The organism is Klenkia brasiliensis, assembly GCF_900100695.1.
In the GTDB taxonomy this organism is placed as follows: domain Bacteria; phylum Actinomycetota; class Actinomycetes; order Mycobacteriales; family Geodermatophilaceae; genus Klenkia; species Klenkia brasiliensis.
In genome coordinates this window covers 1-56,532 of the sequence record NZ_FNCF01000005.1, presented here as the reverse complement: position 1 = coordinate 56,532, position 56,532 = coordinate 1, and the positions used below count along the sequence as shown (strand labels likewise).

Below are 56,532 nucleotides of genomic sequence, written 5' to 3'. Positions count from 1 at the left end.
GGGCGCTCCGGCGGCGGCGAGACCGCCGCCTCCTGACCACGGGCGCGTCGGGCACGATGCTCCCGTGACCCGCCTGCCTCCGCCTCGGGTGTGGGTGTGGACGGCGGCCACCCTCGTGGTGGTCGCCGTCGCCGTCCTGGCCTGGCGCGGGTCCGACGCCGCGGCCACCTCCAGCACCACGGCTGCACCCCCCGCCACGCCGGCGGGCACCCCGGCCGCGGCGCTGACCGCCGCCTGGTCGGTCGACACCGGCGGACCGGCCACCGCGTCGGTGGTCGAGTCCGACCGGGTGGTGGTCCCCGCCGCCGACGGCGTGGCGATGGTCGACCCGGCCACCGGCGAGGAGGCCTGGCACTACACCCGGTCCGGTGCCCGGCTGTGCGGCGCGACCGCCGTCGACGGCGTGGTGGTCGTGCTGTTCTCCACCGGCGGCCGCTGCGACGAGCTGACCGCGCTGCGCGCGACCACCGGCGAGCGGGTCTGGTACCGCAGCGTCGGGTTCCGCGCCGACGCCACCCTCACCAGCACCGACCGCATCGTGCTGGCCACCAGCCCGACCGGGCTGGCCACCGTGGACCCGCTGGGCAACAACATCCGCTGGCACCACGCCGCCGACGCCGGCTGCCGGCTGGTCGACGCCACCGCGGGCACGACCGGGGTCGCCCTGCTGCAGCGGTGCGCGGACGGCGGTCTGCAGGCCCAGCTGCTGGACGGGTTCGACGGCACGCTGACCTGGAGCCGCCCGCTCGGGACCGGTACCGGCACCGCGCGGCTGGCCGGCGCCGACGGCGTGGTGGGCGTCGTGGACGGGGACCAGCTCCTGGCGCTCAGGGCCCCCGACGGCGGCACCCTGCAGACCCTCCCCCTGCCGGCCGACGACGGCACCGCACCGCTGCAGACCTCGGCCGGCGGCACCGCGCTGCTCTGGGCGCGGGGCACCCTCACCGCCGTGGACACCACGACGGGTGCGGCTGCGTGGTCGGTGCCCGCCGTCGGCCTGCCCGCGACGCCGGACGGCAAGCAGGCCGGCACCTCCGTCGTCGTGCCCGAGGACGGCGCCTTCGTCACCCGCGACCTGCTCACCGGCACCGAGCTGGGCCGCTCGACCGCCCCCGCCGTCCCCGTCGGCGCCCGCACGGCCGTGGTCGGTCCGGTGGTGGTCGTCGGCACGACCGGCGAGCGGGCCGCCTTCTCCTGAGGGGTGGGGTCGGGAGCGCGAGGCCGCGCACCCGGCGTTCAATGAGGTCATGCTCCCCGGAGGCTCCGAGCTCAGCGCTCCCGACGACCTGCGCCAGCTGACCCCGCACGGGGCGTCGGCGGTGACCCTCGACGGCGCGACCGGCCCGCTGGCCGCCCTGGACACCGGTCCCCGCCCGCGCGGGACCGTGCTGCTGGTGCCCGGCTACACCGGCTCCAAGGAGGACTTCGCCCCGCTGGTCGACCCGGTGACCGACGCGGGGTGGCGGGTGGTCGCGCTGGACCAGCGCGGGCAGTTCGAGTCGCCCGGCCCCGACGACCCGGCCGCCTACACCGTCGACGAGCTCGCCGCCGACCTGCTGCGGGTGGCCGGGCAGCTGACCGGCCCGGTCCACCTGCTCGGGCACAGCTTCGGCGGGCTGGTCGCCCGCGGCGCCGTGCTGGCCGACCCGGCCCGGTTCGCCTCGCTCACCCTGCTCGGCAGCGGCCCGGTCGGCCTGACCGGGCCGCGCACCGAGCTGCTGGCCCACCTGGCCCCGCTGCTGGACGCCGGTGGGGTGCCCCTGGTGCACCGGACCCTGGAGCAGCTGGCCGTAGACGACCCCCGGGCCCAGGCCGTGCCGCCGGCGGTGCGCGACTTCCTGGCCCGCAGGTTCCTGGCCAACACCGCCGCGGGCCTGTCCGGGATGGCCGACGCGATGACCGGCGAGCCCGACCGGGTCGCCGCGCTCGCCGCCACCGGCGTCCCCGTGCTGGTCGCGCACGGCGCCGACGACGACGCCTGGACCCCGGCCGCGCAGGAGGACATGGCCCACCGGCTGGGTGCCCGGCACGAGGTGCTCGCCGGTGCGGTGCACTCCCCCGCCATCGAGCAGCCGGCCGCCACCGTCGCCGTCCTCACGTCGTTCTGGTCCTCGGTCCCCGCGGAGGTGCGCGCGTGACCCCCGAGGAGGACCGGGCGGGCTTCTTCGGGCCGGACTCGGTCACCTGGCGCATCCACGCCGACCCCAGCTTCTCCGTCGGGGGCATCCGGGCGCTGCTGCTGCAGGCGCTGCACCCGGTCGCCATGGCCGGGGTGCACCGGTTCTCCGACGGGTTCCGCGACGAGCCGTGGGCCCGGCTGACGCGCACCGCGGAGTACGTCGCGACGCTGACCTTCGGCACCCGCAAGGAGGCGTTGCGGGCGGTGCGCCGGGTGCGCGGGGCGCACCGCGGGAAGTCCGACACCGAGGAGACCACCGGCCGCGCGTACTCCGTCGACGACCCCGACCTGCTGCTGTGGGTGCACGCGTGCGAGGTCGACTCGCTGCTGTCGGTGGCCCGCCGGGCCGGCGTCCCGCTGACCGACGACGACGCCGACCGCTACGTGCGCGAGCAGGTGGTCGCGGCCGAGCTGGTCGGGTGCACCCCGGGCGAGGTGCCCGCCGACGTCGAGGAGCTCGCCGGCTACTTCCGCCGGGTGCGCCCGCAGCTCGCGCTCACCGACCCGGCGCGGCAGGCGGCCCGGTTCGTCGTCGTGCCGCCGATGCCCGGCTGGGTGCAGCTGCTCACCCCGGCCCGCCCGGCCTGGGCGGGTCTGGCCTCGCTCGGGGTGGCCACGCTGCCGCGGTGGGCCCGGTCGATGTACGGCCTGCCCGGTCTGGCGCTGTCCGAGCCGGCGACCACGGCCGCCGTCCGGGCGTTCCGGGCGACCACGCTGGCCGTGCCCGCCCGCATCCGGGACAACCCGACCCTGCGCGCCGCCCGCGCCCGGGTGGCCTGACCTCACTCCTCGACGGGGAGGAAGCTCCAGGTCTCGCGGGCCGGGGCGGCGGCCTGGCCGGTGGGGCAGGACCGCCGGAAGTCGCACCAGCCGCACTGCTGCCCGGGCACCGGCGGGAACGCCTCGTCGTCGCCGGCCCCGGCCTCGCGGGCGGCGGTCGCGGCGGTGATGTCCTCGGCGACGTCCTCGGCCCGGCGCACGTGGTTGGCCAGCGACCGGTCGGTGTGCTCGAAGGACGCCACGGTGCCCGTGGGCAGGTGGTGCAGCTCGACCCGGGTGCAGGGCCGGCGCAGCGTGCGCCGCACGCCGAGCACGTAGAGCGCCAGCGCCGGTGACCCGCGGGCCTCGTCCTCGGTGCTGGGGCGCCGACCGGTCTTGTAGTCCACGACCACCAGCTCGCCGTCGCGGGCGTCGATGCGGTCGACCCGGCCGCTGACCGCCAGCCGCTCGGTGGTGGCCGCGACCTGGCGCTCGGTGCCGACCGGCTCGTCGGCGGGGTCGAGGGTGGGCACGTACTCGTCCAGCCAGCCCGCCGCGCGCGCCCGCCACGTCGCGGACTGCTCGGCGTCGGCGAACCCGGTGTCGGACCAGTGGCCGTACAGCAGCTGGCGCGCCGCCCGCGGGGTGCGCTGGGGCACCGGCAGCTCCCACCAGGACCGCAGCGCAGCGTGCACCGCCGAGCCGACGGTGTTGTGCGCCCACGGCGGGCCCTTGGGCGGGGTGGGCCGGTCGAGGTAGGCCATCCGGTAGCGGCGGGGGCAGTCGGAGAAGGTGGCCAGCTTGCTGGGGGTGGCCGGGAACAACCGGCGCGGCATCCCCGGCATCTCCAGCTGCCCACCCGCGGTCATGCCCGGCACCGTAGCCGGGGGGTCCGACACGACCTCACCCGGCGGACGGCGCGCTCCCGGTGCCCGCGGCGAGCAGCCGCTCGTACTGCTCGAGGTCGGTGGTGCACGCCGCGATCGGGGTCCGCTTGTTCGTGCCGTGGTAGTCGCTGGACCCGGTGGCCAGCAGGCCCAGGTCGGCGGCCAGCGCCCGCAGGTGGGCGCGGTCGGCGTCGACGTGGTCGGGGTGGTCGACCTCCAGCCCGAGCAGCCCGGCGCCGGCCATGGCGGCCAGCGCGTCGTCGCCCACCACCCGGCCGCGGGAGCGGGCCAGGCCGTGGGCGAACACCGGCACCCCGCCGGCGGCGCGGACCAGCGCGATGCCCTCCAGCACGTCGGTGTCGGCCTTGGCCACGTAGTAGGGGCTGGTGTGGTGCAGCGGGCCGGCGAACGCCTCGTCGACCGAGCCGACCACGCCGGCCTCGACCAGCGCCCGGGCCACGTGCGGGCGCCCGACCACCCCGCCGCCGCTGCGGGCCACCACCTGGTCCCACGAGACCGGGAAGCCGTCCGCGGCCAGCGCGGTCACCATCCGCTCGCCCCGGGTGAGCCGCTCGGCACGCAGCCGGGCCCGCTCGGCGGCCAGCGCCGGGGCGTCGGGGTCGAACAGGTAGGCCAGCAGGTGCACGCTGATCGGGCGGTCGTCGGCGGGGAACCAGCGGCAGGACAGCTCCATCCCGGGCACCAGTGCCAGGCCCGGCGGGCAGGCCGCGCGGGCGGCGGCCCAGCCGTCGGTGGTGTCGTGGTCGGTCAGCGCGACGACGTCGAGCCCGGCCGCGGCCGCCGCGGCGACGAGCTCGGCGGGGGTGTCGGTGCCGTCGGACACCGACGAGTGGGTGTGCAGGTCGATGCGCATCGGGGACAGCCTGCCGTGCCCGCTCAGCGCGTGCGCGGGTAGCGGCTGCGGAACCCCGGGATGGGACCGGTGCTGTGCCGGCCGTCCCCGCCCCGCGGCCGGGGTGCCGGAGCCGGGGCCGGGTCGGGGCTGCCGTCCTCGTCCTCGCCCCCGCGCCGGGCCCCGTCGCTGGGGAACAGCAGGCCGCTGATCCGGTCGTAGATGGTCTTCGCGTCGGGCAGGTAGGTGATCTGGGACAGCGCCTGGTCCTGACCGGCGGACTCGAACCGGAACCCGCCGTAGCCGAGCAGCTGCCCGACGAGGGTCTCCTGGTAGGTCAGGTCGGTGATGCGCCGCAGCGGCATGACGGCGACCTTGCGCACGACCACGCCCGAGGTGAGCAGCACGCGGCGCCGGGTGACCAGGAAGTGCCGGATCCACCACTCGGCGACGGCGAACCCCAGGTAGCCCAGGGCGCCGAGGGCGACCAGCAGCCCGAGCACGGTGCTGAACCGGTTCCCCGGGTCGACCTGCAGCAGCCAGACCCCGACCACCAGCACCGGGACGCCGCGCACGCCGGGCCGGACCAGCACCGCCCAGTGCCGGCGCTGGTTGACCACCGCCTCCTCGTCGGGCAGGAGGTAGCGGCTGGCGTCGCGGCCCAGGGCCGCGGACGCGCCCCGGGGACGGGTCACGACGGCAGGGTCAGAACAGCGAGCCGACGAACGTCGCCAGCGAGGACGCGGCGTCACCCAGGGCGGTGCCGGCGCTCTTGACGATGTCGGCCGAGGACTGCGGCTGGCGGATCACGTAGAAGAGCACGAAGGCGACGACGAGCCAGGTGAGCAGCTTCTTGAGGTTCACGCGGCTCCTCCGTCCGGGGTCGGCGGGCCGGGGCCCGGGGGCACCCGTGCGGCCGGGGAGGACCGCGGTCACATGGGTAACACAGGCCGCACCCGTCACCGGCGCGACACGCCCGTGCCGGCGCGGCTCAGCTGCCCGGGAGCAGGTGCTCCCCCGGCGGGCCCAGCGGGAGGTCGGCCGGCACGCGGTCCCGCAGGTCCAGCAGCACCAGGTCCTCGGCGAGCAGCCAGGCCGCGGTGGCCGGCCACGCGACCAGCCACAGCCAGACGCCGTAGGCCTCGCCGACGAAGGCCCAGCGGTCGTCGGCGGTGGGCACCGACCACAGCGGCGCGCGCTGGCCGGCGGCCTGCACCGCGGCCGCGGACGGGCCGTCGATGAGCTCGCCGGGGTCCAGCCAGGGCAGACCGGCGTACCCGGCGCCCAGGCCCGTGCCCGGCTCCTCGGCGACCAGCACCAGCTCCGCGGACCCGCCCAGCGGCGCCGGCCCGGCGCAGTCGACGACGATCCCGCGCGCCCCGGGCTCCCCGCCCCAGGCGATGCCGGTGACCGACCAGCCCGCCGGCATCGGGTCGGGCACCCACGCCGGCACCCGCGCGTCCAGGCAGACGGCGGAGAGCGTGTCGTGGGACAGCACGACGCTGTGGTGCAGCGGGGTCACCGCGGCGTGCAGGTGGCACCACGCCTCGGCCGACCCGGGGCGCACCACGAGGTCCTCGCCGCACCGGGGGCAGACCGGACCGGTGCTCGTCCCGCTCGTCATCCCGCCCACCGTCGCGGGCCACCCCGTGTCCTGTCAACGCTAGCGTCGCGGGGGTGAGCGGACTGGTGGCCTGCGTGGGCGCGGTGGTGCACGACCCGGCCGGCCGGTTGCTGCTGGTGCAGCGCGCGCACGACCCCGACCGGGGGGCCTGGTCGGTGCCCGGCGGACGGGTCGAGCCCGGGGAGGACGACGCCACCGCGGTGGTCCGGGAGGTGCTGGAGGAGACCGGGCTGCGGGTGCTCCCCGGCGCCGAGGCCGGCCGGGTGCAGGTGCCGGCCGGCGCGCCGGTCTACGAGGTGGTCGACCTGGTCTGCACGCTGCTCGACCCGGGCGCCGTCCCCGTCGCGGGGGACGACGCCGCGGACGTCGCGTTCGTCGACGCGGCCGGGCTGGCCCGGTTGCGCTGCACGCCCGGGCTGGTGGAGACCCTGGGCGGCTGGGGGCTGCTCCCCCGCTGCTGACCTACCGGCGGACCGGCTCGGGCCGGCCGGGCTGCTCGCCGCCGCGGGCCTCGCCGTAGGAGCGCTTGGGCACCATGACCTTGCGCCGGAAGACGCACACCACCGTGCCGTCCTGCTTGTAGCCGATGGTCTCCACGTGCACGACCCCGCGGTCGTCCTTGGACCGGGACTCCGTCTTGTCCAGCACGGTGGTCTCGCCGTAGATCGTGTCCCCGTGGAACGTGGGCGCCACGTGCTTGAGCGACTCGACCTCGAGGTTGGCGATGGCCTTGCCGCTGACGTCGGCGACGCTCATGCCCAGCAGCAGCGAGTAGACGTAGTTGCCGACCACGACGTTCTTGCCGAAGTCGGTGGTCTCCCCGGCGTAGTGGGCGTCCAGGTGCAGCGGGTGGTGGTTCATGGTGATGAGGCAGAACAGGTGGTCGTCGTACTCGGTGACCGTCTTCCCGGGCCAGTGCTTGTAGACCGCCCCGACCTCGAACTCCTCGTAGTACCGACCGAACTGCACGGGTGCGCTCCTGGTGTCGTCGTCGACCTGGGTGCTTGCTGGGTGCTGAACTGGGTGTTCCCCGCCCGGTGACCGGACGCGGGGGCCGGGCGATCCTACGATGGGCCGGTGCCCCTGCAGACCGAGCCCGACGTGCGGGCCGAGCCCGAGGTCGTGGAGCTCGGCCGCGGCGGCCGGGCCGCCCGGCTGGCCGCGACCGCGGTGGTCCTGGTCCTGCTGCTGGCTGGCAGCGTCTGGGGCGACGACTCGGAGTTCCCCTTCGGCCCGTTCCGGATGTACTCCACCCGCGCCGACCCGAACACCCCGGTCGTCTCGACCCGCGTCGTCGGGGTGACCGCGGCGGGCGAGGAGGTGCGCCTGTCCGGTGGCGAGGTGGGCCTGCGCCGCGCGGAGTTCGAGGGCCAGCTGCCGCGCCTGGTCGACGACCCGGCGCTGCTCGGGCTGGTCGCGGAGTCCTACGAGCAGCGCCACCCCTCGGGCCCGGACCTGGTGCGGGTGGAGGTCGTGCAGCGCCGCTTCGAGCTCGTCGACGGCCAGCAGACCGGCGCCTACACCGACGACGTGCTGGTCTCCTACGACCTGGCGGCCGGCTCGTGAGCGCCGCCGCCCCGGTGCGCCCGGAGACCGCGCCCGCGGTGCCGCTGACCCCGCGCTGGTGGTTCCGGCCGGTCCCGCTGGCGCGCATCGCGGTGTTCCGCGCGATCGCCTACCTGTTCATCCCGGTCGACGTCTTCCTCACCACCGCGTGGGTCAAGGCGCACGCCGACGTGCCGACCGAGTTCTACCAACCACTGCTCGTCGGTCGCCTGCTGCACCTGCCCACCCCCACCCACACGGTGGTGCTGGTCGTGCAGTGGGCGCTGGTCGTCGCCGCGGTGGCCGCCGCCACCGGCCGGGCACCCCGGGTGCTGGGCTGGGCCGTCTTCCTCCTGTATGCGGAGTGGATGGTCATCGCGATGAGCTACGGCAAGGTCGACCACGACCGCATCGCCTACCTGGTCGCCCTGGCGGTGCTGCCCACCGTGGGCGTGGCCCGCTGGCGCGACCGGCGCTCCTCCCAGGCCGCCGGCTTCGCCTCGGCGGCCATCCTGGTCACGGTCATGCTGACCTACTTCCTGGCCGCCTGGGCCAAGATGCGCTTCGGCGGCTGGGACTGGGCGACGGGCTCCACCCTGACCCGCGCCGTGGTCCGCCGCGGCACCGACCTGTCGCTGTGGACCCTCGACGTGGCCTGGCTGCTGCCGGCCGCGCAGTGGGTGATGCTGGTCTTCGAGTTCGCCTCGCCGCTGGTGCTGCTGGTGCGCAGCGACCGCGCGCGGATCGGCCTGGTGGTCTTCCTGCTCGGCTTCCACGTCATGGTCTACGCCGGCGTCGGCATCATCTTCCTGCCGCACTGCATCGCGATCCTGTCGATCCTGCCGTGGGAACGGCTGCGGCGGGACCGCGAACGGGCCCCCGGGCCGGCGGTCACCGCCCCGGCCGGGGGCGGCGACCCACCGGGCTGAGCGCCGCGGCCGCTCAGACCATCGCGCCGATGCGCGCGGCCATCTGCGCCTCGTGCTGCTGGTAGGCGTTGCCCACGTCGGTGAGCAGGTCGCCCATGCCCGACAGCGCCACGCTGATGTTCTGGCTGGACAGCCGCCACTGCTCGTACAGGTGGCTGAACTGCACGGCCGCGGCGCTGTCGGTCCAGCCGTCGGTGACGCCGGTGCCGACGGCGGCGGACAGGGTGGCCAGGCGCGCGGACTGCTCGCCGGCCTCCCCGCGGCACTGGGCGGCCATGGCCTGCAGGGTGGCGATGTCGACCTTCACGGTGTCCTCCTCTGGTCCGGGTGGGTCCCGGTCGAGCAGGGACGGTAGGGCCGGACGGCGGCGGCGGGCCCCGGTCGTCCACAGGCGGGACCCCTGTCCACAGATCGGCCGGGGCGGGTACCGCCACCGGCCGGCCCGGGTGACCCTGCGCGCATGCCCACCCACCCAGGCGCCCCCGACCGGTCCACCCGGCGGTGGAGCCTGCACGGCCCCGGGGGCGTCGCCGACGTCGAGGTGCAGGCCACCGACGGCCACGACCTGGCCTCGGTCCGGGCCGGGCTCGCCGCGTGCGGGCTGCCCGTCGGCGGGCTGTGGTGCGGCCCGGACCGTCTCGAGGACGACACCCCGCTGTCGGACCCCCGGGTGCGGCACGGCGCGCGGCTGGGCGCCGACCGGCCCGGTCCGCGCACCACCCCGGTGGGTGGGGCGCTGGAGCTGCAGGTCAGCGGTGGGCCGGGGGCCGGTGCCTGCCACCCGCTCGCGCAGGGCGTGCTCGTCGTCGGCCGCGGCGGCCCGCGCGGGACCGGGTCCGCGCGGGTCCGGCTGCCCGACCCCGACGTCTCCCGGCAGCACCTGGAGGTCACGGTCGCCGGCACCGGGGTGGTCGTCCGCGACCTGGGCTCGGCCAACGGCAGCCGGCTGTCGGTCGGCGCCGGTGCCGGCGGCGGCACCCGGGTGCTGGGCCCCGACCCGGTGCCGTGGCCGCTGGGCGCCGTGGTGCAGGTGGGCGCCAGCGCCCTGCGGTTGACCGCCCCGGCCGGGTCCACGGTCCCCGTCGTACCCGCCCCCGGTGGCCGCTGGCTCGCCGCCGCGGCGCCCCGACCGTCGCCGCCCGCCGTCCCGGTGGTCGCGGTGGCGGTCCCCGGCGCGCCCGAACCACCTCCCCGCCGGGCCCTCGCCTGGATCGCGGTGCTGCTGCCCGCGCTGGCCGGCGGCGCCCTGGCCTGGGCGCTGCACACCCCGACGTTCCTGTTCTTCGCCCTGCTGGGCCCCCTGGTCGCCCTCGGCGGGTGGGTCTCCGACCGCTGGTCCGGACGTCGCGGCCACCGCCGGCGCACCGCCGAGCACGCCGTCGACCTGGCCCGCGCCGACGCCGAGGTCACCGCCGCGGTCGCGGCCGAGGCCGGCCTGCGGGAGGCACTGGCCCCCGACCCGGCGGCCCTGGTCTCGGCCGCCCGGCGGCGCTGCGCCCCGCTCTGGGAACGCCCGGCCACCGACCCCGACCTCCTGGTGGTCCGGCTGGGCACCGGTCCCGGCAGCACCGCGGTCTCCCGGCGCGGCGGCGACGGCACGCAGACGCCGGTCGGGGCCGACCGGCTGCCGGTGCTGCTGGACCTGCGGGAGGGCGGGCTGGAGGTCCGGGGCCCGCGCGCGGCCCTGCTGGGCGCGCTGCGGCAGCTGGTCTGCCAGGTCGCCGTCCTGCACCCGCCCGACGCCGTCTCCCTCACGCTGCTGACCGGGGACGCCGAGGCGGCCGACTGGCGGTGGGCCCGGTGGCTGCCCCACCTGGGCACCGTGCCCGCCCCCGGCGCGGCCCACCTCGTCGTCGTGGACGGCCCGCTCGACGAGGACGGCGCCGAGGTGCTCCGGCGGGCGCGCGAGCGCGGTGCGGTCGCCGTCGGGCGGGTGCCGGCGGGCGGGGCGACCGCGTCGGTGGAGGTGGTCGGCGAGACCGGCGCGGGCGCCCGGCTGCGCCGCAGCGGCCGCCCGGACGTCCACGTCGTCCTCGACCGCCTGGCACTCGACCTGGCCGAGCAGGTGGCCGCGGACCTCGCCCCGCTGACGGTGCCGCAGGGGCCGGGCGGACTGCCCGACGCGGTGCGGTGGCGCGACCTCGTCGGCCCGGTGCCCGCGCCGTGGTCCCGGTCGAGGTCGACGCTGGCGGCCGTCCTCGGTGTCGGCACCTCGGGCCCGGTGACCCTCGACCTGTGCGCGGTCGGCCCGCACGCCCTGGTGGCCGGCACCACGGGGGCCGGGAAGTCCGAGCTGCTGCGCACCCTCGTGCTGGGGCTGGCCGCGGCCCACCCGCCGGACCGGTGCAGCTTCCTGCTGGTCGACTACAAGGGCGGCGCCGCCTTCGGGGAGGCCGCCGACCTGCCGCACACGGTGGGCCTGCTCACCGACCTCGACGGCGCCTCCACCGCCCGCGCGCTGCGCTCGCTGACCGCCGAGCTGACCCGGCGGGAGCGGGTGCTGGCCGGGTGCGGTGCCCGCGACCTGGCCGACCTGCCGGTCGGGGGCGCGGGCGACGGCACGGGCGACGAACAGGGCGAGGTGCTCCTGCCGCGGCTGGTCATCGTCGTGGACGAGTTCGCCACCCTGGGCGAGGAGCTGCCGGGTTTCGTGCCGGGCCTGGTCGCGATCGCGCAGCGCGGCCGGTCCCTGGGTGTGCACCTGGTGCTGGCCACCCAGCGGCCCTCGGGGTCGGTGAGCCCGGAGATCCGCGCGAACTGCACCGTCCGGCTGTGCCTGCGCACCACCGACGAGACCGGCTCACGGGACGTGCTGGGCGTCCCCGACGCCGCCTGGCTCCCGGTCGACCGGCCCGGGCGCGCCCTGCTGCGGGTCGGTGCGGAGGCCCCGCTGCCGCTGCAGGTGGCCCGGGTGGGGGTGCCCGCCGACCGGGACGACGCCGTGCGGGTCCGCCGCTGGCCCCCGGCCCCGCTCCCGGCCGGCGGGCCGGCCGAACCGGGCGGGGTAGCGGGGAGCACCGACCTGGCGGACCAGGTGCGCACGCTGCGGGCCCGGGCCGTGGGTGTTCCGCCGCCGCCCCGGCCCTGGCTGCCGGCCCTGCCCGACCAGGTCCACCCGGCGGCCGGGGCCGAACCGGGCGCCCCGGTGCGGTGGGGCGTGGTCGACCGGCCCGACCAGCAGCGGCAGGAGGACCTGCTGGTCGACCTGGGGGCCGGCGGCGGGTGGCTCGTGGTCGGGGGCCCGCGCAGCGGCCGGACGACGGCGCTGCGCACGCTGCTCGGGGAGGCGGTCGCCGGTCGGGGCCCCGCGGACCTGCACGTGCACGCCGTCGACCACGCCGGCGGCGAGCTCGCCCGGGCGTTGTCCGGGCTGCCGCACACCGGCACCGTGGTCGGCCGCGGCGCGGGGCACCGGCTGGAGCGGCTGGTCACCCGGCTGCAGGAGGAGGTCGACCGCCGCCGGACCGCGCCCGGGCCGCACCCCCGCCTGCTGCTGCTCGTCGACGGCGCCGACACGGCGGGCACCGAGCTGGAGGAGCTCGCACCCGGCACCGGGGGCACCGCGCTGCTGCGGCTGGTGCGCGAGGGCGCGGCCGTGGGGCTGACCGCCGTCCTCACCACCGACCGGGCGCTGCCGGGCAGCCGGCTGGCCGGGGCGGTCGGGCACCGGCTCGTCCTCCCGCTGGCCGACCGGGCCGACTACGCCGTCGCGGGGGTGCCGGCCGCCCGGGTCCCAGCGCACCGGCCGCCCGGGCGGGCGCTGCTGGACGACGAGGCGACCGAGGTGCAGCTGGCCCTCCCCCGCCCGCTGCCGGCACCCGCCGGTGCGTCCGTCCCCGTCCCCGGCCGGGTGGAGGTGGTGGAGCTGCCGGCCGACCCGGCCGCCCCGCCCGTCGCCGGGCTGCCGGCGGGGGTGGCGCTGCTCGGTCCGGGCGGCGACGGCGGGACCCCGGTCACGGTGGACCTGCACCGCACCGGCGGGCTGCTGGTCGCCGGCCCACCGGGGAGCGGCCGGTCCACCACGCTGACCGCCCTGGCGGCCCGGCTGGCCGCCGGCGGTACGCCGGTGCTGCTCGTCGGCGCGCCGCACCGGCGTGCGGGCCCCACCCCCGCCGACCGCGTCGACGAACCCGGCGGTCTGCGGGCCTGGACCGAGCGGCTGGGCGGTGCGGCCGGTGTGGTGCTCGCCGACGACCTCGGCCAGCTGCCCGACGACCTGCTCGACGCGCTGGCCGCGGTCACCGCCCCGGGCGGGCCGGCCGTGCTCGTCGCCGCGGCCGCACCCGCCGACGTCGCGGGGGCCTACCGCGGGCCGGCCCCCACGCTGCGCCGCACCCGCACCGCGCTGCTGCTGCAGCCGGCGCGCGGGGACGGCGAGCTGCTGGGCGCCCGACTGCCCCGCGCCGCCCTCCCGGCCCGGCCGGGCGCGGGGTGGCTGGTCACCGGGGGCACCACCACCCGGGTGCAGGTGGCCCGGCGGTGAGCGGGGTCAGAGCAGGTCGAGCGCGGGGCCGAGCTCCTGCGTGGCGTACCAGGCCAGTTCGTGCCCCTCGGCCTGGTCGACGACGAACTGCGAGTCCTCGCTGCCGAGGTCGGCCTCCAGCACGACGGCCACGGCAGCGGCGACGTCGGGCTCGGCCTCGGCGGTGTCGATGTGCGCGCTGGCCACGTCGGCCAGGGCGAGGTCGGCCGAGGCCCGGGCGGCACCGCGGTCGGTGTCGGGGTCCGACAGCGGGGTGACGGCGTCGTCGGGGAGGTCGGCGGCCAGCACCACCCGGCGGCGGGCGGCGGCGGGGTCGACGTCCAGCAACCGCAGGCTGGCGCGGGCCGCGCCGAGCAGCGCGGCGTACTCCAGCTCCTCCTCGTCGGTGTCGGAGAGCTCGTAGAACCCGCGCAGCTCGGGGGTCACCGCGAACACCGTCAGCGGGCCGGGCACCCGCCCCTCGTCGAGCAGCTGGCGCAGGACGGTCGTGGTGGCCGGTAGGTACACGCGCACCCGGTCAGTCTCCCCCGGCCGCGCCCCTGCGCGGCCGCCGGGTCGGCGCCCGGCGGGTGGGTGGGGGTTGCGGCGCCGGCGGCCCCTCGGCGGTGGTCTCGACCAGGTCGGCGACCTCCTGCTCGATGAGGTCGGCCAGCACGTCGACGTCGGAGACGGAGTCGCGGTCGGCGTTGAGGCCGAAGTACACCGTGCCGTCGTAGCTGGTGAGCCCGATGGCCAGCCCCTGGCCGCGGGCCAGCGGCACCACCGGGAAGACCTCGAGCATCCGGGCACCCGAGGCGTAGAGCGGCTGCTGCGGGCCCGGGACGTTGGTGACCACCAGGTTGAACAGCCGGCGGGACAACCCGCTGGCCGCCCGCGCGCCGAGGGCGTGCAGGGTCGGCGGCGCGAACCCCGAGAGCGCGACCAGGGTGCCGGCCCCCACCGACTGGCCGCCCTGGGCCGCCCCGCGCATCGCGTAGCCGATCCGGGCCACCCGCACCCGGGGGTTGGGCTCGCCGACCGGGAGGTCCAGCAGCAGGGAGGACACCACCCCGCCGGTCGGGTCGTCGGCGTCGACACCGGTGTCGTCCGGCCGCACCGACACGGGCACCAGGGCCCGGATCGACGTCGACCCGACCACCGGCTCGCCGCGGGAGAGCAGCCACTCGCGCAGCGCCCCGGTCACCGTCGCCAGCAGGACGTCGTTGACGGTGCCCCCGAGCACCGCCCGCACCGCCTTGAGCTGCTCGAGGTCCGCGCGCGCGACCGCGACCCGCCGCTGCCGGCCGATGGAGCCGTTGAGCGGGCTGGTCGGGGCCGGGCGCACCGTGGTGCGGGCCAGGGCGCTGAGCACCGACCCGGCGGTGCCCACCAGCCGACCCGCCGTGGCGCGCAGGTCGCCGGTGGCGGTCCGGACGGTGTCCAGCACCGCGGTGGGCCGCTGCACCGCCTCCTCCACCGCCTCCCAGACCAGCGCGACCGGGCCGGGGGGCCGGCGGGGACGCCAGTCGTCGGCCGGCGCGGGCCGGTCGGCGGGCACCGGGGCGTCGTCGAGGATGACCTGGCCGATGTCGATGGCCGTCAGCCCGTCGACCAGCGCCGGGTGGGTCTTGGTGACCACCGCGATCCGGTCGTCGGCCAGGCCCTCGACCAGGTACATCTCCCACAGGGGGCGGTGGTGGTCCAGCGGCCGGGCGGTCAGCCGGGCGACCAGGTCCAGCAGCTGCTCCTCGGTCCCCGGCCGGGGCAGCGCCGAGCGCCGCACGTGGTAGGTGACGTCGAAGTCGGGGTCGTCGACCCACGCGGGGTTGGCCAGGTGGCCGGGCACCTCGACGACCTTCTGCCGGAACCGGGGCACCAGCGGCAGCCGGGAGCGCACGAGGTCGACCAGGTCCTCGTGGTCCAGGCCCCCGCGCGGGGACTCCAGCACCAGGAACCCGGCGACGTGCATCGGGGTGTCGGGCTCCTCGAGGTAGAGGAACGACGCGTCCAGCGAGGTCAGCCGGTCGACCACGGTGCTCCCTCCGTCGGGGGCCCCAACCTAGCCATGCCGGTCAGCGACGGCGACGTGGGCGCCCCGGCGCCGGCACCCCGGTCAGCTCCGCCGCCAGCGACCGCAACCCCAGGCGCAGCGGGGAGCGGTCGGCGACCTCGGCGAGGGTGCGGCCGGCGGCCAGCGCGGCGTCGGTCGCCCGCCGGTCGGCGGGCAGGAACCCGGCCACGCGGGCGCCGGTGAACCGGGCCAGCGCCGTCCCGATCTCCTGCTCGGGGTCCCCCGGCACCGGGCCGCGGCGGACCTGGTTGACCAGCACCCCCGGCTCCACGCCGGGCAGCACGTCGCGCAGCTGCCCGAGCGCGCGGATGGTCCGCTGCAGGGCGACCGGGTCGGCGCCGCTGACGCACAGCACCGTGTCGGCCTGCTCCAGGACGGTCGTGGTGACGCCGTTGCGGCGGGGTGCGGCGGTGTCGAAGGACAGCTCCTCGTCCTCCTCGACGCAGAAGGCGCAGTCGACCACGGTCAGCGCGGTCAGCCGGCGGGCCTGCTCGAGCACCGCGGCGACCGCCCCGGGCCGCAGCTCCGGCCACCGGTCGGCGCGGGCCAGGCCGGTGAGCACCCGCAGCTGCGGCGACACCGCCCAGGCCAGCCGGGCGAGCCGGGCGACGTCCAGGGTGCCGGCCGTGGCCTGGCGGGCGGCCGCGGCGATGCCCGGCGACTCGTCGAGCAGGCCGAGGACCTGCGCCACGACCCCGCCGTACACGTCGGCGTCCAGCAGCAGGGTCGGGACCCCGAGCCGGGCGGCCTCGTCGGCCAGGCCGACGGCCACCGTGGTGCGGCCCGGGGCGCCGGTCGGGCCCCACACCGCCACCACCCGGCCACGGCCGGCGGGCCGGGCGGCCGGGTCGTCGGGCAGCCCCAGGGCCGGCAGGGCCGCCCGCGGGTCGGCGACGTCGCGTCCGCCGGGGGCGGGCGCGGGGCCCGCGACCGCCTCGCGCAGCGCGGCGGCGATGCCGGCAGCATCGGTGTCGGCGGGCAGCACCCGGCCCACGCCCAGCCGGCGCAGCCGTTCGGCGGCCTCGTCGTCCCCGGGCTCGACCAGACCCACCACCGCGACGCCGGCGGCCGTCAGCCGGGCCACGGCGTCCCCGTCGAGCCGGCGCAGCTCGGCCGACAGCAGGACGGCCTGCCCGGTGCCCGTGCCGGCCGCGGCCAGCAGGTCGGCCAGGTCGACGAACCGGCGGACGACGACGACGCCGTGGTCGGCGCGGTCCAGCGCCCCGACGAGCTCGGACTCCCACGCCGCCCCGGTCGTGGCGGTGAAGACCTGCAGCGCCATCAGCCGGTCGGGCCCGCCGTGGTCGGCACCGGGACCGTCGTGGGGACGGTGGCCGGCCCGCCCCCGGCGGCGCCGTCGCGCACCACGACCACCAGCGCCCGGCCGCCGACGGCCGACAGCACGCCGGGGACGTCGTCGGCGTCCAGCCCGACCACGACCTGGATGGTCGTGGTCGCGGCCGACAGCACGCCCTCGCCGCGGCCGGACACCGCCTGCACGGGGGCGCCGGCGAGCACGAGGGACACCTCCCCCGAGGTGTCGGTGGCCCCCGCCGCCGGGTCGGCCACGGCGTAGACGTCGACCCGCTGGCCCCGGGCCAGGCCCGGCGGGGCGTACCCGGCCTGGACCGGGAGGGCGAGCTGGACCTGCTCGGACGCCGGCTCGAGGGCCGCGCGCGGGACCAGCTCGCCGGCCAGCACCGCCCGGCCGAGGACCTGGCCCGCGGGGTCGGTCGAGGCGGCCAGGTAGCCGGCGGCGACGTCGTCGAGCCGCACCTGCACGGCGACCAGGTCGTCGGCGCGCAGCACGCTGCCCGCGGCCAGGTCCGTCGCGGCGGACCACACGGGCACGGTGGCACCGGCCGCCGTCACCACGCGGGCACCGACCAGCACCGAGCCCAGCACCAGCAGCACACCGAGCACCAAGCGCAGGTCCAGCCACCGCGGTGGCCGCACCCGGCGCGGCACGGGCCCGGCCGGCGGCGCACCGGGGGCACCGGGGCCGCCCGCGGTCCTGCCGTCCAGCAGCGCACTGCCCGTCATCTGGTCCCCGTTCTCCGCGGTCGCGGCCGTTCGGGCGCGAACAGGTGCAGATGATGACCGACGGCGCGGTCCACGTGCAGTGCCTGTGGACGGATCGGCCTGTGGACCCACCCCACCGGGGCAGGCCGGAGGTGCCAGACTGGCGGCCACCTCTGGAGGGAGACACACCACCCCGATGGCCACGCCCCGCTTCCTGACCCTCGACGACGTCGCCGAGACGCTCAACGTCTCGTGGTCGCAGGCCTACGCCCTGGTGCGGCGCAAGGAGCTCATCGCCATCCAGATCGGCGGGCGGGGGCAGTGGCGGGTCGAGCGCGACGAGCTCGAGCGCTTCATCCAGCAGAAGTACGCCGAGGCCCGCGGGTCCACCCCGCCGCCCGAGCCCGCCCGACCCGAGGGGCGCACGCAGGACGCCTGACCGGCCTCACCCGGCGCCGGGCGAGGCGAGCAGCGCCACCGCACCCAGCACCACCGCGCGCACGGACGTGACCGCGGTGCGCCGCCGGGGCTGGTCGAGGTGGTGCTCGGCCAGCTCGAGGAAGTCCGCGCCGACCCGGTCCACCGTCCCGGTGAGGACGGTGCCGTCCTGGAGCACGCAGCGCACCGCCGCCCGGTCCCGGGCCAGGCCGCGCACCGCCCGGCGCAGGTCCCAGGACCGGGCCACCACCCCCGGCTCGTCGGCCGGTGCGGTCACCGGCCCCAGGCCGCCGACCGCGCGCAGGCACCCGGTCGCCACCAGCAGCTCCTGACCCCGCTCGGCGGCCAGCAGCACCCAGTCGCTGCCGACGTCGACCAGCCGTCCCGCCACCCGCCCGGCGCCCGCGCAGTCCAGCGCGACGTCGCGCCCGGTGCTGCCGCGCAGCCGGTCGGCCAGCCGGACCGCGCCCACCTCGGCACGCGTGCGCGACGCCAGGTCCTCGGCCGCGGCCTGCTCGGCCGCGAAGGCCGCCTCGAGGTCGGCGAACAGCTGCTCCCAGCGCATGGCCGGACCCTACCCATCCACAGATGCGTGCATTTGCTTGCATTTGATTGCGATGGTCGTGTTCGCTGTCGACAGATCCCGAGGAGGTCCCATGTCCGTGCAGCGCTGGGCCACCACCACGCTCGTGGTGCTGGCCGCCGGGGCGGGTCTGCGTGCCCTCGCCCCCGACCCGGCCGCGTGGGCCGCCGTGCTCGCCGACCCGCAGCGGGTGGTCGACACCGCCGGTCCCGACGCCCTGCTCGTGCCCGTCGTCTGGGCGCTGGCCGCGGCGTGCTGGGCGTGGGGCGTGCTGGGGCTGGTCCTCACCGTCGCCAGCAGCGGTCCCCCGCCCCTCGCCCGGGTCGCGGCACCGCTGCTGCGCCTGCTGCTGCCGGCCACGCTGCGCCGGGCCGCCGCCCTCGCCGTGGGCCTCTCGCTGGCCACCGCCCCGGTCGTCGCCGCCGCCCCCACCGGGCCCGCGCTCGCGGTGACCGCGGCCCAGCAGGTCACCACCGGCACGGCGGACCGGGGCCTGGCCGGTGACCTCGCGCCGGTGCCCGACTGGCCGGCCCCGGCGCCGGCCGGGGCCCACGTCGTGGTGCGCGGCGACTGCCTGTGGGACATCGCCGCCACCTGGCTCGCCGCCCGACCGGGCGCGGCCGGTGCGCCCGGACCAGCGGCCGTCGCCGACGCCGTCGCGGCCTGGTGGCAGGTCAACGCCGCGGTGATCGGCCCGGACCCCGACCTGCTGCTGCCCGGCCAGGTCCTGCGCGCCCCCTGACCCGACCCGCCCACCCGAGGAGACACCCCCCATGAGCACCCCGGCCCCGCTGACCGCACCGTGGCCCGACCCGGGTCCCGACCCGCGGTCCGACCCGTGCCCCGACCCGGCGCACGACCCGTGGCGGCAGGTCCGGCTGCGCCTGGTCGACACCCCCGGCCCGGCCCTGGACCCCGCGCCGGTCACCCGGCTGCTGCGCCCCGGCGTGCCCTCGCCCCGGCCGCACCTGCTGCCGGGCCCGCGACCGGGCGCCCCGCAGGGACCGCCCGCCCGGCGCCGCGGGCTCCCCGACCCGGGACCGGTGGCCCACCGGCTGGTGACCATGACGCTGGAGGCCTTCGGCGGGCGCCGCCCCTTCGCCCAGCTCCGCTCGGCCTACACGCTGCCGGTGTTCACCGCGGTCAGCCAGGGCCGGCGCCCGCACTGGTGCGTGGCCGGCAGCGGGCCCCTGCTGGTGGGCGCGGTCCGGGTGGCCGAGCCGGTGGAGGGGGTCGCCGAGGTGTGCGCGGTGGCCCGCCGCAACGGCCGGGCCCACGCGGTCGCGGCCCGGCTGGAGGTCGTGGAGGGCGGCTGGCGGTGCACCGCCCTGCAGGTCGGCTGACCACCCCGCCGGCTGGGCGGGGCGGTCGGCCGACCCGGGTGCCCGGTCAGGCCCCCGCGGCTCCGTGGCACTGCTTGTACTTCTTGCCCGACCCGCAGGGGCAGGGCGCGTTGCGCGCCGGCGCCTTGGTGCCGGTGACCGTGGCCGTCTTCGCCGCGCCGGCCTTGCCGGTCCGCCCCTCGGCCGCCGAGGAGTCCAGACCGGGGGCGGAGTAGGTCAGCCCGGCGGCCGGCGCCGGCGCCTCCAGACCCTTGACCGCCAGCTCCGGACCGGTGCCGGTGGCGACCGGCTCGGCAGCGGCCTCCGGCGCCGGGGAGCGCCGCGCACTGGCCGTCGGCTGGGGCGCCGGCTCGGCGGGCTTCATCGCCTGCTGCGCACGGGCGGCCGCCTCCCGGGCCAGCACCCGCTCGTTGCCGGCCTGGGCGCGGGCCAGCGCCTCGGCCTCGGCGGCGTCCTGCTTGGCCTTGGCCTCGGCCTCGGTCTGCTCCTTGGTCTTGACCTCGAGGTTGAACAGGAAGCCGACGGACTCCTCCTTGATCCCGTCGAGCATCGCGTTGAACATGTCGTAGCCCTCGCGCTGGTACTCCACGACCGGGTCGCGGTTGGCCATCGCGCGCAGGTGGATGCCGGCCCGCAGGTAGTCCATCTCGTACAGGTGCTCGCGCCACTTGCGGTCCAGCACGCTGAGCAGGACCCGGCGCTCGAGCTCGCGGGTGACCTCGCTGCCGAGGGTCTCCTCGCGGACCTCGTACTGCGCCTGGACGTCGGCCAGCAGCTCGCGCTTGAGCACGTCGGCGGTGAGCGCGGACTGGTCGCCCTCGGCGTGCTCGTCGAGCAGCTCCTCGACGGTGATGCCCACCGGGTAGAGCGCCTTGAGCCCGGTCCACAGCTGCTCGAGGTCCCAGTCCTCGGCGTAGCCGGCCTCGGTGGCGCCGTCGACGTAGGCGGCGACGACGTCGTCGAGCATCGACTCGACCTGCTCGTGCAGGTCCTCGCCGTCGAGCACCTTGCGGCGCTCGTCGTAGATGACGGTGCGCTGCCGGTTGAGCACCTCGTCGTACTTCAGGACGTCCTTGCGGGTCTCGAAGTTCTGCTGCTCGACCTGCGTCTGGGCCGAGCGGATGGCGCGGCTGACCATCTTGGACTCGATCGGCTGGTCCTCGGGGACCCGCAGCGTGGTCATCATCGACTCGAGCATCGGGCCGTTGAACCGCCGCATGAGGTCATCGCCCAGCGAGAGGTAGAACCGGGACTCCCCCGGGTCGCCCTGCCGGCCCGACCGGCCGCGCAGCTGGTTGTCGATCCGGCGGCTCTCGTGCCGCTCGGTGCCCAGCACGTAGAGCCCGCCGGCCTCGACGACCTCCTCGTGCTCCTTGGCCACCTGCGCCTTGGCCTGCGCCAGCGCGTCGTCCCAGGCGGCCTCGTACTCCTCGGGGGTCTCCGTCGGCGACAGGCCGCGGGCGCGCAGCTCGTCGTCGGCGATGACCTCGGGGTTGCCGCCGAGCTGGATGTCGGTGCCGCGGCCGGCCATGTTGGTGGCCACGGTGACCGCCGCCAGCCGGCCGGCCTGGGCCACGATCGCGGCCTCCCGGGCGTGGTTCTTGGCGTTGAGCACCTCGTGCGGGATGCCCCGCTTGAGCAGGTACTTGCTCACCACCTCGGACTTCTCGACCGACGCGGTGCCGACCAGGACCGGCTGCCCGGCCTCGACCCGCTCGGCGATGTCGTCGACGACGGCCTCGAACTTGGCCTTCTCGGTCTTGTAGATGACGTCGGAGCGGTCCTCGCGGACCATCGGCCGGTTCGTCGGGATGGGCACGACGCCGACCTTGTAGGTCTGGTTGAGCTCGGCCGCCTCGGTCTGGGCGGTGCCGGTCATCCCGGAGAGCTTCTCGTAGAGCCGGAAGTAGTTCTGCAGCGTGATGGTGGCGAGGGTCTGGTTCTCGTCCTTGATCGCCACCTTCTCCTTGGCCTCGATGGCCTGGTGCATGCCCTCGTTGTAGCGGCGGCCGGCCAGCACGCGGCCGGTGAACTCGTCGACGATGAGCACCTCGCCGTTGGTGACGATGTACTCCTGGTCGCGGTGGAAGAGCTCCTTGGCCTTCAGCGCGTTGTTCAGGTACCCGATCAGCGGGGTGTTGACCGCCTCGTAGAGGTTGTCGATGCCGAGCTGGTCCTCGACGAACTCGACGCCCTCCTCGGTGATGGCGACGGTGCGCTTGCTCTCCTCGACCTCGTAGTGCCGGTCGCGCTTGAGCAGCGGGGCGATGCGGGCGAACTCGCCGTACCACTTGGCCGACTGCTCGGCCGGGCCGCTGATGATCAGCGGCGTGCGGGCCTCGTCGATGAGGATGGAGTCGACCTCGTCGACGATCGCGAAGTGGTGGCCGCGCTGCACCAGGTCGCCCTTGGTCCAGGCCATGTTGTCGCGCAGGTAGTCGAAGCCGAACTCGTTGTTCGTGCCGTGCGTGATGTCGCACAGGTACTGCTCGCGGCGCTGGGCGGGCTTCTCCCCGGACAGGATGGTGCCCACCGACAGGCCCAGGAAGCGGTGCACCCGGCCCATCCACTCGGCGTCGCGCTTGGCCAGGTAGTCGTTGGTGGTGACCACGTGCACGCCGTCGCCGGTGAGCGCGTTGAGGTAGGCCGGCAGGACGCCGGTCAGCGTCTTGCCCTCACCGGTGCGCATCTCGGCGATGTTGCCCAGGTGCAGCGCCGCGCCACCCATGAGCTGCACGCGGTAGTGCCGCTGGCCCAGCGTGCGCCCGGCGCCCTCGCGGACCACGGCGAACGCCTCGGGGAGCATCGAGTCCAGCGACTCGCCGTCGGCGTAGCGCTCCTTGAACTCGTCGGTCTTCGCGCGCAGCTCGGCGTCGGTCAGGTCGACGACGTCGGCCTCGAGGGACTCGACCGCGTCCGCGATCTTGGACAGCCGCCGGACGATCTTGCCCTCACCGGCGCGCAGGATCTTGGAGAACACCACGCGACCAATGTAGTGCCGTCCCGCCACCACCCCGGCTCAGCGCAGGACGAGTTCCCCGGCCCGCGGGTCGAGTGCGACCTCCTTGGCGCCCTGCCGCATGCCGTCCAGGACGGCGTCGACCACGGCCCGGGCGGGGAAGCCCTCCGGCAGCCGGGGCGGCGCGCCGGCCAGCGCACGGTCGACCAGGCCGGTGTCCACGTGCGGGGGCTTGACGTCGAGGACGGCGACCCGGCGCGACCGCAGCTCCCGGCGCAGCACCGAGGCCCACGCCGACAGCGCGGCCTTGGACGCGGAGTACTCGGCCATCTGCAGCGTCGGCGCGTCGGCCACGATCGCCGACAGCAGCACCACCGCCCCGCCGTCGGTCAACCGCGGCAGGACGGCGCGCACCAGGCTCATCGGGCCCAGGGTGTTCACCGCGAACAGCTCCTCGACCACGGCGTCGTCGGCCTCGGCCGCCGGGCCGAACGCGACCACGCCGGTGGCCACCACGACGGCGTCCAGCCCGCCCAGGGCCTCGGCGGCCGCCTGCGCCGCCGCCCGGCCGGACTCCACGTCGACGGCGTCGAGCACCTGGGTGGGCACCCCGCCCAGCTCCTGCGCCAGCGCCGCGGTGCGCCCGGCGTCCCGCCCGGCCAGCGCCACCTGCGCGCCCGCGGCGGCCAGCCCGCGGGCCAGCGCACCCCCGAGCACCCCGCTCGCCCCGACCACCCACACCCGCGACCCCTGCAGCTCCACGGCGGGGATCCTGCCCCGCCAGCGGCGCTTGCGCAGGTCGGACCGGTGGGTCCGGGCAGGCCCTAGGCTGCGCCGGTGGCCCGCCCCGAGTTCTCCGACGACCTGCGCACCTTCTTCACCGAGCGGCACCTGGCGACGCTGACCACGCTGCGCGCCGACGGCAGCCCGCACGTGGTCCCGGTCGGGGTCACCCTGGACCCCGCCACCGCGACGGCCCGGGTGATCACCTCGGGGACGTCGGTCAAGGCCCGGCACGTGCGCGCCGCGGGCGGCACCGCGCGGGTGGCGGTCTGCTCGGTCGACGGCCGGCGCTGGGTGACCCTGGAGGGCACCGCGACCGTGCGGGAGGACCCGGCGTCGGTGGCCGACGCGGTGGCCCGCTACGCCGCCCGGTACCGCCAGCCGCGGGAGAACCCGGCGCGCGTGGTGCTGGAGATCGCCGTCGACCGGGTGCTCGGGACCCTCTGACCCGACGGTGGCCCGCCCTGCCGAGCAGGACGGGCCACCGGGGGGTGCCGACTACACGCGCGCGGGCTCCTTCGCCGCAGCCGCAGCCGGGGCCGCGGCCGGGGTGGCCACCGGTGCGCCCGACAGCCGGATCAGGCCGTAGTCGTAGGCGTGCCGGCGGTAGACCACGGTGGGCTGACCGGTCTCGGCGCAGGCGAACAGGAAGAAGTCGTGGCCGACGAGCTCCATCTCGAGCAGCGCCTGGTCGACGGTCATCGGGGTGGCCGGGTGCTGCTTCTCGCGCACGACGCGGCCGGGGAGGTTCTCCTCCGGCTCGGCCGGGGCGTCGGCGTCGGCCAGCCGCTGGTCCAGCTCCCCGAGGGCCGCCGCGGCGGCCGACCCGTCCAGGCGGAGGCTGGCCGGGGTGCGCCGGCCGTGGTGCACGCGACGGCGGTCGGCGGCCCGCCGCAGCCGGTTCTCCAGCTTGCCGACGGCGGCGTCCAGGGCGGACAGGAAGTCCGCCGCGCAGGCCTCGGCGCGGGCCACCGGGCCCTTGCCGCGCAGGGTGATCTCCACGCGCTGGCAGTTCGCCGACTGGCGCGGGTTCTTCTCGTGGAGCAGCTCCACGTCGAGGCGCTCGATCTTGCCGTCGAAGCGCTCCAGCTGGCCGACCTTGTCCTCGACGGTCTGCCGGAAGTGCTCGGGCACCTCGACGTTGCGACCTCGGACGACGATCTCCATGTGACCTCCCGAACTCGGGTGTGATCGCCCCGACGCTAGCCGCGCCGGGCCCGATGCGACAGTGCAGGAGGTCCACCCACGGGGTCCTCAGGGGCTGCGCACGGTGAACACCCCAGGTCCGGGCGCCGCCACGCCCGGGGTCACGCCACGCGGGGTCGCCGCCACCACTGCGGCGAGGACCGGCAGGCCGGGCCGGGCCAGCGCCGCGGCGGCCTCGGTGAGCGTCGCCCCGGTGGTGACCACGTCGTCGACCAGCACCACCAGCCCGTGCGGCCGGGCCGGCGGGCTCGCGGTGAAGGTGCCCGCCAGGTTGGCCCGGCGGCCGCCGACGTCCAGGCCGGTGGAGTCGCGCACCCGGCCCCGGCGCCCCAGCCAGTCGCCGACCCCCGCCGGCACCCCGGCCCGGCGCAGCTCGCGGACCGCCGCACGGGCCAGCTCGCCGACGTGGTCGCGCCCCCGTTCCCGCAGCGCCGCGCGGCTGCTGGGCAGCGGCACGAGGACGACGGGCGCGCCCGGGTCGGTGGCCGACCGGAGGGCCGCCACGGCCAGGGCCAGCGCTGCGCCGAGCGGGCCGGCCAGCTCGGCGCGGCCCCGCTCCTTGAACGCGACGACGGCCGGCCGCACCGGCCCGGCGTAGGCCCCGGCCGCGACCGTCGGCGGGAACCCGTCGGGGTGCCGGCGGGGCGCGGCCAGCCGCGGCCGGGCCAGCAGCTGCGCGCACCGCGGGCACAGCACGTGGCCGGGGCGGCCGCACCCCGCGCACACCCGGGGCAGCACGAGGTCCACCGTCGAGCCCACCAGGGAGGCCACCAGCGCACGCAGCACGGTGCCGATCGTGCCCGGTGCCGGCCCGGCGCGGCCGGGCCTGTGGACAGCGCTCAGAGCGGGTAGAACGGGCTCCCGCCGGCGACCGGGCCCTGGCCGCGGACCAGGGTGGACCAGGTGCCCGCGGCCAGCTGCCACAGCGTGCCGCCGGCCACGACGAGCACCGGGCGGGACGGCGCCGCGGCCACCGCGGTGGGCTGGGCCGGCAACCCGGCGCTGCTCAGCGCGTCCAGGCCCCACCCGTCGACGCCGACGGTGTAGGGGCCGGTGCCGTCCTCGTCGCGGGCCCCGGCCAGCACCACCAGCGACGAGGCGGTGCGCCAGGCGACGTCGACGACCTGCGACAGGTCCGGCGCCACCGCGCGCAGGTCGCGCACCGCCACCTGGTCGTCGTCCCGCACGACCGTGCCCACCAGCAGCTGGCCGCCGTCGGGCCCGTCCACCACGACCGCGGCCCGCACCCCGTCGGGCGAGAGCCGGAACACCCGGGCCGGGCCGAGGCCGGGCAGGGTGGTGGCGCTGACCGTCTGCGGCGAACCGGTGGCCGGGACCCGGATGACCTCCGTGCCGTCGCGGACCGTCCAGACCTCCTCGCGGGTGGCCGAGACCGTCGGCACCGTGAAGCTCCCCGCGGTGAGCACCGCGGTCAGGTCGCCGCCGTAGGGCCCGGCCAGCAGCGTCGTGCTCCCGCCCACGACCGCGACCGCGACCGTGGTGCCCAGCTCGTTGGTGCGCGCGTCGGCGGTGACCGCGGCCGACACCAGCCCCAGCTGGCCGGTGCCCGCCGCGCCGGGGACGACCTCGCCGGCGGTCACCGTGCGCAGCGCGCCGTCGGCCACGTAGTGCCCGACGGAGGCGGCGGGCACCGCGTCGGGGTCGAAGGAGGCCCAGTCGTCGACGGTCTGCACGTCGGGGACGCCGGGCAGGTCGACCGGTTCGCCGTCCACGGTCACCCGCACGGCCCGGACGTCGTCCAGCTGGTCCAGCGACCACACCAGCTGCGCGCAGAGCACGTTGAGCGCGTCGGCGCCCCCGGTCGGCAGGCCGGTCAGGTCCACCGTCGCCACCTGCTGGTCGACGGCCACGTTGCTGCGCAGCTCCACCCCGGCGGCGGGGTTGACGACCCCCGCGGCCACCGCGGTCGAGGGGCCGACGAGCAGCCGGTCCACCAGCGCCGTGGGCTGGGACTCCCCCGACACCAGGAACCGGGGGTCGGGGACCACCCGGGTGCCGGTGGGGTCGAGGAAGAACGCGTTGACCTGGTCGTAGGTGCGGGCGAAGTCCGGCTCGAGCTGCACGAGGCCGTCGGTGGGGTTGGCGATCCGCCACTCCCCGTCCTCCTCGGTCAGGGCGAAGGTGAACGCGAAGGCCTGGCCGGCGCCCACGGTGAACGAGCCCTGCGTGTCCACCTTGCCGACCAGGCCCGCGGTGAGCGTGACGCTCCCGTCGGCCGACGCCACCGGGGCGTAGTCGGCGCTGATGACCGTGACGCCGTCGGTGTCGTCCCACTCCCCCGCCGCCTCGCGGGTCAGGTACTGCCGGGCCACGGGGTGGTTGCGGGTGGTGCTGGCCATCGCGTCGACGAAGCCGCGCACCACCTCCTCCGGGCTCGCCCCGGCCACCGGCGGCAGCGCCTCGATGCCGATGTCGCCGGGCGGCTCGGCGACCTGGGTGATCTGCACCGGCGCCGAGCTGTCGGGGACGGTGCCGCACCCGGCCAGCACGCCCAGCGCGAGCAGGGCCGCGGCGGCACGGGCCCTCACCGCGGGCTCCGGACCCGGCGGACGACGACCGGGCGCAGCGGCAGCGGCGACCCGGTCAGCTCGGCGCCCTCGGTCAGCGGCAGGGTGAGCCGGAACTGCGCGCCCTGCCCGGGCTGGCCCCACACCTGCAGCCACCCGCCGTGCAGCCGGGCGTCCTCCAGGCTGATGGACAGCCCCAGGCCCGACCCTCCGACGGTGCGCACCCGGGCCGGGTCGGCCCGCCAGAACCGGTCGAACACGTGCTGGGCCTCCTCGGAGTCCAACCCGATGCCGTGGTCGCGCACGGTGACCGCCGCCGCCGTCCGGTTGGCGGCGAGGGTGAGCTCGACCGGGTGGCCGGCACCGTGCTCGATGGCGTTGCCGACGAGGTTGCGCAGCACCCGCTGCACCCGGCGCGCGTCGACGTCGGCGATCACCGGCCGGTCGGGGGTGCGCACCTGCAGCTCGCAGCCGTGCCGGTCGGCCAGGCTCGCCAGGTCGCCCGCGACCCGCCGCAGCAGCGGCCCCAGGTCGGTCGGCTCGGCCTCCAGCTGCGCCGCCCCCGCGTCGTACCGGCTGATCTCCAGCAGGTCCGACAGCAGCGCCTCGAACCGGTTGACCTCGGCGTAGAGCAGCTCGGCGGACCGGGCCAGCGCCGGGTCGAAGTCCCCGCGCGACTCGTGCAGCACCTCCGCGGCCATCTGCACCGTGGTCAGCGGGGTGCGCAGCTCGTGGGAGACGTCGGAGGTGAACCGCTGCTGCAGCTGCGACAGCGCCTCCAGCTGGGTGATCTGCTTCTGCAGGCTGTCGGCCATCGCGTTGAAGCTGCTGGCCAGCCGGGCCAGGTCGTCGCTGCCGCTGACCGCCAGGCGCTCCTCCAGCCGGCCCTCGGCCAGCCGCTGCGCGCCCTGCGCGGCCTGCCGCACGGGGCCGACGACCAGCCGGGTGACCAGCACGCCGATGCCGACCACGAACAGGGTCAGCGCGATGCCGCTGATGGCCACCGTGCTGCGCACCAGCGACAGCGTCTGCTGCTCCTGGTCCAACGGGAAGGCGTAGTACAGGTCGACCTGCTCCCCGCCCTGCCCGTCGATGGGCACCGGCGCCCCGACGAGCAGGGTCGGCACGTCGCGGGAGCCGCCCTCGGGCACGGTGGCGTACTGCCACACCTGGGTGCCGGAGTCGACGGCGGCCACCAGCTCCGGCGGCAGGTTGGGGTAGAGCTGCTGGCGGCTGGCGGCCGGGCGGGCGACGTCCCCGGTGCGGTAGACCAGCACGGTGTCGAAGTTGCCGGCCTCGCCGTTGCGGCTCTGCAGCTCGCGGACGGTGCGGGCCAGGGTGGTGCGCACGCTGGCCGCGTCGCCGGTGACGATGCCCGAGACCTGCGACTGGGCGTAGGCGACCCCGGACTGCGCCTGGTCGATCGCGGCCTCGCGCTTGACGTCGAGCAGCTGGCTCTTGATCTGGTTGAACAGCACGACGCTGACCACGACCACCACGACACCGGCCACCAGCATGGTGATCGCGCCGATGCGCAGCTGCAGCGAGGAGCGCCAGGCCCGCCAGCCCGACGCCGAGGCACGGCGCAGCGCCGCGGCGACCGCCGCGCGGCGGTTCACCGCCGGGTCATGCCGGGCCGGCCTTGTAGCCCACCCCGCGCACGGTCAGCACGACCTCGGGGCGCTCGGGGTCGCGCTCGACCTTCGAGCGCAGCCGCTGCACGTGCACGTTCACCAGGCGGGTGTCGGCGGCGTGCCGGTAGCCCCACACCTGCTCGAGCAGCAGCTCGCGGGTGAACACCTGGCGCGGCTTGCGGGCCAGCGCGACCAGCAGGTCGAACTCCAGCGGGGTCAGCGCGATGGACTCCCCGCCGCGGCTGACCTGGTGGGCGGGCACGTCGATGGTCAGGTCGCCGATGCTCAGCGTCTCGGCCTGACCGGTCTCCCCGCGGCGCAGCTGCGAGCGCACCCGCGCGACCAGCTCGACGGGCTTGAAGGGCTTGGTGACGTAGTCGTCGGCGCCGGCCTCCAGGCCCTGCACCACGTCGATGGTGTCGCCCTTGGCCGTCAGCATGATGATCGGCACGCCGGACTGGGCGCGGATGTCCCCGCAGATCTGCAGGCCGTTGCGGCCGGGCAGCATGAGGTCCAGCAGCACCAGGTCGGGGCGGACCTGCGCGAAGGTGGCCAGCGCGCGGGCGCCGTCGGCGACGAAGGCCGGCTCGTACCCCTCGCGGCGCAGCACGATGCCGAGCATCTCGGCGAGCGCGGCGTCGTCGTCGACGACCAGCACGCGTCCGCGGGCGGAACCGGGCACGGCGGAGGAGGGCACGGGCCCATTGTGCGCGTGGGGGCCGGGCGGGTACCGCACCCGCCCGGGTCGGCTGACCCGGGCGGGTGCGGTGGGGTGCGTCAGTACCGGTAGTGGTCGCTCTTGTACGGACCCTCGACCGGCACGCCGAGGTAGTCGGCCTGCACCTTGGTCAGCTCGGTCAGCTTGACGCCGAGCGCGTCCAGGTGCAGCCGGGCCACCTTCTCGTCCAGGTGCTTGGGCAGCACGGTGACGCCGGGGGTCTTGCCCTCGTAGGCGGCGCGGTTGCCCCACAGCTCGATCTGGGCGAGCACCTGGTTGGTGAAGGAGTTGCTCATCACGAAGCTGGGGTGCCCGGTGGCGTTGCCCAGGTTCAGCAGCCGGCCCTCGGAGAGCACGATGATCGTGTGGCCGTCGGGGAACCGCCACTCGTCGACCTGCGGCTTGATGGTGGTCTTCACGATGCCCGGGGTGCGGGCCAGGCCGGCCATGTCGATCTCGTTGTCGAAGTGCCCGATGTTGCCGATGATCGCCTGGTGCTTCGTGGCGGCCAGCTGCTCGGCCGAGATGATGTCCTTGTTGCCGGTCGTGGTGACCACGATGTCGGCCTGGGAGATGACGTCGTCCAGGGTGGTGACCTGGTAGCCCTCCATCGCCGCCTGCAGCGCGCAGATCGGGTCGATCTCGGTGACGATCACCCGGGCGCCCTGGCCGCGCAGCGCCTCGGCGCAGCCCTTGCCGACGTCGCCGAAACCGCAGACGACGGCGACCTTGCCACCGATCATGACGTCGGTGGCGCGGTTGATGCCGTCGATGAGGGAGTGCCGGCAGCCGTAGAGGTTGTCGAACTTGCTCTTGGTCACCGAGTCGTTGACGTTGATGGCCGGGAAGAGCAGACGGCCGTCGCGGGCGAGCTCGTACAGCCGCAGCACACCGGTGGTGGTCTCCTCGGTGACGCCCTTGATGCCCTCACCGATGCGGGTCCAGACCTGCGGGTCGGCGGCGAGGGTGTCGCGCAGCACCTGCAGCACGACGCCGAACTCCTCGCTGTCGGCCTCGGTGGTGTCGGGCACCGCGCCGTCGGCGGCGAACCGGGTGCCCAGGTGCACCAGCATCGTGGCGTCGCCGCCGTCGTCCAGGATCATGTTCGGGCCGATGACCGTGCCGGAGGGGTCACGGAACTCGAACAGGCGCTGGGTGCACCACCAGTACTCCTCCAGCGTCTCGCCCTTCCAGGCGAAGACCGGCACGCCGGCCGGGGCCTCGGGGGTGCCCTCGGGGCCGACGGCGATCGCCGCGGCGGCGTGGTCCTGGGTGGAGAAGATGTTGCAGGAGACCCAGCGGACGTCGGCGCCCAGCGCGGTCAGGGTCTCTATGAGGACGGCGGTCTGCACGGTCATGTGCAGCGAGCCGGCGATGCGGGCGCCGGCCAGCGGCTGCTCCTCGGCGTACTCGGCGCGCAGGGCCATGAGCCCGGGCATCTCGTGCTCGGCGAGGGTGATCTCCTTGCGGCCGAAGCCGGCGAGGGAGAGGTCGGCGACCTTGAAGTCGCCGTCGGTCAGGGTGCGCGCGCCAGTGCTGGCGGTCATGTCGCTCCAGAGTGGGTCCCGGCCGCGCCCGGTGGCTGCGGCAGCGTCGGATCTGTTCGTGAGCGAGCATGCCGAGGCTTCGGCGGGGCTCGTGCCGCCGACCAGGATAACGCGTCGGCACGGCCCGCGCCGGGGCCTCAGAGCAGGGCGGTGGTGGCCCGGAAGAGCACCGCGGGGCCGCTGACGTGCAGCGTCTCCCCCGCGGGCACGAACGCCGCGCCGCCCGGCTGCAGGGTGACCTGCTCCCCGCCCGCCGCCAGCACGGCGGTCTGCTCGACGCACAGCAGGATCTGCGGGCCCGGGGTCGTGAGCTCGCCCGGCTGCCCGTCCAGCTGCACCCGGGTCAGGTCGAAGTCGTCGATCGGCACCGGGTAGCGCAGCCCGCCCGGGCCCAGGACCGGGCGCAGCACGGGCACCTTGCCGTCGGTGAAGTCGAGCACCTCGACCAGGGCGGCCAGGTCGATGTGCTTGGGCGTCAGCCCGCCGCGCAGCACGTTGTCCGAGTTCGCCATCAGCTCGACGCCGCTGCCGGCCAGGTAGGCGTGCAGGTTGCCCGCCGGGAGGAACACGGCCTCGCCCGGCTGCAGGGTGAGGTGGTTGCACATCAGCGAGATGACCACGCCGGGGTCGCCCGGGTACTTCTCCGCCAGGCGCGCGGCCCAGCGGTAGGTGTTGATGAACTCCGGGTCGTTGGCGGCCACCGACGCGGCCGCGCGGTCGGCGACCGCCGCCACGAGGGACTGCCGACGCCGGCCGGACAGGGCCAGCAGCTGCGGGACGGCGACCTTCAGCCCACCCCGGGCCAGCGCGGCGATGGTGGGCTTGAGCTCGGGCAGCTGCAGCTTGGCCAGGCAGTGCAGCGACTCCTCCACCGGCCGGAACCCGCAGAGCGCCTCCACCGGGGTCAGCGCGCAGAGGATCTCCGGCTTGTGGTTGGCGTCCTTGTAGGTGCGGGTGGGGTCCTCGCGCGGGACGCCGGCCTCCTCCTCGGCGGCGAAGCCGGCCTCGGCCTGCGCCTTGGTGGGGTGGGCCTGCAGCGACAGCGGGGACCCGGCGGCGAGCACCTTCATCAGGAAGGGCAGCCGGTCGCCGAACCGCCGGCGCACCGGCTCGCCGAGCAGGCCCTCCGGGTCGGCCGCGACGGCGGCGTCCAGCCCGCGGCCGTCGGGCAGCAGGCTGGGCTCGTCGGGGTGGGCCCCCATCCACAGCTCCGCCCAGGGCCGGCCGTCGGCCTCCAGACCCAGGAGTTCGGGGATGATCGAGTCATCGCCCCAGTCGTAGTGTCGGACACTGCTCCGTAGCTGCCACATCGGGCGGGAGGCTACCGGGGGCGTGCTCAGCCCCCGGTGGTCGGGACCTCCGGCCCCCGCCCCCGGCCCGCGGCCCGGCGGATGTCGGGCTCGAGGTAGATGAGCGTCGCGATGGGCACCTGGGTGCGGATCCGGGACTCGGCCTCGTCGATGGCCCGGGCGACCGCCTCGGCGGTGTCGTCGTGCCGGACGGCGATCTTCGCGGCGACGAGCAGCTCCTCGGGGGCGAGGTGCTGGGTGCGCAGGTGGATGACCGACTCGACGTGCTCGCCGCCGACCAGGGCCTGCTCGATCCGCCGCTGCACGTCGGGGGTGGCCGCCTCGCCCAGCAGCAGGCTCTTGGTCTCCACCGCCAGCACGGAGGCGACCGCCACCAGCAGCAGGCCGATGGCCACCGTGCCGATGCCGTCCCAGACGCCGTTGCCGGTGACGGCGGTCAGCCCGACGCCGATCAGCGCCAGCAGCAGACCAGACAGCGCGGCGGTGTCCTCGAGCAGCACCACCGGGAGCTCGGGCGCCCGGGCCCGGCGGATGAAGGCCCAGTAGCTCTCCCCCTCGTGCCGGACGGCGTCGGTCTCCTTCTTGGCGGTGCGCAGGGAGAAGGACTCCAACACGATCGCCACGCCCAGCACGCCGAAGGCCCAGCCCGGGCTGGTGAGCTCCTCGGGCGCCAGGATCTTGTGCACGCCCTCGTAGACGGCGAAGCACCCGCCGACGCTGAAGAGCACCACCGCGACCAGGAAGCCGTAGACGTAGCGGTCGCGGCCGAAGCCGAACGGGTGCTCGGCGTCCGCGGCGCGGCGGGAGGTGCGCCCGCCCACCAGCAGCAGCACCTGGTTGCCGGAGTCGGCCACCGAGTGGATGGCCTCGGCGAGCATCGAGGAGGCCCCGGTCACCAGGAAGGCGACGAACTTGGCCGCGGCGATCCCGAGGTTGGCCAGCAGGGCCGCGACGACGGCCCTGGCCCCGCCGCCGTGGCCGCCCCCCTGCTGCTCGGGTGCGTCGGCGTCGCGCGGGGCTGGTTGCGTCACGGGAGGAGTCTGCCCCCGCCTCCCCGAGCCCGCTCAGCGTCCAGGGCCAGGGCCAGGTAGACCGCGGCCAGGTCGCCGGCGACCAGCTGCCGGGCGACGGTGACCAGGCGCCCGACGCCCTCGGGGAGGTCCTGCTCGGCCCCCTGCTCGGCGAGGCCGGTGACCGGCACGTTCCGCTCCGTGGCGGTGCGCAGCACCTGGCGCAGGGCCTCCGACGCCGACCGCGGGTCGCGCTCGGCCCGGCCGTCGTCGGGGGCCGCCCTGTCGCGGACGGTGACCAGCCGCAGCCGTCGGCCGTCGTCCTCGGCGCGGTCGCGGAAGAAGTCGTCGCCGGCGTCGGGGGCCAGCGGACCACCGAGGACGGCCTCGGCGGCGACCCGCTGGTCGGGCAGCCGGAACGTGGGCGCGGGCAGCCCGGCGAGGGTGGCCAGCTGGTCGGCGACGCGGCCGGCCGCGGCCGCGGCGAGCGGGCCCTCGGCGACGACCACGGGCAGCGCGTCGAGCAGGTCCAGGGCGAGGGTCTTGGCCGGGTTGGCGTAGGTCGGGGTGACCGGCCCGCAGTCGGCGGCGACGGCGTCGAGGGCGTCGGCCACCGCGGCGGTGTCGGCCAGGTCGGGCGGCAGCAGGCCGAGCTCGGCGGCCAGCAGCAGCATCGGGGTGAGCAGCGACCACAGCGTGGTGTGCTGCACCCGGCCGGGCGGCAGCGGGACGTAGGGCGCGCGGCCGCCGGCGCAGGTGGCGTGCAGCGGGGCGCCCTCGGCGCCGATGCCGACCACGGCCACGCCGCGCCGGGTCGCCTCGTGCGCCGGGGTGACGGCGTAGGCGCCCGCGCCGGTGCGGGTGGCGACCACGGCGACGTCGGAGGCCCCCATCCAGACCGGCAGCTGCGGGCCGGGGACGACGTCGACGGTGACCGGGCTGGCCGGCCCCAGGAGGGCGCGCAGCACGGCGGCGGCGACCGCGCCCTCGCGGCGGGCCACGACGACCAGACCGCGCGGCCGCCCGGCGGCGGTCACCCGCTCCAGGCCCGCCTCCGCGGTCAGGCTGGCGGTCTCCCGGACCTGCGCCCCGGCGCCGGCCACGGCGGGCAGCAGGCCGCGCGGGTCGCGCGCCCGCAGCAGCTCCGGGTCGTCGAGGACCTCCTCGGCCAGCTCCGGGGAGGTCATGCCCTCACTCCGCCCCGTCCCCGGATCCGGCCCCGCGGTGCCGGGCCTCGTCCAGCAGCAGCACCGGGATGCCGTCGCGGACCGGGAAGGCCCGGTCGCAGGTCGAGCACAGCAGCTCGCCGGCCGCGGTGTCGACGGTCAGCGGGCTGTGGTGGGTGTCGGGGCAGGCGAGGATCCCCAGCAGGGCCGGGTCGATGCCCAGGGTCGCCGGGAACGCGTCGGTGGTCATGCGCGCACCATCTCCAGCACGTCGTCGCGGATCTGGGTCATCCGCCGCTCGTCGGGGGCCTCGACGTTGAGCCGGAGCAGCGGTTCGGTGTTGCTGGCGCGCAGGTTGAACCAGGCGCCGTCGGGCAGCGTGACGGTCAGCCCGTCGAGCTCGTCGACGGTCACGCCCTCGTCGGCGGTCCAGGCCTCGCGCACCGCGGCGACCCGGTCGGCCGCGTCGGCCACGGTGGAGTTGATCTCGCCCGACGCGCTGTACCGGCTGTAGGCCGCGGCCAGCTCGGACAGCGGCCGGGGCTGCTCGCCCAGGGCGGCGAGCACGTGCAGCGCGGCGAGCATCCCGGTGTCGGCGCGCCAGAAGTCGCGGAAGTAGTAGTGCGCGGAGTGCTCGCCGCCGAAGACGGCGTCGGTGCGGGCCATCTCGGCCTTGATGAAGCTGTGGCCCACCCGGGTGCGCACCGGCTCGCCGCCGTGCTCGCGGACGATCTCGGGAACCGCCGAGGAGGTGATCAGGTTGTGGATGATCGTCGTCCCCACGCCGCGGGCGAGCTCGCGCACCGCCACCAGGGCGGTGATGGCCGACGGGCTGACCGGGTCCCCGTGCTCGTCGACCACGAACACCCGGTCGGCGTCGCCGTCGAAGGCCAGGCCGAGGTCGGCGCCGTGCTCGGGGACCGCCCGCTGCAGGTCGACCAGGTTGGCCGGGTCCAGCGGGTTGGCCTCGTGGTTGGGGAAGGAGCCGTCGAGCTCGAAGTACATCGGGACCACCTCCAGCGGCAGCCCGTCGAGCACCACCGGCACGGTGTGCCCGCCCATGCCGTTGCCGGCGTCGACCACGACCTTCAGCGGCCGGATGCCGGCCAGGTCGACCAGGCCGCGCAGGTAGGCCGAGTACTCGGCCAGCACGTCGCGGCTGCTCACCGTGCCGGGCTCGTCGACCGCGCGGTCGAGCACGGCCGCACCGTCGAGCAGCTGCTCGGTCCAGGAGCGGATCTGGGCGAGGCCGGAGTCCTGGCCGATGGGGGCCGCGCCGGCCCGGCACATCTTGATGCCGTTGTACTGCGCCGGGTTGTGGCTGGCGGTGAACATCGCGCCCGGCAGGTCGAGGCTGCCGGCGGCGAAGTACAGCATGTCGGTGGAGCCCAGCCCGGCCTCCACGACGTCGACCCCCCGGCTGAGCACGCCCTCGGCGAAGGCGCGGGACAGCGGCACGGAGGTCTCGCGCATGTCGTGGGCGGTGACGACCGCGGTCGCGCCGCTCTCGGCGTGCACGAACTCGGCGAACGCGGCGCCGATGGCGCGGGCCACGTCCTCGTCCCACTGGTCGGGCACGACCCCGCGGACGTCGTAGGCCTTGATGAGCGAGGACAGGTCGGGCACCGCGGGTCCACCTCGGGTCGGTCGTCGTGGGCCCGGCCGGGTCCACGGGTGCGACCCTAGCGACGGGGTACGACGGCGCCGGTCAGGGCAGGTTGGGCAGCACCCGCAGGTGACCGCGCCGGGTGCCCGAGCCGTCGTCGGCGGGGTCGCGCTCGGGCTCCGGGCGCGCCGCCTCGCGGACCGCGTCGGCCAGGGCCAGCAGGTCGTCGCCGGTGGGGCCGGAGTCCTCGGTGTCGACCTCGTGGCGGACGACCTCCCAGCCGCGCGGCACGGTCAGCCGCTCGGCGTGGAACTCGCACAGGTCGTAGCTGTGCGGCTCGGAGTAGGTCGCCAACGGACCGACGACGGCCGTGGACTCCGCGTACACGTAGGTCAGCGTGGCCGCCGCCGGCTGCGCGCACCCACTGCGCGAGCAGCGACGTGACTGCCTCACCACCGGTTCCTCACGGCTGGCACCCTAGCCCCGCTGCCGGAGTTGCGTCAGCAGGCGCACCGCGGCCGTGTCACCGCGGGCACCCGCCGGGTGCGTAGGCTCGCCCCGCCATGCCTCGTCCCCCCGCCCGCCGCCGCGACCGGCACGGCCGCGGCCTGCGGGGCCGGCTCGTCCCGCCCGGTGTGCCGCTGTCGCGCAGCCGGTCGGAGCAGTTCGACGACCTCGTGCTGGACGCCGTCGAGGACATCGAGCGGCATTGGGAGAAGGAGCTCGCCGGCGTGGAGTTCGCCGTCGAGGACGTGCCCTGGGTGGACCACTCCAGCCCCGACGAGGTGGTGCTGGACGCCGACGTGCTCGACGACGGCAGCGTGCCGCTGGCCCGGGTCCTGCCCGGTCGCCGCGAGGCCGGCGTCGACCACCCGCCGCGGATCGTCGTGTACCGCCGCCCGCTGGAGATCCGGGCGCACGACCCCGAGGACCTCGCCGACCTGGTGCGCGACGTGGTCGTCGACCAGGTGGCGGTCCTGCTCGGCCGCGACCCGGAGGAGATCGACCCGACCGGCTGACATGCTGTCGGGCGTGACGGAACGGGCACGGGGACGCCGCCGGCGGCGGTCGGGGGCGGCTGCACCGGAACCGGCGCCGCCCGTCCCACCGCGCCGCGAGCTCGACGACCTCCCCGGGTTCTTCGCCGCGCCCCCCGGCTCCCCCCGGACACCGCCCGCCGCGCCGGTGGCCCCCGGCGCGGTCGGCGGGCCGGCACCCACGAGCGGCGACGCGACCGGCGGCGGGGTCCACAGCTCGGACGACAGCACGGACGGCGGCAGGGACGGCGGCACGGCCCGCGGCGCGGACGGCGGGGCGGGCGGGCGCCGCCGGGTCGCCGTGGCCGGCGCCGCGGTGGTCGTGGTCGCCGCCGCGGCCGTCGCGGCCGCCGTCCTCGGCAGCGGCGGGGACACCACCCCCGCCGCCTCGACGCCGGGCACCGCGGGCGGGTCCACGGCGACCACGGCCCGGACCACCTCCGCGGCGCCCACGACGGCTGCGCCGCTGACCGCCGCGGCCGCCGGCGACCTGGCCGGCACCGACCTGGAGCCCGGCGGCGACGGGTTCACCGCCGAGGTCTCCTTCGGCGGGGTGGTCCTGGAGCCGCGGGCGGTCGGCGTCACCGTGGCCTACCCCCGGCTGCGGGTCTCCGACGACGGCGACCGCGCCCTGGCCCACGTCGAGCTCGAGGTCTGGAACTGCCTGGCCGACGCCCCGCCCGCCGACCCCGCCGCGGCCGACTGCCGCCGCGGCCTGGCCGAGTACGCCGACCTGCCCTCGCCCGACCTGCGGGCCACCCGCACCGACGACGGCGTGCAGCTGACGGGGTCCTTCCCGACCTACACCCGCCCCAACGGGTCCGCGCCGGTCTACACCGGGCGCAGCTACGCCCTCGAGGTCGAGGTGGCGGACCGCCGCGGCACGGTCACCGGCACCCTGCGGCTCGGCGACGGCGAGGCCGCCGCCCTGCCGGGCGCGACGCTGTCGGACTGAGCCCGGCGGCCCCGGGTCAGCGGCCCCGGGAGTCGGCCACCAGCGACACCCACGGCTGACCGGGCGCCTCGCGCAGGCCCGGGCCGAAGCCGAACCAGGGCCGCCGCACGCCGCCGTCGAGCAGCGTCAGCAGGCCGGCCCGCGCGCCGTCACCGGACGCGACGACGGCGTGCTCGACCACCCCGGCGGCCGCGTGCACCCGCACGAGGGCGCGCAGGTCGGCACGGCGGGTACCGGCGGGGCGGTGCTCGAGCAGGACCGGCAACCACCGCTCGAGCGCGGCCGGGTCCGTGGACCGGTGCACCGGCCCGACGTCGTCGAGGGCGTCGACCAGCGCCCGGCTGCGGGTGGTGCGGAACAGCGCACCGGTGCCCAGCCGGGCACCGAGCGCGGCCAGGACGGGGTCACCCAGCGGCAGGCCGGTGAGGGACAGCTCCCACGGGCCGCGGGTGTGCGCCAGCAGGTCGGCGATGCCGTCGGCGAGCAGCCCGGCCACGGCGGGGTCGGCGGCCGGCAGCCGGCGGGGGGCCGTCCCGGGCGGGCCGGGCGGGCCGCCGTCCCCGAGCAGCCGGACGGCGGTGACCCGGCGCCCGCGCCGCAGCACCGGCACCGACGACAGCAGGGCCGCCCCTGCGGGACGACCCTGCCGGTGCGCCTCGACGACCACGGCCCGGTGGCGCACCCGGGGGGCGGGGGCCGGCGCCGCGTGGAGCGCGGCGGCCAGCCAGGGCCCGCGGGCGGTGGTCGGTGTCGCTGGTCCTGCCAGGAGCGGGGCGGCGGCGCGGATCTCCCGCACCACCCTCGCCCGTCCTTCGGCCACCCGGGTGAACACCCGTCCATGGTGGCCCACGGCGGAGGTGGGGCTCAGACCGCCCGGCGGCGCAGGCGGCGCCGCTCACGCTCGGAGAGGCCGCCCCAGATGCCGAAGCGCTCGTCGTTGCCGAGGGCGTACTCGAGGCACTCGACCTTGACCTCGCACCCGGTGCAGATCTTCTTGGCCTCGCGGGTCGAGCCGCCCTTCTCCGGGAAGAACGCCTCGGGGTCGGTCTCGGCGCACAGGGCGCGCTCCTGCCACCCCTGGTCCTCGTCCTCCAGGCCGGAGGACCAGTTCAGCGCGCTGAACCCCGCCACGCCGCCGGCGCCGCCGCCGGCCGCGGCGGTCTGCTGCTGCTTGTACTCGCTCAACCACGACACCTCTGCCATGACGATGCGTCCCCTCTCGCCTTCGTCACAGTGCGTGATCATCGGGCCACTCCCGACGGCGCGCACTTGGTGACACCGATGGAATTACAGCCGTGTCGGTTGGGTGGGGTCAAGTCGAGCTCCCCGTCCCACCAGTCCCACCCGTCACAGCGGTCACGGAGGGTTCCGGAAGCGTCACGAAACCCGGAGACACGCCGCCCTCGTGAACAACTATTGCCTGCTCAACCCGGGGAGTTGGTCCAGATCATTCCGACACGGATCCGACCCCGAGAACGGGTCTTGCCATCAGGCACCATGGTGTGCATGCGGATCGTGGTCGTGGCCGGTGGCGTCGGGGGTGCCCGGTTCCTGCTCGGGGTGCGTGCCGCGGCCCCGGACGCCGACATCACGGCCGTGGTGAACACCGGCGACGACGTCACCCTGCACGGCCTGCGCATCTGCCCCGACCTCGACTCGGTGATGTATACGCTCGGTGACGGAATCGACCCGGTCCGGGGATGGGGCCGACGCGACGAGAGCTGGGTCGTGAAGGACGAACTGGCTGCCTACGGCGCCGAGCCGACCTGGTTCGGGCTCGGCGACCGCGACCTCGCGACCCACCTCGTGCGCACCCGGATGCTCGACGCCGGTTACCCCCTGTCGGAGGTCACGCTGGCCCTGGCGCAGCGCTGGCGGCCCGGGGTCACCCTGCTGCCGATGAGCGACCAGCGCGTCGAGACCCACGTCGTGGTGAGCGACCCCGACACCGGCCGGCAGCGGGCGATCCACTTCCAGGAGTGGTGGGTCCGCCACCGCGCGGCGCTGGACGCCTCCGCCTTCGTGCAGGTCGGGGTGGACGACGCCCGGCCGGCACCGGGCGTCGCCGAGGCCTTCGCCACCGCCGACGCCGTGCTGCTCGCGCCGTCCAACCCGGTGGTGTCGATCGGCACCGTGCTCGGCGTCCCCGGTCTGCGGGACGCCCTCCTCGCCTCCCCCGCCCGCGTGGTGGGCCTGTCCCCCGTCGTCGGCGGCGCACCGCTGCGCGGCATGGCCGACCGGTGCCTGCCCGCGATCGGGGTCGAGGTCAGCGCCGAGGGCGTCGGGCGGCACTACGGCGCGCGGTCCGACGGCGGCCTGCTGGACGCCTGGCTGGTGCACGACACCGACACCGCCGACGTCCCCGGCGTGGACGTCCGCCGGGTGCCGCTGCTCATGACCGACCCCCCGGCCACGCAGGCCATGGCGCAGGCGGCGTTGGATGCCGCACGTGGGTGAGCTGCCGCCGGGCCTGACGATCACGCCGGTCACCGGCCTGCCCGAGTTCGGGCCGGGCGACGACCTGGCCGGCGCCGTGGCGGGGGCCGCGCCGTGGCTGGCCGACGGCGACGTGCTGGTGGTGACCAGCAAGGTGGTCTCCAAGGTCGAGGGCACCCTGGTCACCGTCCCCCCGGGCGCCGACCGGGAGGCGGTCCGGCAGCGGGCGATCGACGCGCAGACCGTCCGGGTGGTCGCCCGCCGCGGCCCCCTGAAGATCGTCCAGACCCACCACGGGTGGGTGGTCGCCGCCGCCGGCATCGACGCCTCCAACACCGCCGGGGACACCCTGGTGCTGCTGCCCGAGGACGCCGACGCCTCGGCGCGCCGGCTGCGGTCCGCGCTGGCCGAGCTGCTGGGGGTGACCGTGGCCGTCGTGGTCAGCGACACCTTCGGCCGCACCTGGCGCGAGGGCCTCACCGACGTCGCGGTCGGGTCGGCCGGCATCCCCGCGCTGCTGGACCACCGCGGCGACGTCGACGCGCACGGCAACCGGCTGGAGACCACCCAGGTGGCGCTGGTCGACGAGCTCGCCGCAGCGGCCGACCTGGTGAAGGGCAAGCTCGCGGGGGTGCCGGTCGCCGTCGTCCGCGGCCTGTCGACCGCAGCGCCGGCCGAGGACACCGGCACCCGGCCGCTCGTGCGGCTGGGCCCGGGCGACCTGTTCGCGCTGGGCACCCGCGACCTGGTGCCCGACCGCACCGCGGCGGCCGGGGTCCTCCCCCGGCCGGGGGCGCGGGAGGCGGTGGCGGCGGCCTTCCGGGTGGCGGTCGCCGCGCTGCCGGAGTTCCCGGTGGTGTTCTCCTACGGGGGCGAGGAGGACGACGTCGTCGACGTGCACCTCACCGACGCCCCGACGCAGGCCACCGCGCTCTCGCTGGGCGCGCTGGTGGGCGCGGCGCTGGTGCAGCTGCACGCAGAGGGCTGGGCGACGCGGTGGGAACCGGTCGGCACCCCGGGCGGGTCCTCCCTGGTCGGGCGCATCCGGCTGGGTGCCCCGGCCGGTCAGTCCCGGTAGCCCTCGGTCATCGCCTCGTGCAGGGCCGCGCGCCAGTCCCGGCGGGCGGGCAGGCCCGCGGTGTCCCACGCGCTGCCGTCCAGCACGGAGAAGGCCGGTCGCGGCGCCGGGCGGACGAACGCCGCCGACGTGGTGGGCAGCACCCGGGCCGGGTCGGCACCGAGCTCGGCGAACACCGCCTGCGCCAAGCCGAACCAGCTGACCTGGCCGGCGTTCGTGCAGTGCAGCACCGGCGGGACCGGCCCCTCGGCGCGGCCCAGCGCGACCAGGCCGTCGGCGAGGTCGGCCGACCACGTCGGGGAGCCCACCTGGTCGGCCACCACCGACACGGTGTCCCGCGACCGCTCGAGCGCGGCCATGGTGCGCACGAAGTTGCCGCCGTGCCGGCCGTGCACCCACGCGGTGCGCACCACGGCGGCGTCCCCGCCGGCGGCCGCGACCGCCCGCTCCCCCGCCAGCTTGGTCCGGCCGTAGGCCGAGCGGGGCGCGGGGAGCGCGTCGACGGGGTAGGGCTCGGTGGCCGCGCCGTCGAAGACGTAGTCGGTGGACACGTGCACCAGCCGCCCCCGGCCGGCGAGCTCCTGCGCCAGCCAGCCCGGCGCGTGCCCGTTGACCACCAGCGCGGTGGCCTCGTCGTCCTCGGCGGCGTCCACCGCGGTGTAGGCCGCGGCGTTGACCACCACCGCCCGGTCCGCGGTCACCCCGGCCAGCCAGGACCGCACCGCACCGCGCACCGACGACTCGTCGGTCAGGTCGACCTCGGCCCGGCCCACGGCGGTGACGTCGTCGCCGGACCCGGCGAGGGCCAGCTGCAGGTCGTGCCCGAGCTGGCCACGGGACCCGGTGAGGAACCAGGCGGTGCTCACGCGCGGGCGGTGGCGGCCGCGGCCTTGAGCGGCTCCCACCAGGCGCGGTTGTCGCGGAACCACTGCACGGTCAGCGCCAGGCCGTCCTCGAAGGTCATCCGGGGCGCGTAGCCGAGCCCGGCGGTCTTGGAGTAGTCGACGGAGTAGCGCTTGTCGTGGCCGCCGCCCCGCGGGTCGACGATCTCCTCGACGTAGGACCAGTCGCGGCCGGTGGCGGCCAGCAGCTGCTCGGTGAGCTCGCGGTTGGACAGCTCGCGGCCCCCGCCGATGTTGTAGAACTCCCCCGGCGCGCCCTTCTCCACGACCAGCTGGATGCCGCGGCAGTGGTCGTCGACGAACAGCCAGTCGCGCACGTTCGCCCCGACCCCGTAGAGGGGCACCGTGTGCCCGTCGAGCAGGTTGGTGACGAACAGCGGGATGACCTTCTCGGGGAAGTGGTAGGGCCCGTAGTTGTTGCTGCACCGGGTGATGGAGATGTCCATCCCGTAGGTCTGCGCGTAGGCCCGGGCGATCAGGTCGCTGCCGGCCTTGGCCGCCGAGTACGGCGAGTTGGGCTCCAGGAGGTGGTCCTCGGTCCACGAGCCCTCGTCGATGGACCCGTAGACCTCGTCGGTGGACACGTGCACCACCCGGCGGACGCCGTGCCGCAGCGCGGCCTCGAACACCTGCTGGGCGCCGAGCACGTTGGTCAGCACGAACCCGGCGGCACCGGTGATCGACCGGTCCACGTGGGACTCGGCGGCGAAGTTGACCACCACGTCGTGGCCGGGCAGCGCCGCGTCGAGGTCGGCGGGCGAGCAGATGTCGCCGTGCACGAACCGGTAGCGGGGGCCGTCCGACACCGGGGCGAGGTTGGCCAGGTTGCCCGCGTAGGTCAGCTTGTCGAAGACCGTGACCTCGGCGTCCTCGTAGCCGGGGTAGCCACCCGACAGCATCGTCCGGACGTAGTGGGAGCCGATGAAGCCGGCACCGCCGGTGACGAGGACGCGCATGCCCAGGACGGTAACGGGGCGCAGGCCCTGGGCCGAGGACATCTCACCCGGACGGGCCAGGGGTCGGTCACACCCGGTCACCGGTGCCCTAGCGTCTGGCCAATGCGCGGCATCATCCTCGCCGGGGGCACCGGCAGCCGGCTCTTCCCCATCACGCAGGCGGTCAGCAAGCAGCTGATGCCGGTCTACGACAAGCCGATGGTCTACTACCCGCTCTCCACGCTGATGATGGCCGGGGTGCGCGAGGTGCTGGTCATCACCACCCCCGCCGACCAGGCCGCCTTCGAGCACCTGCTCGGCGACGGGTCGCGGCTGGGCATGCGGATCGAGTACGCGGTGCAGCCCCGGCCCGAGGGCCTGGCGCAGGCGTTCCTCATCGGCGCGGAGTTCATCGGCGACCAGTCGGTGGCCCTGGTGCTGGGCGACAACATCTTCTACGGCGCGGGCCTGGGCACGGCGCTGTCCCGGCTGCCCGACCCCGCGGGCGGGCACGTGTTCGCCTACCACGTGGCCGACCCGGCGGCCTACGGCGTGGTCGAGTTCGACGACGAGGGCCGGGTGCTCTCGATCGAGGAGAAGCCGGCCGCGCCGAAGAGCTCCTTCGCCGTCCCCGGCCTGTACTTCTACGCCGCCGACGTGGTCGACGTCGCCCGCTCGATCACCCCCAGCGCGCGCGGCGAGCTGGAGATCACCGCGGTCAACGAGCACTACCTGCGCGAGGGCCGCCTCACCGTCACCGCCCTGGACCGCGGCACGGCGTGGCTGGACACCGGCACCTTCGCCTCGCTGCGCCAGGCCACCGAGTTCGTCTCGGTGGTCGAGGAGCGGCAGGGCCTCAAGATCGGCTGCATCGAGGAGGTCGCCTGGCGCAACGGCTGGCTGGACGACGACGGCCTGCGGCGGGCGGCCGAGCCCCTGGGCAAGAGCGGCTACGGCGACTACCTGATGGGGCTGCTGGCGTGAACGTCCGCGAACTGGCCGTGCCCGACGCCTACGTGCTGGACCTGGTGCCCCACGGCGACAGCCGGGGCCGGTTCACCGAGTGGTACCGGGCCGACGTGCTGGCCGAGGCGGTCGGGCACCCGCTCACCCTGGCCCAGGCCAACCACTCCGTCTCCGCCCGCGGCGTGCTGCGCGGCGTGCACTTCGCCCTCGTGCCCCCCGGCCAGGCCAAGTACGTCTACTGCCCCAGCGGCCGGGTCCTGGACGTCGTCGTCGACGTCCGGGTCGACTCGCCCACCTTCGGCACCGTGGACGCCGTGGAGCTGGACAGCGAGCACCCCCGCGCGGTCTACCTCGCCGAGGGCCTCGGCCACGCCTTCGTCGCGCTGGAGGACCACACCTCGGTGACCTACCTGGTGTCGTCCGGGTACTCCCCCGGCCGCGAGTTCGGCGTGCACCCGATGGACCCCGACCTCGCGCTCCCCTGGCCGGCCGGCGTCGAGTTCGAGCTGTCGGCCAAGGACACCGCCGCGCCCACGCTGGCCGACGCCCGGGACCAGGGCCTGCTGCCGACGATGGCGCAGTGCACCGCCCGGTACGAGCAGCTGCGCGCGGCCGCCGCGCGCTGAGCCTCAGCGCGCGGCGATCGACACCAGGGGCCCGGCCGACGGGGTCAGCCAGCGGAGCAGGGTGGTGACCGTCGCCCGGTCGGTGGCCACGCACCCGGCCGTGGGCCGGCCGTTCGAGACGTGCAGGAAGAAGGCGGACCCCGCCCCGGGCACCGCCGGCCAGCGGTTGTAGTCGATGACCACCGCGTAGTCGTAGACCGACCCCTGGGCCCAGAGGTTCTCCCCCGCCCCCTCGCGGAACGGGCAGCTGCCGGGCGCGCACCGCGCGTAGGTGTTGTACGCCGGGCTGGCCGTGTCGGAGACCCACCAGTCGTTGCCGTCGATCTGGCGGTAGGGCAGCGGGGAGCCGGGGTTGACCGCGCGGCCGAAGGCCTCGGTCAGCGAGAAGGTGCCCGCCGGCGTCCGGGTGGCGGTCTCGCTGGCCGCGCCGACGCCCCCGGAGCCCACCGACGCCGTCACCGGTCCGACGACCGCGACCCAGCGGCCCCCGCGGACCTCCCACCCGGTGAGCGTCGCGGTGGTCGAGCCGGCCGACGGCGCGACCACCGTGACCACCTGCCACGACCGGCCGGTGTCGGCCGCGACCGGGAGCCCGGCCGGGGGCAGGTAGGTCCCGCGGCTGGCCGGCTGCGCGGTCTGCCCGGTGTCCCACCCGGTGCGCCAGGCCGCGGTGCCGTCGGCCCGGTAGAGCACCACGTTGCCGTCGTCCTGCACCGCGAGCCGGGTCGGGCCCTCGCGCCAGGTGCCGCTGTCCCACGCCGCCGACCCGTCGGCCCGGTAGGCCACCAGGTTGCCGTCGGTCTGCAGCCGCAGCGACGTCGCACCGTAGGAGCCGCTGGCGAACAACGGCCGCCCGTCCCGGGCGTACACCACCAGGTTGCCGTCGCGCTGCATGTCCAGGGAGTACCGGCCGTTCGCGCTGGTGATCCGCTGGCCCTGGAGCAGCTGCTGGTTGCCGGAGAGCTGGGTGCGGTCCCACCCGCTGGACCACAGGGCCGCCCCGTCGGCCCGGTAGACGACCAGGTTGCCGTCGTCCTGCAGCGCCAGCCGGGCGCCGGGGTTGCCCCACGTCCCGGTGTCCCAGAGCGGCCGCCCGTCGCTGCCGCGGACCACGGCGTTGCCGTCGGTCTGCACGTCCAGCCGCGCCCCGGGCCGGCCCCACGTCCAGCTGTGGAACAGCACCCGCGACCCGGGGGCCAGCACGACCAGGTTGCCGTCGGTCTGCATCTGCAGGCTGTAGCGGCCGTTCGGGGAGGTCACCGACGCCCCGGGGGCGAGGCCGCCGCCACCGGTCAGGTCGGCCGACGCCGCCGACGCCGGGGTCCAGGGCCAGAAGCCGACCACCACCAGCGCGAGCAGGATCGCGCACCACCTCGACCGCCGCACGACCGACCCCCCGTAGTCCGGCCGACGACGGTAGCCGGGCCGCGGCGTCCTGAGAAGGGTCGTGCCCCACCCGTCACAGGCGGCGGTGGTCGGTCGGGGCCATCCGCGGGCCGCGCTTCGGCGGCCGGGACCCGCCGACCTCCAGCAGCCGCACGACGCGCTGCCGGTGGCCGCGGAAGGGCTCCAGCAGCTCCAGCATCCCGGCGTCGTCGGTCTTCCGGCCCGCCAGCGACCAGCCGACCAGGTTCTTGAGGTGGTAGTCCCCGACGCTGACCTGGTCCGGGCAGCCGATCGCCCGCTGCGCCACCTCGGCCGCGGTCCACACGCCGATGCCGGGCACCGAGCGCAGCCGCCGGCGCAGGCCCTCGCAGTCGGTGTGGTCGTCGCACTCGAGCCGGGACGCCACGGAGGCGACGGCGAGCAGGGCGCGGCGGCGGGCGCCGTCCAGCCCGCAGCGGTGCCACTCCCAGTCGGTCACCGCGCGCACCCGCTGCGCCGACGGCACCACCCGCATGCCCGCCGGCGCCGGGCCGGGGGCGGGGTCACCCGCCAGCCGGAGCAGCTGCACGAAGGTGCGGTGCGCCTCGATGCCGGTCACCTTCTGCTCCAGCACCGCCGGCACGAGGGCATCCCACACCCGGCCGGTGCCGCCGATGCGCAGCCACGGCGAGGCCCGGTGCAGCCGCTGCACCAGCGGGTGCCGGTCGGCCGGGAAGTCCTCGGGCCGGTCCTCGGCGCCCAGCCACCGCGGGACCGCCTCCAGCGCCCACGCCGCACCCGGGCCCCAGGCCTGCGCCCGCACCAGCCCGCCGCGGGCGGTGAGCCGGACGGTGGCCGCGCCGTCGGGGGTCGTGGTGGTCCGCCAGGCCGCGCCGTCCTCGGCGTACTGCAGGGTCGGGTCGCTGTGCCCGTGCCGGTGCGGCGACAGCGCCCGGCGCACGTCCAGCGGCCAGTCGGCCTGCCAGGTCCGCTCCCGGGGGAGGACGGTCGCGGCGGTCACGGACCCGAGGGTAGGCGCCTCAGGCGTAGCGGCCGGGGAAGCGTTCCTCGGCCGCGGCCAGCAGCTGCTTGACCCGCTCGGCGTCCCCGACCGGGCAGACCATCGTCACGTCGGCGGTGTGCACCACGACGCTGTCGCGCACGCCGACGAGGGCGACCAGGTGGTCGGGGTCGTCGGAGAGGACGACGTTGCCGCTGCTGTCCAGGGCGACCACCGGCCCGCGGACGGCGTTGCCCGCGTCGTCGGTGTCCAGCGTGTGGGCCAGGGCGGGCCAGGAGCCGACGTCGAGCCAGTCGACGTCGAGGTCGACGACCAGCACCCGGCCGGGCTCGGTGGCCGCGGGCTCGAGCACCGCGTAGTCGACGCTGATCTTCGGCAGCGTCGGGAACACCTCGGCCAGCGCGGCCGCGCGGTCCTGCGCGGCGACGATGCGGGCCAGGCCGTCGGCGGACTCCGGCAGGTGGTCGCGCAGCGCGTCGAGCACGGTCTGGGCCCGCCAGACGAACATGCCGGAGTTCCAGAGGTACTCCCCCGAGTCCAGGTAGCCCTGGGCCGTCGCGAGGTCCGGCTTCTCCCGGAAGGACGCCGCCTCGGCCGCACCGGCGACCTCGGTCGGCGCGCCCTTCTGCACGTAGCCGAACCCGGTGGCCGGCGACGTCGGCGTGATGCCGAGGGTCACCAGCGACCGGGGCCGGACGGCGAGGCAGTCGTAGGCGGTGCGCAGCGCGTCGGCGAACCGCTCGACGGGCCGGATGACGTGGTCGGCCGACACCACGGCGAGCTCGGCGTCCGGGTCGGCGTCGGCGACCAGCGCGGCGGCCAGGCCGACGGCGTTGGCCGTGTCGCGGGCCACCGGCTCCAGGATCAGCCGGTCGGCGCCGAGCTCGGGCAGCGCCGCGCGCACGGCGTCCCCGTAGCGGGCGGCGGTGCACACCCAGATCTGCTCGGTGGGCAGCACGGCCTGCAACCGGGTGAACGCCTCGGCCAGCAGGCTGTGCGCGCCCCCGCCCTCCTCGGCGACGACGTCCAGGAGCTGCTTGGGCCGGGCGGAGCGCGAGAGGGGCCACAGCCGCGTCCCGGAGCCGCCGGCCATGATCACCGCGTGCCTCATGGGGCACCATCCTGCAGGTCGGCCGCACCGCGCTGGAAACGCGCCCCGGCGGCGACCTGCCCGCTGACGTAGGACAGCAGCATCCGGCCCCCCAGCCCGGCGCGCAGCGCCAGCCGCAGCGGCGCGTGCACCGGCCCGGGGTAGCGGCGGGAGAGGTAGCGCAGCGCGCTGGTGTGGTGCACCCGGGCCATCCGGTGCGGCTGGCGCCGGGTGGCGTGCCCGCCCTCGTGGACCACCACCGCCGACGGCGCGTAGACGTTGAGGTAGCCCGCCCGGCCCAGCCGCTCGCCCAGGTCGACGTCCTCGAAGTACATGAAGTAGCCCGGGTCGAAGCCACCGACCGCGCGGAAGGCCTCCAGGTCGACCAGGAAGCACGACCCGGACAGCCAGCCCGCGGTGCGCTCGCGCGGCGCCTCGCGCTCGCGGCGGTAGCGCGCCGTCCAGGGGTTGGCCGGCCAGACCCAGCCCAGCGCCGCGTGCCCGGCGCCGGTGGACAGCCGCGGCAGGTCGCGCGCCGAGGGGTAGAGCTCGCCGTCCGGCGTGCGGATGGCCGGGCCCACCGCGCCGGCGCGGGGCCAGCGCGCGGCCACCAAGAGCAGCTCGTCGACCGAGCCGGGCTCCAGCACGACGTCGGGGTTGGCCACCAGCGCCCAGCGGCCCGGTGCGCCGGCCAGCCCCGCGTCGACCGCGGCCCCGTAGCCCACGTTGCCGCCGGTGCGCAGCACCCGCACGTGCTCGTGGGCGGCCGCGGCGGCCTCCGGGGCACCGTCGGTGGACCCGTTGTCGGCCAGCACGACCTCCACCGGGCGGGTCGTGGCCGCCCCCACCGAGGCCACGAAGGACTCCACGGAGTCCCCCGGCGAGTAGGTCACCGCGACCACGCGCAGCCGGTCACCAGCAGCATCCACACCCCGACCCTAGGGCCGGGCACGACCCCTCCGTCGTCCGCGCAACGGTATCGTCGCCAACCGTGACCTCAGGAAGCCCAGACCTCGTCATCGTCGGCTCCGGCTTCTTCGGCCTCACCGTGGCCGAACGCGTCGCCACGCAGCTGGACAAGAAGGTCCTGGTGCTGGACCGCCGCGACCACATCGGCGGCAACGCCTACTCCGAGGCCGAGCCCGAGACCGGCATCGAGGTGCACCGCTACGGCGCCCACCTGTTCCACACCTCGAACAAGCGGGTCTGGGACTACGTCAACCAGTTCACCGACTTCACCGGCTACGTGCACCGGGTCTTCTCCGTCCACGACGGCAAGACCTACTCGCTGCCGATGAACCTGGCCACGCTGGGCGAGTTCTTCGGCCGCAGCTTCACCCCGACCGAGGCCCGCGAGCTGGTCGCCGAGCAGTCCGGCGAGATCGACACGGCGGAGGCGGCCAACCTCGAGGAGAAGGCGATCTCCCTGATCGGGCGCCCGCTCTACGAGGCCTTCATCAAGGGCTACACCAAGAAGCAGTGGCAGACCGACCCCACCGAGCTGCCGGCCGCCGTCATCGCCCGCCTCCCGGTCCGCTACACCTTCGACAACCGGTACTTCAACGACACCTACGAGGGCCTGCCGGTCGACGGCTACACCGCGTGGCTGCAGAAGATGGCCGACCACCCCAACATCGAGGTCCGGCTGTCCACCGACTGGTTCGACGTGCGGGACACCCTGCCCGCCGACGTCCCCACGGTCTTCACCGGCCCGATCGACAAGTACTTCGACTACGCCGCCGGCGAGCTCGGCTGGCGCACCCTGGACTTCGAGACCGAGGTCCTGCCGATCGGTGACTTCCAGGGCACCTCGGTGATGAACTACGCCGACGAGGACGTGCCCTACACCCGGATCCACGAGTTCCGGCACTTCCACCCGGAGCGGGACTACCCGACCGACAAGACCGTCGTCGTCCGCGAGTACTCGCGCAACGCGGTCGCCGGCGACGAGCCGTACTACCCGGTCAACACGCCCGAGGACCGGGCCAAGCTCGAGACCTACCGGGAGCTGGCCAAGAAGGAGGCCGCCGAGAAGCGGGTCCTCTTCGGCGGGCGCCTGGGCACCTACAAGTACCTGGACATGCACATGGCCATCGGGTCCGCCCTGAGCATGTTCGACAACCGGATCCGCCCCTTCTTCGACCAGGGCACGTCGCTCGACGGCCGCCTGGAGGACTGAACCGTGACCAGCACCCAGGACCAGGGGGTCTCCCCCGAGCGCGTGGCCGAGCCCCAGGCCGACGACCTGGCCACCAGCAAGGCCGTCACCCTGCTGCAGCGGGTGATCCTGCCGCGCCCCGGTGACCCGTCCAAGGTCCGCTCGCTCTACCTCGACGAGGGCAAGGCCAAGCGGGTCCGCTCCTCGGGCCGCGAGGTGGCGACCATCGCGGCGGGCAACGAGGTCTCCTTCGCCGCCTACTTCAACGCCTTCCCGGCCTCCTACTGGCGCCGCTGGACCGTGCTGGGCTCCGTGGTGCTCAAGCTGCAGGTCTCCGGCCCCGGCCGGGTCGACGTCTACCGGTCCAAGGCCGACGGCAGCATCATCCACGTCACCGGCACCACCACCAAGGGCGACGACCGCACCGTCGAGTTCGACCTGGACCTGACCCCGTTCGAGGACGGCGGCTGGTACTGGTTCGACGTCACCGCCGACGACGGCACGCTCACCGTGCAGCGGGCCGGCTGGTGGGCCCCCGAGGCCCCGGCCCACGAGACCCGGCTCAGCGTCGGCATCTGCACCTTCAACCGGCCGACCGACTGCGTCGCCGCGCTGGAGGCCCTCGCCTCCGACGAGGTCGTCGCCGACCTCATCGACACCGTCGTGGTGGCCGACCAGGGCAACAAGAAGGTCCGCGACGCCGCCCGCTTCGGCGCGGTCGAGGACGCCCTGGGGTCCAAGCTGCGCCTGGTCGAGCAGCCCAACCTCGGGGGCAGCGGCGGGTTCTCGCGGACGATGTACGAGATGCTGCAGACGCAGGCGACCCACCACATCCTGCTCGACGACGACGTCCAGCTCGAGCCCGACAGCATCGCCCGGCTGTTCGCCTTCGCCCGCTACGCCAAGCGCCCGATGCTCGTCGGCGGCCAGATGCTGGCCCTGCAGGACCGCTCGGTGCTGCACACCATGGGCGAGGTCGTCGCGCGCGACAAGTTCTTCTGGCGGGCCGCGCCCAACACCGAGTACGCCCACGACTTCGCCAAGAAGTCGCTGCGCCGGTCGCCGGACCTGCACCGCCGGATCGACGTCGACTACACCGGCTGGTGGATGTGCCTCATCCCGCGCGAGGTCGTCGAGCGCACCGGGCTGGCCCTCCCGCTGTTCATCAAGTGGGACGACGCCGAGTACGGCATCCGTGCCGGGGAGAACGGGTACCCGACCGCGACCCTGCCCGGGGTCGCCGTGTGGCACCTGTCCTGGAGCGACAAGGACGACACCGCCGGCTGGCAGGCCTACTTCCACACCCGCAACCGGCTGGTGGCCGCGGCGCTGCACACCCCCTACAAGCGCGGCGGGAAGCTGCTGCAGGACACCTTCAAGTTCGACCTGAAGTTCCTGATCATGCTGCAGTACGCGACCGCGTCGCTGCACCACCGCGCCTACGAGGACTTCCTCGCCGGCCCGGAGCGGCTGTTCCCGATCCTGCCGACGGCGCTGCCGGTGGCCCTGGAGCACCAGGGCGACTACCCCGACGGCCAGATCATCCCGTCCTCCAGCGACCTCCCCCTGCCGTCGATGGGCGCCATCAAGGCCGAGCGGTTCATGAAGCCCCCGACGACGCCGGTGACGATCGGCCGCACCCTCGGCGCGGCGCTCGTGCACAACCTGCGGCCGGCCAAGCCGCAGGCCCAGGACGTGCCCGAGATGAACATCGCCGCGCAGGACGCCCGCTGGTTCTTGCTCTCCCGGCTGGACAGCGCCACCGTCGGCACCGCCGACGGCCGCGGCGTGACCTTCCGCCGACGGGAGCCGGACACGTTCTGGCGCATGCTGCGGCACTCGGTCCGCACGCACGTGACCCTCTACCGGGAGTTCCCCCGGTTGAGCGCCCAGTACCGCGCGCACCTGGAGCAGCTGACCTCGCCCGCGAGCTGGGCGAAGGCCTTCGAGGTCACGGACGCCTGAAGCGTTCGCGCCGCCCGGCGCGGGTGAGCGAGAGCCACTCGCGCCAGGCGGCGGCGTCGCGGCGGTGCACCAGGAAGAACCAGCCGAAGCGGAGGAACTCCAGCGGGAGCAGCCACCGCATGCCCGGCTGGGCCATGAGGTAGCCGCGGTTGCGGTAGGTGAAGTACCGCTTGACCGGGTTCGCCGGGTACTGCGCGGACAGCCGGCCGCCGAGGATGGGCTCGAACTCCGTCGTCCCCTCGGGGTGCAGGTAGGCGGTCGCGGTGGCGGTGCCGAAGCGCAGACCGCTGCGGACCAGCCGCCGGTGGATCTCGGTCTCGTCGCCCCGGAAGAACAGCCGCAGGTCGGGGACGCCGACGGCCTCGATGGCCCGGGCGCTGAACAGCGCGCCGTTGAACAGCGACGCGTAGCCGGGGATCAGGTCGGTGTCGGCGAAGTCCGACCGCCGCCGCCGCCAGCGCAGCCCGCGGCGCAGCGGGAAGGCCAGCCGGTCGGGGTCGGCGAGGTCGGCGACCAGCGGCGAGACCTCGGCCAGGTCGTGCTCGGCGGCGGTCGCCAGCAGCGTGGCCAGCACCCGGGAGTCGGCGGGCCGGCCGTCGTCGTCGGCGCACCACACCCAGTCGGCCCCGAGCGCGAGCGCGTGCAGCATGCCCAGGGCGAACCCGCCCGCCCCGCCGAGGTTGCGCTCGCTGAGCAGGTAGGTGTGCGGCAGCCCGCTCGCCTCGACCACCGCCCGGGCCGGCGCCTCGGGGCCGTTGTCGACCACCACGACGTGGTCGACCGGGTGGTCCTGGGCGGCGAGCGCGGCCAGGCTGTGCCCCAGCAGCTCGGTCCGCTGACGGGTCACGACGACGGCCACGACCCGCCCCGGGGCGGTCGTCACCCGCCTGCGCCCTTGTAGGCCCGCAGCACGTCCTCCAGGGGCCCCTGCTGCTTGATCTGGCCGTGCTCCATCCACAGCGCGGTGTCGCACAGCTCGCGGAGGAACTCGTCGGAGTGCGAGGCGAACACCAGCAGGCCCGAGCGCTCGACGAGCTCGGACAGCCGCTTCTTGCTCTTCTCCAGGAACGCCGCGTCCACCGCGCCGATGCCTTCGTCCAGCAGCAGGATCTCCGGGTCGATGCTGGTGACCACGCCCAGCGCCAACCGCACGCGCATGCCGGTGGAGTAGGTCCGCAGCGGCATCCGGAGGAAGTCCCCGAGCTCGGTGAAGTCGGCGATGTCGTCGACCCGGCTCTCCATCTGCTTGCGGGTCATGCCGAGGAACAGGCCCCGGATCATGATGTTCTCCAGGCCCGAGATCTCCGGGTCCATGCCGACGCCGAGGTCGAACACCGGGGCGACCCGGCCGTTGATGGCGGCCCGGCCCCGCGTGGGCTCGTAGATCCCCGACAGCAGCCGCAGCAGGGTGGACTTGCCCGCCCCGTTGTGCCCCACCAGGCCGACGCGGGCGCCGTGCTCGAGGTGCAGGGTGATGTCCTTGAGCGCCTCGATGATCGGCACCTTGGCGCCGCTGTCGATGTTCCCGCCGACCAGGCCGGCCACGGTCTTCTTCAGCGACCTGCTCTTGGCGTCGAAGATGGGGAAGTCCACGCAGGCACCCTCGGTGCTGATGCTGACGTGGCGGGCTGTCTCGGTCACGGTCACACCCAGTAGGAGACGCGGGAGCGGAAGCGGCGCAGCACGAGCATCGTCAGCGCCCAGCCGACGACCGTGATGACCAGGACGACCACCCAGTTGGTCAGGTTCTGCGGCTCGCCGAGCATGGGCCGCCGGATGATCTCCACGAAGTGGAGGAAGGGGTTGAGCTCGGCCAGCCGGGCGCGCTCGGCCACCGCCGGGTTGGGGCTGTTGAGCAGGTCGTCGTAGATCCACACGATGGGCGTGAGGAAGAACGACAGCTGCACGATCGACTGCGTGATGGGGGTCAGGTCCCGGAACCGCGTGGTGATGATGCCGAGCAGCAGCGCGACCCAGGCCCCGTTGACCGCCAGGAGTAGGAAGGCCGGGACCGCCGTCAGGTCGGTCCACCGCAGCGGCTGCGGGAAGATCACCAGCATGACCACGTAGACGACGAGGTTGTGCAGGAAGAACAGGCTCTGCCGCCACACCAGGCGGTACACGTGCACGCTCAGCGGGGCCGGGAGGTGCTTGATCAGGCCCTCGTTGGCGATGAACACCTCGGCGCCCTCGCCGATGCAGCCGCTGATGAAGCCCCAGACGATGAAGCCGACCAGGATGTAGGGCAGCTGGACCGACAGGTCGTTGTTGAACAACCCCGCGTAGAGGATGCCCAGCGCGACCGCGGTGACGGCCATCGTGATGGAGATCCAGATGGGCCCGAGCACCGACCGGCGGTAGCGCTGGCGGATGTCCTGCCAGCCCAGGTGCCCCCACAGCTCGCGCTGCTTCCAGCCGTCGGCGAGGTCGTCGAGGGCTGCCTTCCACGGCCGCTTCTGTCCCACGGCGACGGAGCTCATGCCGGTGACGCTACCCACGGCACCGCCGGGGGCGCCGGAGCCCCCGGCGGGTCCGCCCGCGACCGTCGTCACGACGTGGTGACCGTGATGGCGCCGGTGGTGAGGTTGCAGGTGATCGAGCCGCGCTGGAAGTCGCTGCGCGCCACGTTCCCCGACCGGTACTCGTTGCTCACCGGCAACCCCAGCGACGACGCCGGCCCCCCCAGCTGCAGGTACCGCGCCAAGATCGACCCGTGCACCTCCCGGGCACCGGTGGCACCCGAGGAGTACACCCGACCACCCTGGAACCGCTGCAGCACCGCACCGGGCACCCCCGCCGACTCCTCGTCACCCAGCGGGTACCCCAGGAAACCGGCCTCGGCGTTCGTCGCCGACCACGTCCCCCGGATCCACCCCCGCACCTGCCAGGCACCACTGGCCGGGGAGTAGTAGATCGCCGCACCGCTGGAGAACACGCTCGCCCGACCGAACCCGTCGGGCATCGTCAGCTCATCGGTCACCGGCACACCCACCGAGGAGGCCAACCCACCCAACGCCGTGTACTCGTCCTCGATCAACCCACGCACCTCCCGCGCACCGGTCGAGGGCGAGGAGAACACCAACCCGTTGGCGAAGGTCTGGAACACCCCCACCCCACCCGGCGCCGGCTGCTCGTCCGAGGTCGGGTACCCCAACCCACCACCGGGCCCACCGTTGGCCAACCACCGGTCCCGGATCCACCCGTGCACCTCGAAGGCACCCGTCCCCGACGACCAGTACACCGACCCACCGGAGAACGCAGCCACCTGCCCACCACCGGGCGCCGACCGCTGATCAGCGGTCGGGTAACCCAGGAACGACCCGGCACCACCCAACGCCGACCACTTCACCGCCAACGCACCACGCACGTCATGGGCACCGGTGGACGGCGAGGACACCACCACCCCGTTCGAGAACTGGTTGTACACACCCACCCCGTCCCCCACCGGCAGCTCGTCCGACACCGGGAAACCCACCGCCGCCGAACCAGCACCCAACGCCAGCCACCGCGCACCGATCCACCCGTGCACCTCGTGCGCACCCGTCGACGGCGTGGAGAACACCGCCCCACCCACGAACGTGTTGTACACACCATCCGCCGTCCGGACCTCGTCCGACGTCGGGAAACCCAACGCCCCCGACACCCCACCCATCGCCGTCCACTTGTCCAGCACCCACCCGTGCACCTCGTGCGCACCCGTGGCCGCCGAACTGAACACCATCCCGCCCTGGAACGACTGCGACACCCCACCGGGCACCGCCACCTCGTCCGACGTCGGGAACCCCAGCACCGAGGACTCACCACCCAACCCCGTGTACTTCCCCAGCACCCACCCC

58 protein-coding genes (1 of these 58 only partly in view) are annotated in these 56,532 nt (G+C 75.7%); 20 read left to right on the top strand and 38 right to left on the bottom strand.

Annotation, left to right across the window (positions count from 1 at the left end):
• The 4 genes in view from BLT39_RS15495 to BLT39_RS15480 are tightly spaced (at most 49 nt apart) and all read left to right on the top strand, a layout consistent with a single transcriptional unit that may run on beyond the window.
• Positions 1-36 carry the end of a DEAD/DEAH box helicase gene (locus BLT39_RS15495; RefSeq protein WP_091065418.1) on the top strand. The gene continues 1,791 nt to the left of window position 1, outside the view, so the window shows 36 of its 1,827 coding nt (coding positions 1,792-1,827); the start codon falls outside the window, past its left edge; its stop codon occupies positions 34-36.
• Between the two features lie 28 nt (positions 37-64).
• Complete coding sequence (locus BLT39_RS15490) at positions 65-1,198, top strand: outer membrane protein assembly factor BamB family protein (protein WP_091065415.1); 1,134 nt, start codon at positions 65-67, stop codon at positions 1,196-1,198.
• Between the two features lie 49 nt (positions 1,199-1,247).
• The gene (locus BLT39_RS15485) at positions 1,248-2,138 is read left to right on the top strand and encodes an alpha/beta fold hydrolase (protein ID WP_091065411.1); all 891 of its coding nucleotides are present in this window, start codon (positions 1,248-1,250) and stop codon (positions 2,136-2,138) included.
• Complete coding sequence (locus BLT39_RS15480) at positions 2,135-2,959, top strand: oxygenase MpaB family protein (protein WP_091065408.1); 825 nt, start codon at positions 2,135-2,137, stop codon at positions 2,957-2,959. Before BLT39_RS15485 ends, BLT39_RS15480 begins: the two co-directional genes overlap by 4 nt.
• Positions 2,960-2,961: 2 nt before the next feature.
• Here BLT39_RS15480 and BLT39_RS15475 read toward each other — a convergent pair whose 3' ends face one another.
• The 5 genes from BLT39_RS15475 to BLT39_RS15460 form a co-directional block, all read right to left on the bottom strand.
• Positions 2,962-3,807 (bottom strand): RecB family exonuclease, encoded by an 846-nt coding sequence (locus BLT39_RS15475; RefSeq protein ID WP_165640290.1) that lies wholly within the window; start codon positions 3,805-3,807, stop codon positions 2,962-2,964.
• A 34-nt stretch (positions 3,808-3,841) separates the two neighbouring features.
• Complete coding sequence (locus tag BLT39_RS15470) at positions 3,842-4,699, bottom strand: PHP domain-containing protein (protein WP_091065405.1); 858 nt, start codon at positions 4,697-4,699, stop codon at positions 3,842-3,844.
• Positions 4,700-4,722: 23 nt separating this feature from the next.
• Positions 4,723-5,373 (bottom strand): PH domain-containing protein, encoded by a 651-nt coding sequence (locus tag BLT39_RS15465; protein WP_091065401.1) that lies wholly within the window; start codon positions 5,371-5,373, stop codon positions 4,723-4,725.
• Between the two features lie 10 nt (positions 5,374-5,383).
• A complete protein-coding gene (locus BLT39_RS22510) occupies positions 5,384-5,542 on the bottom strand; it encodes a hypothetical protein (protein WP_165640289.1) in 159 nt (52 codons plus the stop codon).
• Between the two features lie 127 nt (positions 5,543-5,669).
• Positions 5,670-6,302 (bottom strand): DUF6758 family protein, encoded by a 633-nt coding sequence (locus tag BLT39_RS15460; RefSeq protein WP_091065397.1) that lies wholly within the window; start codon positions 6,300-6,302, stop codon positions 5,670-5,672.
• 53 nt (positions 6,303-6,355) lie between these two features.
• On the opposite strand from BLT39_RS15460, the gene BLT39_RS15455 reads away from it, so the two are divergent.
• Entirely contained in the window at positions 6,356-6,763 is a 408-nt protein-coding gene (locus BLT39_RS15455; protein ID WP_207508037.1) for an NUDIX hydrolase, read from the top strand.
• Position 6,764: 1 nt separating this feature from the next.
• On the opposite strand, the gene BLT39_RS15450 is transcribed toward BLT39_RS15455, so the two are convergent.
• Complete coding sequence (locus tag BLT39_RS15450; protein ID WP_091065393.1) at positions 6,765-7,271, bottom strand: MaoC family dehydratase; 507 nt, start codon at positions 7,269-7,271, stop codon at positions 6,765-6,767.
• Between the two features lie 108 nt (positions 7,272-7,379).
• Here BLT39_RS15450 and BLT39_RS15445 point away from each other — a divergent pair, with 108 nt between their 5' ends.
• On the top strand, positions 7,380-7,868 hold the full coding sequence (locus BLT39_RS15445; protein ID WP_091065391.1) for a hypothetical protein: 489 nt from the start codon (positions 7,380-7,382) through the stop codon (positions 7,866-7,868).
• The gene (locus tag BLT39_RS15440) at positions 7,865-8,776 is read left to right on the top strand and encodes an MFS transporter permease (RefSeq protein ID WP_242658460.1); all 912 of its coding nucleotides are present in this window, start codon (positions 7,865-7,867) and stop codon (positions 8,774-8,776) included. Before BLT39_RS15445 ends, BLT39_RS15440 begins: the two co-directional genes overlap by 4 nt.
• A 13-nt stretch (positions 8,777-8,789) precedes the next feature.
• On the opposite strand, the gene BLT39_RS15435 is transcribed toward BLT39_RS15440, so the two are convergent.
• Entirely contained in the window at positions 8,790-9,083 is a 294-nt protein-coding gene (locus tag BLT39_RS15435; RefSeq protein ID WP_091065388.1) for a WXG100 family type VII secretion target, read from the bottom strand.
• Positions 9,084-9,236: 153 nt separating this feature from the next.
• Between BLT39_RS15435 and BLT39_RS15430 the strand changes: the two genes are divergently transcribed.
• Positions 9,237-13,259 (top strand): FtsK/SpoIIIE domain-containing protein, encoded by a 4,023-nt coding sequence (locus BLT39_RS15430; RefSeq protein WP_091065385.1) that lies wholly within the window; start codon positions 9,237-9,239, stop codon positions 13,257-13,259.
• 6 nt (positions 13,260-13,265) lie between these two features.
• Here BLT39_RS15430 and BLT39_RS15425 read toward each other — a convergent pair whose 3' ends face one another.
• Genes BLT39_RS15425 through BLT39_RS15410 form a run of 4 tightly spaced genes read right to left on the bottom strand, consistent with a single transcriptional unit; the run spans position 13,266 to position 17,352 of the window.
• On the bottom strand, positions 13,266-13,772 hold the full coding sequence (locus BLT39_RS15425; protein ID WP_091065381.1) for a DUF6912 family protein: 507 nt from the start codon (positions 13,770-13,772) through the stop codon (positions 13,266-13,268).
• A gap of 4 nt (positions 13,773-13,776) precedes the next feature.
• Positions 13,777-15,270, bottom strand: a complete 1,494-nt coding sequence (locus tag BLT39_RS15420) for a WS/DGAT/MGAT family O-acyltransferase (protein ID WP_091065378.1) — start codon at positions 15,268-15,270, stop codon at positions 13,777-13,779.
• Between the two features lie 40 nt (positions 15,271-15,310).
• Positions 15,311-16,591, bottom strand: coding sequence for a CpaE/TadZ family protein (locus BLT39_RS15415; protein ID WP_091065375.1), 1,281 nt, complete (start codon positions 16,589-16,591; stop codon positions 15,311-15,313).
• Positions 16,591-17,352, bottom strand: coding sequence for an SAF domain-containing protein (locus BLT39_RS15410; RefSeq protein ID WP_091065371.1), 762 nt, complete (start codon positions 17,350-17,352; stop codon positions 16,591-16,593). Before BLT39_RS15410 ends, BLT39_RS15415 begins: the two co-directional genes overlap by 1 nt.
• Positions 17,353-17,527: 175 nt before the next feature.
• Here BLT39_RS15410 and BLT39_RS15405 point away from each other — a divergent pair, with 175 nt between their 5' ends.
• Positions 17,528-17,770, top strand: a complete 243-nt coding sequence (locus BLT39_RS15405; protein ID WP_091065368.1) for a helix-turn-helix domain-containing protein — start codon at positions 17,528-17,530, stop codon at positions 17,768-17,770.
• Between the two features lie 6 nt (positions 17,771-17,776).
• Here the strand turns inward: BLT39_RS15405 and BLT39_RS15400 are convergent, their stop codons facing one another.
• Positions 17,777-18,334 (bottom strand): hypothetical protein, encoded by a 558-nt coding sequence (locus tag BLT39_RS15400; protein WP_091065365.1) that lies wholly within the window; start codon positions 18,332-18,334, stop codon positions 17,777-17,779.
• A gap of 91 nt (positions 18,335-18,425) precedes the next feature.
• On the opposite strand from BLT39_RS15400, the gene BLT39_RS15395 reads away from it, so the two are divergent.
• Positions 18,426-19,094: a LysM peptidoglycan-binding domain-containing protein gene (locus tag BLT39_RS15395; protein WP_091065361.1), complete on the top strand. Its 669-nt coding sequence runs from the start codon at positions 18,426-18,428 to the stop codon at positions 19,092-19,094.
• Positions 19,095-19,125: 31 nt separating this feature from the next.
• Entirely contained in the window at positions 19,126-19,695 is a 570-nt protein-coding gene (locus tag BLT39_RS15390; RefSeq protein ID WP_091065358.1) for an Rv3235 family protein, read from the top strand.
• A gap of 46 nt (positions 19,696-19,741) precedes the next feature.
• Here the strand turns inward: BLT39_RS15390 and secA are convergent, their stop codons facing one another.
• Complete coding sequence (secA, locus tag BLT39_RS15385; protein WP_091065354.1) at positions 19,742-22,678, bottom strand: preprotein translocase subunit SecA; 2,937 nt, start codon at positions 22,676-22,678, stop codon at positions 19,742-19,744.
• A 36-nt stretch (positions 22,679-22,714) separates the two neighbouring features.
• Complete coding sequence (locus BLT39_RS15380) at positions 22,715-23,416, bottom strand: SDR family NAD(P)-dependent oxidoreductase (protein WP_091065352.1); 702 nt, start codon at positions 23,414-23,416, stop codon at positions 22,715-22,717.
• Between the two features lie 75 nt (positions 23,417-23,491).
• Between BLT39_RS15380 and BLT39_RS15375 the strand changes: the two genes are divergently transcribed.
• Positions 23,492-23,884, top strand: coding sequence for a pyridoxamine 5'-phosphate oxidase family protein (locus BLT39_RS15375; RefSeq protein ID WP_091065351.1), 393 nt, complete (start codon positions 23,492-23,494; stop codon positions 23,882-23,884).
• A gap of 51 nt (positions 23,885-23,935) precedes the next feature.
• On the opposite strand, the gene hpf is transcribed toward BLT39_RS15375, so the two are convergent.
• The 12 genes from hpf to BLT39_RS15315 all read right to left on the bottom strand — a co-directional run bounded on the left by hpf (position 23,936) and on the right by BLT39_RS15315 (position 36,615).
• Positions 23,936-24,604, bottom strand: a complete 669-nt coding sequence (gene hpf, locus BLT39_RS15370; RefSeq protein ID WP_091065348.1) for a ribosome hibernation-promoting factor, HPF/YfiA family — start codon at positions 24,602-24,604, stop codon at positions 23,936-23,938.
• Between the two features lie 87 nt (positions 24,605-24,691).
• A complete protein-coding gene (locus BLT39_RS15365) occupies positions 24,692-25,429 on the bottom strand; it encodes a ComF family protein (RefSeq protein ID WP_242658459.1) in 738 nt (245 codons plus the stop codon).
• Between the two features lie 53 nt (positions 25,430-25,482).
• Positions 25,483-27,192 carry an LpqB family beta-propeller domain-containing protein gene (locus tag BLT39_RS15360; protein WP_091065346.1) on the bottom strand — a complete coding sequence of 570 codons (1,710 nt, stop codon included), beginning with the start codon at positions 27,190-27,192 and terminating at the stop codon, positions 25,483-25,485.
• Positions 27,189-28,790, bottom strand: coding sequence for an MtrAB system histidine kinase MtrB (gene mtrB / locus BLT39_RS15355; RefSeq protein WP_242658458.1), 1,602 nt, complete (start codon positions 28,788-28,790; stop codon positions 27,189-27,191). The genes BLT39_RS15360 and mtrB overlap by 4 nt, the downstream gene beginning before the upstream one ends.
• A gap of 7 nt (positions 28,791-28,797) precedes the next feature.
• Positions 28,798-29,502, bottom strand: coding sequence for an MtrAB system response regulator MtrA (mtrA, locus tag BLT39_RS15350; RefSeq protein ID WP_278246997.1), 705 nt, complete (start codon positions 29,500-29,502; stop codon positions 28,798-28,800).
• 80 nt (positions 29,503-29,582) lie between these two features.
• Positions 29,583-31,070, bottom strand: coding sequence for an adenosylhomocysteinase (gene ahcY, locus BLT39_RS15345; protein ID WP_091065343.1), 1,488 nt, complete (start codon positions 31,068-31,070; stop codon positions 29,583-29,585).
• Between the two features lie 137 nt (positions 31,071-31,207).
• A complete protein-coding gene (gene manA / locus BLT39_RS15340) occupies positions 31,208-32,380 on the bottom strand; it encodes a mannose-6-phosphate isomerase, class I (RefSeq protein ID WP_091065340.1) in 1,173 nt (390 codons plus the stop codon).
• 26 nt (positions 32,381-32,406) lie between these two features.
• Entirely contained in the window at positions 32,407-33,411 is a 1,005-nt protein-coding gene (locus BLT39_RS15335; protein ID WP_091065336.1) for a cation diffusion facilitator family transporter, read from the bottom strand.
• The gene (locus BLT39_RS15330) at positions 33,408-34,577 is read right to left on the bottom strand and encodes an SIS domain-containing protein (protein ID WP_091065333.1); all 1,170 of its coding nucleotides are present in this window, start codon (positions 34,575-34,577) and stop codon (positions 33,408-33,410) included. Before BLT39_RS15330 ends, BLT39_RS15335 begins: the two co-directional genes overlap by 4 nt.
• A gap of 4 nt (positions 34,578-34,581) precedes the next feature.
• Positions 34,582-34,806 carry a Trm112 family protein gene (locus tag BLT39_RS15325; RefSeq protein WP_165640288.1) on the bottom strand — a complete coding sequence of 75 codons (225 nt, stop codon included), beginning with the start codon at positions 34,804-34,806 and terminating at the stop codon, positions 34,582-34,584.
• Entirely contained in the window at positions 34,803-36,182 is a 1,380-nt protein-coding gene (locus BLT39_RS15320) for a phosphomannomutase/phosphoglucomutase (RefSeq protein ID WP_091065330.1), read from the bottom strand. The genes BLT39_RS15325 and BLT39_RS15320 overlap by 4 nt, the downstream gene beginning before the upstream one ends.
• Positions 36,183-36,264: 82 nt before the next feature.
• Positions 36,265-36,615: a DUF3499 domain-containing protein gene (locus BLT39_RS15315; RefSeq protein WP_091065328.1), complete on the bottom strand. Its 351-nt coding sequence runs from the start codon at positions 36,613-36,615 to the stop codon at positions 36,265-36,267.
• 110 nt (positions 36,616-36,725) lie between these two features.
• Here BLT39_RS15315 and BLT39_RS15310 point away from each other — a divergent pair, with 110 nt between their 5' ends.
• On the top strand, positions 36,726-37,181 hold the full coding sequence (locus BLT39_RS15310) for a metallopeptidase family protein (protein ID WP_091065324.1): 456 nt from the start codon (positions 36,726-36,728) through the stop codon (positions 37,179-37,181).
• Positions 37,182-37,194: 13 nt separating this feature from the next.
• Positions 37,195-38,154, top strand: a complete 960-nt coding sequence (locus tag BLT39_RS15305; protein ID WP_131801497.1) for a hypothetical protein — start codon at positions 37,195-37,197, stop codon at positions 38,152-38,154.
• 16 nt (positions 38,155-38,170) lie between these two features.
• Here the strand turns inward: BLT39_RS15305 and BLT39_RS15300 are convergent, their stop codons facing one another.
• Positions 38,171-38,986 (bottom strand): hypothetical protein, encoded by an 816-nt coding sequence (locus BLT39_RS15300; protein WP_091065317.1) that lies wholly within the window; start codon positions 38,984-38,986, stop codon positions 38,171-38,173.
• Between the two features lie 32 nt (positions 38,987-39,018).
• Complete coding sequence (locus tag BLT39_RS15295) at positions 39,019-39,339, bottom strand: WhiB family transcriptional regulator (RefSeq protein ID WP_242658457.1); 321 nt, start codon at positions 39,337-39,339, stop codon at positions 39,019-39,021.
• Between the two features lie 321 nt (positions 39,340-39,660).
• Here BLT39_RS15295 and cofD point away from each other — a divergent pair, with 321 nt between their 5' ends.
• Together cofD and BLT39_RS15285 are read left to right on the top strand one after the other, a co-directional pair.
• Positions 39,661-40,611, top strand: a complete 951-nt coding sequence (gene cofD, locus BLT39_RS15290) for a 2-phospho-L-lactate transferase (protein ID WP_091065312.1) — start codon at positions 39,661-39,663, stop codon at positions 40,609-40,611.
• The gene (locus tag BLT39_RS15285) at positions 40,595-41,668 is read left to right on the top strand and encodes a coenzyme F420-0:L-glutamate ligase (protein ID WP_091065309.1); all 1,074 of its coding nucleotides are present in this window, start codon (positions 40,595-40,597) and stop codon (positions 41,666-41,668) included. The genes cofD and BLT39_RS15285 overlap by 17 nt, the downstream gene beginning before the upstream one ends.
• On the opposite strand, the gene rfbD is transcribed toward BLT39_RS15285, so the two are convergent.
• Positions 41,656-42,534, bottom strand: coding sequence for a dTDP-4-dehydrorhamnose reductase (gene rfbD / locus BLT39_RS15280; RefSeq protein ID WP_091065306.1), 879 nt, complete (start codon positions 42,532-42,534; stop codon positions 41,656-41,658). The genes BLT39_RS15285 and rfbD overlap by 13 nt on opposite strands.
• Positions 42,531-43,526 (bottom strand): dTDP-glucose 4,6-dehydratase, encoded by a 996-nt coding sequence (rfbB, locus tag BLT39_RS15275; RefSeq protein WP_091066192.1) that lies wholly within the window; start codon positions 43,524-43,526, stop codon positions 42,531-42,533. The genes rfbD and rfbB overlap by 4 nt, the downstream gene beginning before the upstream one ends.
• Before the next feature lie 102 nt (positions 43,527-43,628).
• On the opposite strand from rfbB, the gene rfbA reads away from it, so the two are divergent.
• Positions 43,629-44,489: a glucose-1-phosphate thymidylyltransferase RfbA gene (gene rfbA, locus BLT39_RS15270; protein WP_091065303.1), complete on the top strand. Its 861-nt coding sequence runs from the start codon at positions 43,629-43,631 to the stop codon at positions 44,487-44,489.
• Entirely contained in the window at positions 44,486-45,097 is a 612-nt protein-coding gene (locus BLT39_RS15265; protein ID WP_091065301.1) for a dTDP-4-dehydrorhamnose 3,5-epimerase family protein, read from the top strand. Before rfbA ends, BLT39_RS15265 begins: the two co-directional genes overlap by 4 nt.
• A 3-nt stretch (positions 45,098-45,100) precedes the next feature.
• On the opposite strand, the gene BLT39_RS22755 is transcribed toward BLT39_RS15265, so the two are convergent.
• The 4 genes from BLT39_RS22755 to BLT39_RS15245 form a co-directional block, all read right to left on the bottom strand.
• The gene (locus tag BLT39_RS22755; RefSeq protein ID WP_091065297.1) at positions 45,101-46,483 is read right to left on the bottom strand and encodes a L,D-transpeptidase family protein; all 1,383 of its coding nucleotides are present in this window, start codon (positions 46,481-46,483) and stop codon (positions 45,101-45,103) included.
• 73 nt (positions 46,484-46,556) lie between these two features.
• Positions 46,557-47,483 (bottom strand): DNA-3-methyladenine glycosylase family protein, encoded by a 927-nt coding sequence (locus BLT39_RS15255; RefSeq protein WP_091065293.1) that lies wholly within the window; start codon positions 47,481-47,483, stop codon positions 46,557-46,559.
• 19 nt (positions 47,484-47,502) lie between these two features.
• Positions 47,503-48,594, bottom strand: coding sequence for a mannose-1-phosphate guanylyltransferase (locus tag BLT39_RS15250; RefSeq protein ID WP_091065290.1), 1,092 nt, complete (start codon positions 48,592-48,594; stop codon positions 47,503-47,505).
• Complete coding sequence (locus tag BLT39_RS15245; RefSeq protein ID WP_091065286.1) at positions 48,591-49,502, bottom strand: glycosyltransferase family 2 protein; 912 nt, start codon at positions 49,500-49,502, stop codon at positions 48,591-48,593. Before BLT39_RS15245 ends, BLT39_RS15250 begins: the two co-directional genes overlap by 4 nt.
• A 62-nt stretch (positions 49,503-49,564) precedes the next feature.
• On the opposite strand from BLT39_RS15245, the gene glf reads away from it, so the two are divergent.
• Both glf and BLT39_RS15235 read left to right on the top strand, forming a co-directional pair.
• Complete coding sequence (gene glf, locus BLT39_RS15240; protein WP_091065282.1) at positions 49,565-50,752, top strand: UDP-galactopyranose mutase; 1,188 nt, start codon at positions 49,565-49,567, stop codon at positions 50,750-50,752.
• Between the two features lie 3 nt (positions 50,753-50,755).
• Positions 50,756-52,696, top strand: coding sequence for a glycosyltransferase (locus tag BLT39_RS15235; RefSeq protein ID WP_091065279.1), 1,941 nt, complete (start codon positions 50,756-50,758; stop codon positions 52,694-52,696).
• On the opposite strand, the gene glfT1 is transcribed toward BLT39_RS15235, so the two are convergent.
• The 4 genes from glfT1 to BLT39_RS15215 all read right to left on the bottom strand — a co-directional run.
• Positions 52,683-53,579 (bottom strand): galactofuranosyltransferase GlfT1, encoded by an 897-nt coding sequence (gene glfT1, locus BLT39_RS15230; protein WP_091065276.1) that lies wholly within the window; start codon positions 53,577-53,579, stop codon positions 52,683-52,685. The genes BLT39_RS15235 and glfT1 overlap by 14 nt on opposite strands.
• Complete coding sequence (gene wzt / locus BLT39_RS15225) at positions 53,576-54,337, bottom strand: galactan export ABC transporter ATP-binding subunit Wzt/RfbE (RefSeq protein WP_479723796.1); 762 nt, start codon at positions 54,335-54,337, stop codon at positions 53,576-53,578. Before wzt ends, glfT1 begins: the two co-directional genes overlap by 4 nt.
• Positions 54,338-54,339: 2 nt before the next feature.
• On the bottom strand, positions 54,340-55,176 hold the full coding sequence (gene wzm, locus BLT39_RS15220; protein WP_091066185.1) for a galactan export ABC transporter permease subunit Wzm/RfbD: 837 nt from the start codon (positions 55,174-55,176) through the stop codon (positions 54,340-54,342).
• Between the two features lie 68 nt (positions 55,177-55,244).
• On the bottom strand, positions 55,245-56,532 hold a 1,288-nt coding region (locus BLT39_RS15215; protein ID WP_423221491.1), incomplete at its 5' end, for an LGFP repeat-containing protein.

Coding starts and splice junctions, on each gene's coding strand:
- BLT39_RS15390 (WP_091065358.1), top strand. CDS start 19,126: ATGAGCACCCCGGCCCCGCTGACCGCACCGTGGCCCGACCCGGGTCCC.
- hpf (WP_091065348.1), bottom strand. CDS start 24,604: ATGGAGATCGTCGTCCGAGGTCGCAACGTCGAGGTGCCCGAGCACTTC.
- BLT39_RS15325 (WP_165640288.1), bottom strand. CDS start 34,806: ATGACCACCGACGCGTTCCCGGCGACCCTGGGCATCGACCCGGCCCTG.
- rfbB (WP_091066192.1), bottom strand. CDS start 43,526: ATGCGCGTCCTCGTCACCGGCGGTGCCGGCTTCATCGGCTCCCACTAC.
- cofD (WP_091065312.1), top strand. CDS start 39,661: ATGCGGATCGTGGTCGTGGCCGGTGGCGTCGGGGGTGCCCGGTTCCTG.
- BLT39_RS15395 (WP_091065361.1), top strand. CDS start 18,426: ATGTCCGTGCAGCGCTGGGCCACCACCACGCTCGTGGTGCTGGCCGCC.
- BLT39_RS15470 (WP_091065405.1), bottom strand. CDS start 4,699: ATGCGCATCGACCTGCACACCCACTCGTCGGTGTCCGACGGCACCGAC.
- ahcY (WP_091065343.1), bottom strand. CDS start 31,070: ATGACCGCCAGCACTGGCGCGCGCACCCTGACCGACGGCGACTTCAAG.
- BLT39_RS15310 (WP_091065324.1), top strand. CDS start 36,726: ATGCCTCGTCCCCCCGCCCGCCGCCGCGACCGGCACGGCCGCGGCCTG.
- manA (WP_091065340.1), bottom strand. CDS start 32,380: ATGTGGCAGCTACGGAGCAGTGTCCGACACTACGACTGGGGCGATGAC.
- BLT39_RS15410 (WP_091065371.1), bottom strand. CDS start 17,352: ATGACGGGCAGTGCGCTGCTGGACGGCAGGACCGCGGGCGGCCCCGGT.
- BLT39_RS15430 (WP_091065385.1), top strand. CDS start 9,237: ATGCCCACCCACCCAGGCGCCCCCGACCGGTCCACCCGGCGGTGGAGC.
- BLT39_RS15475 (WP_165640290.1), bottom strand. CDS start 3,807: ATGACCGCGGGTGGGCAGCTGGAGATGCCGGGGATGCCGCGCCGGTTG.
- rfbA (WP_091065303.1), top strand. CDS start 43,629: ATGCGCGGCATCATCCTCGCCGGGGGCACCGGCAGCCGGCTCTTCCCC.
- BLT39_RS15485 (WP_091065411.1), top strand. CDS start 1,248: ATGCTCCCCGGAGGCTCCGAGCTCAGCGCTCCCGACGACCTGCGCCAG.
- BLT39_RS15460 (WP_091065397.1), bottom strand. CDS start 6,302: ATGACGAGCGGGACGAGCACCGGTCCGGTCTGCCCCCGGTGCGGCGAG.
- BLT39_RS15400 (WP_091065365.1), bottom strand. CDS start 18,334: ATGCGCTGGGAGCAGCTGTTCGCCGACCTCGAGGCGGCCTTCGCGGCC.
- BLT39_RS15285 (WP_091065309.1), top strand. CDS start 40,595: ATGCCGCACGTGGGTGAGCTGCCGCCGGGCCTGACGATCACGCCGGTC.
- BLT39_RS15405 (WP_091065368.1), top strand. CDS start 17,528: ATGGCCACGCCCCGCTTCCTGACCCTCGACGACGTCGCCGAGACGCTC.
- wzm (WP_091066185.1), bottom strand. CDS start 55,176: ATGAGCTCCGTCGCCGTGGGACAGAAGCGGCCGTGGAAGGCAGCCCTC.
- BLT39_RS15330 (WP_091065333.1), bottom strand. CDS start 34,577: ATGACCTCCCCGGAGCTGGCCGAGGAGGTCCTCGACGACCCGGAGCTG.
- BLT39_RS15250 (WP_091065290.1), bottom strand. CDS start 48,594: ATGAGGCACGCGGTGATCATGGCCGGCGGCTCCGGGACGCGGCTGTGG.
- BLT39_RS15415 (WP_091065375.1), bottom strand. CDS start 16,591: ATGGCGCTGCAGGTCTTCACCGCCACGACCGGGGCGGCGTGGGAGTCC.